This is a genomic window from Nocardia lijiangensis NBRC 108240, assembly GCF_001613045.1.
In the GTDB taxonomy this organism is placed as follows: Bacteria; Actinomycetota; Actinomycetes; order Mycobacteriales; family Mycobacteriaceae; genus Nocardia; species Nocardia lijiangensis.
In genome coordinates this window covers 1-56,434 of record NZ_BDBP01000071.1, presented here as the reverse complement: position 1 = coordinate 56,434, position 56,434 = coordinate 1, and the positions used below count along the sequence as shown (strand labels likewise).

Annotated in this window: 55 protein-coding genes and 2 pseudogenes (1 of these 57 cut by a window edge); 34 read left to right on the top strand and 23 right to left on the bottom strand. The window is 68.1% G+C overall.

The annotated features are described in order from the left end of the window. The coding region annotated (locus NL1_RS25030; protein ID WP_281180857.1) for an inositol monophosphatase family protein crosses the window boundary (this coding region is incomplete at its 5' end): on the top strand, positions 1–3 show 3 of its 310 nt. The annotated region extends 307 nt beyond the left edge of the window. 94 nt (positions 4–97) lie between these two features. After that, positions 98–1,894, top strand: a complete 1,797-nt coding sequence (locus tag NL1_RS25025) for an acyl-CoA dehydrogenase (RefSeq protein WP_067844113.1) — start codon at positions 98–100, stop codon at positions 1,892–1,894. A gap of 46 nt (positions 1,895–1,940) precedes the next feature. Here NL1_RS25025 and NL1_RS25020 read toward each other — a convergent pair whose 3' ends face one another. Further along, a complete protein-coding gene (locus tag NL1_RS25020; RefSeq protein WP_067844109.1) occupies positions 1,941–3,986 on the bottom strand; it encodes an AfsR/SARP family transcriptional regulator in 2,046 nt (681 codons plus the stop codon). 104 nt (positions 3,987–4,090) lie between these two features. Between NL1_RS25020 and NL1_RS25015 the strand changes: the two genes are divergently transcribed. The 7 genes from NL1_RS25015 (at position 4,091) to NL1_RS24985 (ending at position 11,900) form a co-directional block, all read left to right on the top strand. After that, the gene (locus NL1_RS25015) at positions 4,091–4,969 is read left to right on the top strand and encodes an alpha/beta fold hydrolase (RefSeq protein ID WP_067844095.1); all 879 of its coding nucleotides are present in this window, start codon (positions 4,091–4,093) and stop codon (positions 4,967–4,969) included. A 229-nt stretch (positions 4,970–5,198) separates the two neighbouring features. Further along, positions 5,199–5,954: a GntR family transcriptional regulator gene (locus NL1_RS25010; RefSeq protein ID WP_067844091.1), complete on the top strand. Its 756-nt coding sequence runs from the start codon at positions 5,199–5,201 to the stop codon at positions 5,952–5,954. Beyond that, positions 5,955–6,182, top strand: a complete 228-nt coding sequence (locus NL1_RS25005) for a 4Fe-4S dicluster domain-containing protein (protein ID WP_067844087.1) — start codon at positions 5,955–5,957, stop codon at positions 6,180–6,182. 12 nt (positions 6,183–6,194) lie between these two features. After that, entirely contained in the window at positions 6,195–7,622 is a 1,428-nt protein-coding gene (locus NL1_RS25000) for an ABC transporter substrate-binding protein (protein ID WP_067844084.1), read from the top strand. After that, positions 7,619–8,458: an ABC transporter permease gene (locus NL1_RS24995; protein WP_067844081.1), complete on the top strand. Its 840-nt coding sequence runs from the start codon at positions 7,619–7,621 to the stop codon at positions 8,456–8,458. The genes NL1_RS25000 and NL1_RS24995 overlap by 4 nt, the downstream gene beginning before the upstream one ends. Then, positions 8,455–9,219, top strand: coding sequence for an ABC transporter ATP-binding protein (locus tag NL1_RS24990; RefSeq protein ID WP_067844079.1), 765 nt, complete (start codon positions 8,455–8,457; stop codon positions 9,217–9,219). Before NL1_RS24995 ends, NL1_RS24990 begins: the two co-directional genes overlap by 4 nt. Then, positions 9,216–11,900 carry a fumarate reductase/succinate dehydrogenase flavoprotein subunit gene (locus NL1_RS24985; RefSeq protein ID WP_067844077.1) on the top strand — a complete coding sequence of 895 codons (2,685 nt, stop codon included), beginning with the start codon at positions 9,216–9,218 and terminating at the stop codon, positions 11,898–11,900. Before NL1_RS24990 ends, NL1_RS24985 begins: the two co-directional genes overlap by 4 nt. 70 nt (positions 11,901–11,970) lie before the next feature. Here NL1_RS24985 and NL1_RS24980 read toward each other — a convergent pair whose 3' ends face one another. Further along, positions 11,971–12,219, bottom strand: coding sequence for a hypothetical protein (locus tag NL1_RS24980; protein WP_067844074.1), 249 nt, complete (start codon positions 12,217–12,219; stop codon positions 11,971–11,973). Between the two features lie 124 nt (positions 12,220–12,343). Next, positions 12,344–12,799, bottom strand: a complete 456-nt coding sequence (locus NL1_RS24975; RefSeq protein WP_067844066.1) for a MarR family winged helix-turn-helix transcriptional regulator — start codon at positions 12,797–12,799, stop codon at positions 12,344–12,346. Positions 12,800–13,309: 510 nt separating this feature from the next. Between NL1_RS24975 and dpgA the strand changes: the two genes are divergently transcribed. Genes dpgA through NL1_RS24935 form a run of 8 tightly spaced genes read left to right on the top strand, consistent with a single transcriptional unit; the run spans position 13,310 to position 22,077 of the window. Beyond that, positions 13,310–14,464, top strand: a complete 1,155-nt coding sequence (gene dpgA / locus NL1_RS24970; RefSeq protein WP_067844063.1) for a 3,5-dihydroxyphenylacetyl-CoA synthase DpgA — start codon at positions 13,310–13,312, stop codon at positions 14,462–14,464. A gap of 50 nt (positions 14,465–14,514) precedes the next feature. Further along, on the top strand, positions 14,515–15,216 hold the full coding sequence (gene dpgB, locus NL1_RS24965; RefSeq protein WP_067844060.1) for an enoyl-CoA-hydratase DpgB: 702 nt from the start codon (positions 14,515–14,517) through the stop codon (positions 15,214–15,216). After that, positions 15,213–16,595, top strand: coding sequence for a (3,5-dihydroxyphenyl)acetyl-CoA 1,2-dioxygenase DpgC (gene dpgC, locus NL1_RS24960; RefSeq protein WP_084510930.1), 1,383 nt, complete (start codon positions 15,213–15,215; stop codon positions 16,593–16,595). The genes dpgB and dpgC overlap by 4 nt, the downstream gene beginning before the upstream one ends. After that, complete coding sequence (gene dpgD / locus NL1_RS24955) at positions 16,592–17,398, top strand: enoyl-CoA-hydratase DpgD (protein ID WP_067844056.1); 807 nt, start codon at positions 16,592–16,594, stop codon at positions 17,396–17,398. Before dpgC ends, dpgD begins: the two co-directional genes overlap by 4 nt. 44 nt (positions 17,399–17,442) lie before the next feature. Next, positions 17,443–19,245, top strand: coding sequence for a thiamine pyrophosphate-binding protein (locus NL1_RS24950; RefSeq protein WP_067844053.1), 1,803 nt, complete (start codon positions 17,443–17,445; stop codon positions 19,243–19,245). A gap of 46 nt (positions 19,246–19,291) precedes the next feature. Continuing rightward, on the top strand, positions 19,292–20,365 hold the full coding sequence (locus tag NL1_RS24945) for a catalase family peroxidase (RefSeq protein ID WP_067844050.1): 1,074 nt from the start codon (positions 19,292–19,294) through the stop codon (positions 20,363–20,365). 5 nt (positions 20,366–20,370) lie between these two features. Then, entirely contained in the window at positions 20,371–20,925 is a 555-nt protein-coding gene (locus NL1_RS24940) for a cytochrome b (RefSeq protein ID WP_067844047.1), read from the top strand. Then, positions 20,926–22,077, top strand: coding sequence for an MFS transporter (locus NL1_RS24935; RefSeq protein ID WP_067844044.1), 1,152 nt, complete (start codon positions 20,926–20,928; stop codon positions 22,075–22,077). 95 nt (positions 22,078–22,172) lie between these two features. Here the strand turns inward: NL1_RS24935 and NL1_RS24930 are convergent, their stop codons facing one another. After that, complete coding sequence (locus NL1_RS24930) at positions 22,173–22,883, bottom strand: GAP family protein (protein ID WP_067844040.1); 711 nt, start codon at positions 22,881–22,883, stop codon at positions 22,173–22,175. Positions 22,884–23,098: 215 nt separating this feature from the next. Here NL1_RS24930 and NL1_RS24925 point away from each other — a divergent pair, with 215 nt between their 5' ends. Next, complete coding sequence (locus NL1_RS24925; protein WP_067844106.1) at positions 23,099–23,620, top strand: MepB family protein; 522 nt, start codon at positions 23,099–23,101, stop codon at positions 23,618–23,620. Positions 23,621–23,671: 51 nt separating this feature from the next. On the opposite strand, the gene hutC is transcribed toward NL1_RS24925, so the two are convergent. Together hutC and NL1_RS40295 are read right to left on the bottom strand one after the other, a co-directional pair. Further along, positions 23,672–24,442: a histidine utilization transcriptional repressor HutC gene (gene hutC / locus NL1_RS24920; protein WP_067844037.1), complete on the bottom strand. Its 771-nt coding sequence runs from the start codon at positions 24,440–24,442 to the stop codon at positions 23,672–23,674. A 41-nt stretch (positions 24,443–24,483) separates the two neighbouring features. After that, positions 24,484–24,636, bottom strand: a pseudogene (locus NL1_RS40295) (hypothetical protein); the annotation flags it as partial. 163 nt (positions 24,637–24,799) lie between these two features. On the opposite strand from NL1_RS40295, the gene hutU reads away from it, so the two are divergent. From hutU to hutG, 4 genes are all read left to right on the top strand, one after another. Next, positions 24,800–26,476, top strand: coding sequence for a urocanate hydratase (gene hutU, locus NL1_RS24915; protein ID WP_067844034.1), 1,677 nt, complete (start codon positions 24,800–24,802; stop codon positions 26,474–26,476). Between the two features lie 129 nt (positions 26,477–26,605). After that, a complete protein-coding gene (locus NL1_RS24910) occupies positions 26,606–28,042 on the top strand; it encodes a purine-cytosine permease family protein (protein WP_067844031.1) in 1,437 nt (478 codons plus the stop codon). 9 nt (positions 28,043–28,051) lie between these two features. Next, positions 28,052–29,227: an imidazolonepropionase gene (gene hutI / locus NL1_RS24905; protein WP_067844028.1), complete on the top strand. Its 1,176-nt coding sequence runs from the start codon at positions 28,052–28,054 to the stop codon at positions 29,225–29,227. 13 nt (positions 29,228–29,240) lie between these two features. Next, positions 29,241–30,176 (top strand): formimidoylglutamase, encoded by a 936-nt coding sequence (hutG, locus tag NL1_RS24900; RefSeq protein ID WP_067844025.1) that lies wholly within the window; start codon positions 29,241–29,243, stop codon positions 30,174–30,176. A 9-nt stretch (positions 30,177–30,185) separates the two neighbouring features. Here the strand turns inward: hutG and NL1_RS37835 are convergent, their stop codons facing one another. From NL1_RS37835 to NL1_RS24875, 5 genes are all read right to left on the bottom strand, one after another. Then, positions 30,186–30,683: a hypothetical protein gene (locus NL1_RS37835; RefSeq protein ID WP_156095030.1), complete on the bottom strand. Its 498-nt coding sequence runs from the start codon at positions 30,681–30,683 to the stop codon at positions 30,186–30,188. 47 nt (positions 30,684–30,730) lie between these two features. Then, positions 30,731–32,179, bottom strand: coding sequence for an amino acid permease (locus NL1_RS24890; RefSeq protein WP_084510928.1), 1,449 nt, complete (start codon positions 32,177–32,179; stop codon positions 30,731–30,733). Positions 32,180–32,771: 592 nt separating this feature from the next. After that, positions 32,772–33,014 (bottom strand): hypothetical protein, encoded by a 243-nt coding sequence (locus tag NL1_RS24885; RefSeq protein WP_067844019.1) that lies wholly within the window; start codon positions 33,012–33,014, stop codon positions 32,772–32,774. Positions 33,015–33,104: 90 nt separating this feature from the next. Then, on the bottom strand, positions 33,105–33,635 hold the full coding sequence (locus NL1_RS24880) for a class I SAM-dependent methyltransferase (protein ID WP_245673517.1): 531 nt from the start codon (positions 33,633–33,635) through the stop codon (positions 33,105–33,107). 76 nt (positions 33,636–33,711) lie between these two features. Beyond that, entirely contained in the window at positions 33,712–34,776 is a 1,065-nt protein-coding gene (locus NL1_RS24875; RefSeq protein WP_084510927.1) for a helix-turn-helix transcriptional regulator, read from the bottom strand. On the opposite strand from NL1_RS24875, the gene NL1_RS24870 reads away from it, so the two are divergent. After that, positions 34,732–35,148 (top strand): VOC family protein, encoded by a 417-nt coding sequence (locus tag NL1_RS24870; RefSeq protein ID WP_067844016.1) that lies wholly within the window; start codon positions 34,732–34,734, stop codon positions 35,146–35,148. The genes NL1_RS24875 and NL1_RS24870 overlap by 45 nt on opposite strands. 50 nt (positions 35,149–35,198) lie before the next feature. Here the strand turns inward: NL1_RS24870 and NL1_RS24865 are convergent, their stop codons facing one another. Both NL1_RS24865 and NL1_RS24860 read right to left on the bottom strand, forming a co-directional pair. Further along, entirely contained in the window at positions 35,199–35,753 is a 555-nt protein-coding gene (locus tag NL1_RS24865; protein WP_067844013.1) for an AAA family ATPase, read from the bottom strand. 185 nt (positions 35,754–35,938) lie between these two features. Continuing rightward, on the bottom strand, positions 35,939–36,361 hold the full coding sequence (locus NL1_RS24860; protein WP_218024484.1) for a MarR family winged helix-turn-helix transcriptional regulator: 423 nt from the start codon (positions 36,359–36,361) through the stop codon (positions 35,939–35,941). 92 nt (positions 36,362–36,453) lie between these two features. Between NL1_RS24860 and NL1_RS24855 the strand changes: the two genes are divergently transcribed. Next, positions 36,454–38,061 carry an MFS transporter gene (locus NL1_RS24855; RefSeq protein WP_067844007.1) on the top strand — a complete coding sequence of 536 codons (1,608 nt, stop codon included), beginning with the start codon at positions 36,454–36,456 and terminating at the stop codon, positions 38,059–38,061. A 211-nt stretch (positions 38,062–38,272) separates the two neighbouring features. Here NL1_RS24855 and NL1_RS24850 read toward each other — a convergent pair whose 3' ends face one another. Then, the gene (locus NL1_RS24850) at positions 38,273–38,773 is read right to left on the bottom strand and encodes a MarR family winged helix-turn-helix transcriptional regulator (RefSeq protein WP_067844004.1); all 501 of its coding nucleotides are present in this window, start codon (positions 38,771–38,773) and stop codon (positions 38,273–38,275) included. A gap of 172 nt (positions 38,774–38,945) precedes the next feature. Between NL1_RS24850 and NL1_RS24845 the strand changes: the two genes are divergently transcribed. Next, positions 38,946–40,061 (top strand): serine hydrolase domain-containing protein, encoded by a 1,116-nt coding sequence (locus NL1_RS24845; RefSeq protein ID WP_067844001.1) that lies wholly within the window; start codon positions 38,946–38,948, stop codon positions 40,059–40,061. 10 nt (positions 40,062–40,071) lie between these two features. Here NL1_RS24845 and gnd read toward each other — a convergent pair whose 3' ends face one another. The 3 genes from gnd to NL1_RS24830 all read right to left on the bottom strand — a co-directional run bounded on the left by gnd (position 40,072) and on the right by NL1_RS24830 (position 42,521). Further along, positions 40,072–41,517 carry an NADP-dependent phosphogluconate dehydrogenase gene (gnd, locus tag NL1_RS24840; RefSeq protein WP_067843998.1) on the bottom strand — a complete coding sequence of 482 codons (1,446 nt, stop codon included), beginning with the start codon at positions 41,515–41,517 and terminating at the stop codon, positions 40,072–40,074. Positions 41,518–41,680: 163 nt separating this feature from the next. Then, on the bottom strand, positions 41,681–42,097 hold the full coding sequence (locus NL1_RS24835; RefSeq protein ID WP_067843995.1) for an organic hydroperoxide resistance protein: 417 nt from the start codon (positions 42,095–42,097) through the stop codon (positions 41,681–41,683). Between the two features lie 142 nt (positions 42,098–42,239). Next, complete coding sequence (locus NL1_RS24830) at positions 42,240–42,521, bottom strand: hypothetical protein (RefSeq protein WP_067843992.1); 282 nt, start codon at positions 42,519–42,521, stop codon at positions 42,240–42,242. A gap of 284 nt (positions 42,522–42,805) precedes the next feature. On the opposite strand from NL1_RS24830, the gene NL1_RS37830 reads away from it, so the two are divergent. Together NL1_RS37830 and NL1_RS24825 are read left to right on the top strand one after the other, a co-directional pair. Beyond that, a complete protein-coding gene (locus NL1_RS37830; RefSeq protein ID WP_156095028.1) occupies positions 42,806–42,952 on the top strand; it encodes a hypothetical protein in 147 nt (48 codons plus the stop codon). Between the two features lie 92 nt (positions 42,953–43,044). Beyond that, positions 43,045–43,398, top strand: a complete 354-nt coding sequence (locus NL1_RS24825) for a hypothetical protein (RefSeq protein ID WP_067843989.1) — start codon at positions 43,045–43,047, stop codon at positions 43,396–43,398. 23 nt (positions 43,399–43,421) lie between these two features. On the opposite strand, the gene NL1_RS24820 is transcribed toward NL1_RS24825, so the two are convergent. Together NL1_RS24820 and NL1_RS24815 are read right to left on the bottom strand one after the other, a co-directional pair. Further along, positions 43,422–44,369: an antibiotic biosynthesis monooxygenase gene (locus NL1_RS24820; RefSeq protein WP_067843987.1), complete on the bottom strand. Its 948-nt coding sequence runs from the start codon at positions 44,367–44,369 to the stop codon at positions 43,422–43,424. 10 nt (positions 44,370–44,379) lie between these two features. Then, a complete protein-coding gene (locus NL1_RS24815; RefSeq protein WP_067843986.1) occupies positions 44,380–45,780 on the bottom strand; it encodes an amidohydrolase family protein in 1,401 nt (466 codons plus the stop codon). Between the two features lie 171 nt (positions 45,781–45,951). Here NL1_RS24815 and NL1_RS24810 point away from each other — a divergent pair, with 171 nt between their 5' ends. From NL1_RS24810 to NL1_RS24795, 5 genes are all read left to right on the top strand, one after another. Next, complete coding sequence (locus NL1_RS24810; RefSeq protein ID WP_067843984.1) at positions 45,952–46,953, top strand: Acg family FMN-binding oxidoreductase; 1,002 nt, start codon at positions 45,952–45,954, stop codon at positions 46,951–46,953. A gap of 270 nt (positions 46,954–47,223) precedes the next feature. After that, complete coding sequence (locus NL1_RS24805) at positions 47,224–47,973, top strand: LGFP repeat-containing protein (RefSeq protein WP_067843982.1); 750 nt, start codon at positions 47,224–47,226, stop codon at positions 47,971–47,973. 226 nt (positions 47,974–48,199) lie between these two features. Then, entirely contained in the window at positions 48,200–48,367 is a 168-nt protein-coding gene (locus tag NL1_RS39090; protein WP_218024483.1) for a hypothetical protein, read from the top strand. 55 nt (positions 48,368–48,422) lie between these two features. After that, on the top strand, positions 48,423–48,902 hold the full coding sequence (locus tag NL1_RS24800; RefSeq protein ID WP_067843980.1) for a MarR family transcriptional regulator: 480 nt from the start codon (positions 48,423–48,425) through the stop codon (positions 48,900–48,902). A 104-nt stretch (positions 48,903–49,006) separates the two neighbouring features. Further along, a complete protein-coding gene (locus NL1_RS24795) occupies positions 49,007–49,834 on the top strand; it encodes an NAD(P)H-binding protein (protein ID WP_067843977.1) in 828 nt (275 codons plus the stop codon). 66 nt (positions 49,835–49,900) lie between these two features. Here the strand turns inward: NL1_RS24795 and aztD are convergent, their stop codons facing one another. The 3 genes and pseudogenes from aztD to aztB form a co-directional block, all read right to left on the bottom strand. Beyond that, positions 49,901–51,061: a zinc metallochaperone AztD gene (gene aztD, locus NL1_RS24790; protein ID WP_067843974.1), complete on the bottom strand. Its 1,161-nt coding sequence runs from the start codon at positions 51,059–51,061 to the stop codon at positions 49,901–49,903. A gap of 32 nt (positions 51,062–51,093) precedes the next feature. After that, a pseudogene (gene aztC / locus NL1_RS40290) lies at positions 51,094–52,004 on the bottom strand (zinc ABC transporter substrate-binding protein AztC). Continuing rightward, positions 52,001–53,983, bottom strand: a complete 1,983-nt coding sequence (aztB, locus tag NL1_RS24780; protein ID WP_067843971.1) for a zinc ABC transporter permease AztB — start codon at positions 53,981–53,983, stop codon at positions 52,001–52,003. Before aztB ends, aztC begins: the two are co-directional and overlap by 4 nt. Positions 53,984–54,022: 39 nt before the next feature. Between aztB and aztA the strand changes: the two genes are divergently transcribed. Together aztA and NL1_RS24770 are read left to right on the top strand one after the other, a co-directional pair. After that, positions 54,023–54,733, top strand: coding sequence for a zinc ABC transporter ATP-binding protein AztA (gene aztA / locus NL1_RS24775; protein WP_067843969.1), 711 nt, complete (start codon positions 54,023–54,025; stop codon positions 54,731–54,733). A 4-nt stretch (positions 54,734–54,737) separates the two neighbouring features. Further along, positions 54,738–55,553, top strand: a complete 816-nt coding sequence (locus NL1_RS24770; RefSeq protein WP_156095027.1) for an APH(3'') family aminoglycoside O-phosphotransferase — start codon at positions 54,738–54,740, stop codon at positions 55,551–55,553. 7 nt (positions 55,554–55,560) lie between these two features. On the opposite strand, the gene NL1_RS38240 is transcribed toward NL1_RS24770, so the two are convergent. Continuing rightward, positions 55,561–56,434 (bottom strand): DUF8176 domain-containing protein (locus tag NL1_RS38240; RefSeq protein ID WP_162272768.1); only part of this gene is annotated, 874 nt, incomplete at its 5' end.

Here is a 56,434-nt window from a genome sequence, read left to right as displayed (position 1 = left end):
TAGCCCGTCACCACCCTTTCGCGACACACAAGTAGTAACGTATCAAATATCTCGGGGCCGAGTCCGCGCCCCGATGTGACGTCGCGAGAGGATGGCCGTGCGCTCGAACCTGATCTCCCGCAGGGATCTCGACTTCCTGCTGTACGAATGGCTCCGGGTCGAAGACCTGACAGAATTTCCCCGCTTCGCGGAGCATTCCAGGGAGACCTTCGACGGCTTCCTCGATCTCTGCGAGGACCTCGCCACCCGGCATTTCGCGCCGCACAACAAGCGCAACGACAGCAACGAGCCCACCTTCGACGGGGAACGGGTGACGATCATCCCCGAGGTGAAGGCGGCCGTCGAGGCGTTCACCAAGGCGAACCTGATCGGGGCGGGCATGGACGAGCGGATCGGCGGCCTGCAGCTGCCCGCCGCCGTGGAGGCCGCCGGGTTCAGCTGGTTCCAGGCCGCCAACGTCGGCACCTCCGGCTACCTGTTCCTGACCATCGGCAACGCCAATCTCCTTGCCGCGCACGGAACTCCGGACCAGATCGACCGGTTCGTGCAGCCCATGGTGGAGGGCAGGTTCACCGGAACCATGTGCCTGTCGGAGCCGCAGGCGGGCTCGTCGCTGGCCGACATCGTCACCCGCGCCGAACCGCAGGCCGACGGCACCTACCGGCTGTTCGGGTCGAAGATGTGGATCTCCGGCGGAGATCACGAGCTCACCGAGAACATCGTGCACCTGGTGCTGGCCAAGATCCCGGGCGGACCGGCGGGCACCAAGGGCATCTCGCTGTTCGTCGTCCCGAAGTTCCTGGTGCGCGAGGACGGTACGCTCGGCGAGCGCAACGACGTCGTGCTGGCGGGGCTCAACCACAAGATGGGCTACCGCGGCACCACCAACACGGTGCTCAACTTCGGCGAGGGCGGGCACACCCCCGACGGCGCGCCCGGCGCGGTGGGCTACCTCGTCGGCGAACCGCACCGCGGCCTGTCCTACATGTTCCACATGATGAACGAGGCACGGCTCGGCGTCGGCCTCGGCGCCACCGCGCTCGGATACACGGGCTACCTCAAGTCCGTGGAGTACGCCAGGCAGCGGAACCAGGGCCGCGCGGTGACTACGAAGGATCCCGCCGCGCCGCAGGTCCCGATCGTCGAGCACGCCGATGTGAAGCGAATGCTGTTGGCGCAGAAGGCCTACGTCGAAGGCGCGCTGGGCCTGCTGCTCTACTGCAACCGGCTGGTCGACCTGCGCCGCGGCGCCGCCGACGACCAGGTCGCGCGCGAACACACACTGCTGCTGGAGATTTTGACCGGCGTCGCCAAGAGCTGGCCCTCGCAATGGTGTCTGGAGGCGAACAACCTCGCCATCCAGGTGCACGGCGGCTACGGCTACACCCGCGAATACGACGTGGAGCAACACTACCGCGACAACCGCCTCAACCCGATCCACGAGGGCACGCACGGCATCCAGGGCCTGGATCTGCTGGGCCGCAAGGTGATCCAGCACGACGGCGCCTCGCTGCGGCTGCTCGGCGAGCGGATCGCGGCGACCGTCGAAGCGGCCACCGGCAAGGGCGGCGACGCGGCAGAATTCGCGGCGCAGCTCGGCGCGTCCTGGCAGCGGCTGCTCGCCGTCACCATGGGCATGTTCGCGGCGGGCGATCCGGCCGCGGCGATGGCCAACTCGAGCATCTACCTCGAGGCGTTCGGGCACATCGTGGTCGCCTGGATCTGGCTGGAGCAGACCGTGGCCGCGGCAGGCCACGAGGGCGACTTCTACGAGGGCAAGCGCGCCGCGGCCCGCTACTTCTTCCGCTACGAGCTGCCCAAGACCGGCCCGCAGCTCGATCTGCTCGCGGCGCTGGACCGCACCACGCTCGAGATGCGCGACGACTGGTTCTGACCGAAGCGACTGGACCGTCGTATCTGTCGAAACGCGCTGCTGTTCATCACGTGTGATCGTCGGCCGGCCGCTGCCCTCGTCCCGGCCGACGTGAACGCGACCGCTGCGCTGGGTGCCGTGACAGTGCCGACTCGAGATCAGCGAGGTAGGCGCGCACCGGCCCCACACCGAGCAGACCGCTCTGTGCGGTGGTTTCGTCGATGGCGGGCGAGAGCTGGGTGTGGGCTCGTCGCATGACCGCGGCATCGTCGACGGCGACCGCCGCGTGGGCCACGACAGCCCACAGTGTTTCGAACAGCAAGTCGCGGGGCGGGGAGCCGAGGTGTCGCAATGCCATTCGCGCGCGGTCGATCTCGCCGCGGGCGACGAACAGTACCGGGCGAACCCACGGCGTGTAGGGACCCCAATCCGTGTGGGGGTCCATGGTGGCGATTCGTTCGGCTTCGTGGTGTCGCAGATACAGACTCAGCCGGGCCAGCGGCAGCAATCCGTGCTCGAGCCCCGGCATTCCCGCTCCGTCGAGGGTGGTGGCGGCCCTTTCGTAAGCCGCTTCGGCGGCGGCAAGATCCTTCGCCACCGCGGTGCGCAGCGCGCGGTACCAGGCGGTGAATACCGTGACCAGCGGCAGTTCGTGGCGCAGGGCGAGTGCGTCCGCGGCGGCGGCGTGCCGGTCGGCGCCGCGGTAGTCGGCCAGGGCGCAGCGTGCCTGTAGGCGGATGAGGTGCCCGAGTACTTCGTAGGTGGCCAAGTTGTTGCTCGCCGCCACCGTGAGCACCTCGGCGCCCAGTGCGTCGCGCCTCGGCGCCAGCCCTGCCCGCTGGAAGCTCTGCATGAACACGCCGTTGAGGGCGAACACCAGCAGCGACGGATCGCGCAGGCGCCGCGCGATCTGCTCGGCCTGGCGCGCGGCTCGCAGCGGCCGCAGCCCGCTCTCGCTCGGGTGCTCGGCGGGCAGCATGCCGCGCGATTCGACGGCGATTGTGGCCAGTAGCCGGGCTCGGTCGGCGTCGCCGTGGTCGGGTAGACGGCGCAGCGTCTTCTCAGCGATGTCCACCAGCCTGCGATCCTGCGCGGGATCGTCGGAGCGCGTCCAGATCGCGGGGACGTCGTAGATGCCGATCACTCGTGCGGTCAACGCGGGATCGCCGAGTTCATCGGCGGCGGCCACGGCCGCGATCCGGTGTCTGCGGGCGGCTGCGAGCCCGCCGCCACCGGTTACCGCGAGATCGCGCATCAGCCCGGCTGCCGACTCCAGCCGCCTTCCGGTACGTGCGGGGACCGCGCTGTCGTAGGCGGCTCGTGCCTGTTCCCAGACCTGCGCGGTGGGATCGGCCGCACCCGGGTCGAGATGCTCGGATTGCAGCAGAAGGTCTTGTTCGAGTCGCCGCAATCTCGGTCCAGGATCGATGCCCATGTGCTCGGCCAGCATCCGGCGAGCCCGGCCGACGACAGCCAGCGCGTCGGCTTGGCGACCCGACCCGTACAGGGCCGTGGCCAGTAGCCGCCATGCGTCCTCGCGCCAGGGGTGCTCGGCGACGTGAGCGTCGAGGTCGGGCACTGCCGCCCCGGCCGCGCCGATCGACAGTTGTGCTTCGGCGCGACGTTCGACGGCGAGCAGTCGCTGCTCGGTGAGTCGCGACCGTTCGGCCCGCGCCCACGCCTCGTCCGCGAAATCGGCGTACGCCGGTCCGTGCCACCAGCTCAGCGCCTCGGTGAGCACGCAGACAGCCTGCGCGGCAGGAAGATCCGCCGCGGCGCGGACCGTGTCGTCGAATCGCCAGGCATCGACCGCGTCGGGTTCGGCCCGCAGGGCGTAACCGGGTCCTTCGGTGACAAGAAGCCGGGCCGGCGTGCGCGGCGGACGGTCCGGCTCCAGCGCACGTCGCAGCCCCGCAACGAAAGTGCGGATCGCGCCGACCGCGTCCGCGGGCGGCTCGTCCCACAGATCGTCCGCCAGCCGAGTCACGGGAACCACGCGGCGGCGGGCCACGATCAGCCGCGCCAGCACCGCGCGATACCGCGGGCCGCGCAGCGAGACCGACGCTCCCGTCTCGTCCCGAACGATCACCGGTCCCAGCACCTGAAAGCGCATCCGGCCAATGTAGTGGGCGTTCATCGGTTGCTCATCGCGGCGCCACAGTCTGGAAATCGATCCGCCGAACCACACGGATCCCCTCCGAGAAAGAGACGCATCGAATGAACCCCGCCATTCCCGGATTCGACTACCGGCGTGTCCCGGTCGCCGAGGGCGTCGCCCTCAACGTCGCTGTCGCAGGGTCGGGAACTCCGATCGTGCTGCTGCACGGCTTCCCGCAGACCCACCTCATGTGGCGCCATGTCGCCGCCGACCTGGCCACCGCGTACACCGTGCTGTGCCCGGACCTGCGCGGCTACGGCGACAGCGACAAACCGGCCGCGGACTGTTCCGGCACCTATTCCAAGCGCACCATGGCCGCCGACATCGTCACCATGGCCAAGGCGCTCGGCCACGACCGCTTCGCCCTGGCCGGGCACGATCGCGGGGCCTTGGTCGCCTTCCGCGCGGGCCTCGATCACCCCGACGCGATCAGTCACCTCGCATGCCTGGATGTGCTTCCCACGCTGGACATGTGGGAAGTACTGCACGGCACCGGCGCCGCCGTCGGCTTCCACCTCTACCTGATGGCGCAGCCGCCCGGCTTGCCCGAGCAGATGATCTCCGCCAGCGCCGACGCGTTCTTCTCCTATTTCCTCGACCAGTGGACCAAGGATCCGGCCGCGATCCCCGCCGACATCCGCGCCGCCTACCTGCGCGCGTGCCGCCACGCGGTGCCCTCGATAGTCGCCGACTACCGCGCCTCGGCGACCGTCGATGTCGACGATGATCGCGCCGACCGTGCCGCGGGCGCCCGGCTGGGCATGCCTGTAACGGTCATGCAGCAGGACTGGGGAGCCGCACTCGGCTACGAGGCCGAGACGCTGTGGTCCAGCTGGGCGCCGAACCTGCATCACCGTACCGTCACCTCGGGCCACTTCATGGCCGAAGAGGCCCCCGCCGACGTCGCGGCGGCTCTCCGTGACCTCGTGCAGCGCTGACATCGTGTGCCGATCGCGACCGGTCATTCGGATCTGCGTGATCGAAACCCGGGACCGGCGAACAGGGTGGCGCAATAGGCGTTGGCCACCCTGTTTCGCCAGGTCAGCGCCGGTGGTCACTGGCGAAGAAACATCCCCTGATTCCACGGGCGCGCGAGCTGGATTTCGCGCGCCCATTCCGCGTCTATCGTCGCTGTTCGTGCAGGTCAGCGAGAGAGAGGCGGAACGGATGGGCGCGGAACCGTCCCCGGTGCGGCAGCTGCGCGCCGATCAAGCGCGCCGGGTCGCCGACGTGCTGCGCCACCAGATCCACGCGGGCGCGTTCGACGAGCTGCTGCCCACCGAGCAGCAGCTGGCCGCCGAGCACTCCGCCTCGCGCAACACGGTGCGCGAGGCCCTCACCCTGCTCAGGGACGAGGGCCTGATCGACCGCGCCCCGAAGGTCGGCACGCGGGTGGCGACTCGCAAGTACGACCACGGCTTGGACGCGCTGCTCGGTCTCCAGGAAACCCTCAAAGGCCACGGCACGGTGCGCAACGAAGTGCGCACCGCGCAACACATCACCGCGCCGCCCGCGGTGGCACGCAGGCTCGGCCTGGAACCCGGGCAGCGGGTCGTCTACCTGGAGCGGCTGCGCTATCTCGCGGACCTGCCGCTGAGTCTGGACCTGACCTATCTTGTCCCCGACATCGGCGCCGAGGTGCTCGCCGCCGACCTCGAGAACACCGACATCTTCGTGCTGCTGGAGAAGATCAGCGGCCGTTCCCTCGGCCGCGCCGATCTGGCGCTGGAGGCGATCGCCGCCGACCCGCACACCGCATCCACCCTCGACACTCCCGTCGGCGCCCCGTTGCTGATGCTGGAGCGACTGACTCGCCTCGAGGACGGCAGGCCGGTCGACCTCGAGTACATCCGCATGCGCGGCGACCGAATCACCATGCGCGGCAGCCTGTCCCGCGGCGCATCCGAATGGAAGGTCCTGTAGATGGCACTCGCGAATCAACGCGCCGACATCCCCGTCACGATCGACGAATCGCTGTGCATCCAGGGCTGCACCCTGTGCGTGGAGATCTGTCCGCTCGACTCCCTGGCCATCAATCCCGAGAACGGGAAGGCCTTCATGCACGTGGACGAGTGCTGGTACTGCGGCCCGTGCGCGGCCCGCTGCCCCACCGGCGCGGTCACCGTCAACATGCCCTATCTGCTCCGCTGATCTGGAAGTCTCATGAAAGCACGTCTCGTCCCCGTCCTGCTGGCCGCCGCACTCGCCGCCGCGGGCTGCTCACTGGAGAGCTCCAACGACGCCCCGGCGGGCACCGTCAAGGTGGTCGTCGGATACCAGTCCAAGACCATCAACACCGTCACCGCGGGCACGCTGCTGCGCGCCCAGGGCTATCTGGAGCAGCGGCTGCGCCAGATCACCGAGAACGGCGGCGCCGAATATCAGGTGGAGTGGCAGGACTACGACACCGGCGCGCCGATCACCGCGCAGATGGTGGCGGAGAAGATCGATATCGGGTCGATGGGCGATTATCCGTTGCTGATCAACGGATCCCGGACGCAGGCCAACGAGCGGGCCAAGACCGCGCTGGTGTCGGTCACCGGGTACAACCCCAAGGGCGCGCTGAACATGGTTGTGGTGCCCAATGATTCGACCGCGAGCGGGATCACGGACCTGGCAGGCCAGAAGATCTCGGCCAGCGTCGGCTCGGCGGGCCACGGCACGCTCGTGCAGGCGCTGTCGCGGGCGGGCATCGACCCGGCCAAGGGCGTCGAGGTGCTCAACCAGCAGCCGCAGGTCGGCGCGACCGCGCTGGAGTCGCACCAGGTGGGCGCGCTGTCCCAGTTCGTCGCCTGGCCCGGCCTGCTCGTCTTCCAGAACAAGGCCAAGCTGCTCTACGACGGCGCCGAACTGAACGTGCCCACCTTCCACGGCGTCGTCGCGCGCCGCTCCTACACCGCCGACCACCCCGAGGTGCTGCAAGCCTTCCTCGCCGCACAGCTCGACGCGACGAAGTTCCTCAACGAGCGCCCCTTCGAGGCCGCCAGGATCGTCGCGGAGGGCTCCGGTCTGCCGCAGGAAGTGGTGTACCTCTACAACGGCCCCGGCGGCACCCATTTCGACACCACGCTCAAGCCGAGCTTGATCTCCGCGCTGAAAGGCGATGTGCCGTACCTGAAGTCGATCGGCGACTTCGCGGAACTGCACGTGGACGGCTTCGTCGACGAGGCGCCGCTGCGCAAGACCTTCGCCGAGACCGGGCAGGGCGAGTACGACCGGGCGCTGGCCGCGACCGCCAACCCGAGCGCGCTCACCGGCACCGACCCGGTCTGCGGTGGCGCGGTCGCCGACCCGGCGCTGGCCGGTGAGCTGTGGGTGGACGGCGCCGACCGGCCGCAGCCCGCGGCCGACCCCACCTGCCTGCTGCGCGCCGTGCAGGCCGCCAAGGCCCAGGGCAAGGCGATCCGCGCGGTCTACGTGCCCGACGCCGAGCTCGGCACGCGCTGGTTCGCCGACAAGGCGGTGTGGCTGCGCGACGGCGCGAAGTACCTGCCCTTCACCACCCAGGCTGCCGCCCAGCGTTACCGGCAGAATCACCCCGCCGCCACGCCGGTCTCCTACGACCAGGCGGTCACGGAAGTCCGCGGATGAACGCCGTAGCCGTCGCCGACGAAGCGGTCGCCGAGGCGGAGACCGCGAGGGGCCGAACCACTTCCGAGTGGGGATCGCGGGCCATCCGGATCGTCTCAGTGCTCGCGGCCGTCGGCCTCTGGCAACTGCTCACCGTCAACGACGTGCGGGCCGGGCTCCGGTTCGACTCGCTGCCGACGGTGACCGAGATCGTGGCGGTGTTCGGCGAACATCTCGGCAAGGACCAGTATTACCTGGACATCGCCCAGTCGCTGATCCGCATCGTCACCGGCTTCGGGCTGGCCGCGGTGGCCGGCGTGCTCGCGGGCATCGGGCTCGGCCGCTCCCGGTTGCTGGCCGACGTCTTCGGCCCGCTCACCGAACTGGTCCGCCCGATTCCCGCCATCGCGCTGGTGCCGGTCGCGATCCTGCTGTTCCCCAGCGACGAGTCCGGCATCGTCTTCATCACCTTCACCGCGTCGCTGTTCCCGGTTCTGGTGAGCACCAGGCACGCGGTGCGGGCGCTGCCGACCATCTGGGAGGACGCCGTGCGCACGCTCGGCGCCTCGCGGCGAGATGTGCTGGTGCGCGTGGTGTTTCCCGGCATCCTGCCCGGTGTGTTCAGCGGGCTCTCGGTCGGCATGGGCGTGGCCTGGATCTGCCTCATCTCCGCGGAGATGATCTCCGGGCGGCTCGGCGTCGGCTACCGCACCTGGCAGGCCTACACCATCGTCGACTATCCGGCGGTCTTCGTCGGCATGATCACCATCGGCGTGCTCGGCTTCGCCACCTCCGGCCTGGTCGAGCTGGCCGGTCGCCGGATCACCCGCTGGCTGCCCAGGGAGGTTGCGGAATGACCACCACCACAACGGCTCCCGCTGCGCCCGTCACCGCGGGCATGCGGCTGACTCTGGACGGCGTGCGAATCGCCTACGGCGCGCGCACCGTCATCGACGGCCTCGACCTGGACATCGCCGCGGGCGAAATCCTCGTCGTGGTCGGCAAATCCGGCTGCGGCAAGTCGACCCTGCTGCGCGCCATCGCCGGTCTGCGCAGTCCCGACGCCGGAGTCGTGCGCGCCGACGGCGCCAAGGTCACCGGACCGTCGGCCGATCGCGCGCTGGTGTTCCAGGACGACGCGCTGCTGCCCTGGCGCACCGCCCGCCAGAACATCGAACTGGCGCTGCACCTGCGTGGCACCCCGCGCACCGAACGCAAGGCCCTCGCGCAACGCTGGGTCGCCGAGGTCGGCCTGACCGGCTACGCCGACTACCTCCCGCGCGACCTGTCCGGCGGCATGCGGCAGCGAGTTCAGCTGGCGCGCAGCCTCGCCGGAGCGCCGCGGGCCGTGCTGATGGACGAGCCGTTCGGCGCGCTGGACACTCAAACCAGGGCCACCATGCAGCGGTTGCTGATCGACACCTGGCGCGCCCATCCCACCACCATCGTCTTCGTCACCCACGACCTCGACGAGGCCCTGCTGCTCGGTGACCGCATCGCCGTGCTCGGCAGGCACGACGAACATTCCGCCCCGTTGCGAGCCGTCGTCGAAGTGCCCGAGCCGCGCAGGCCGGTGGACCGGCAGGCGGTGCGGGACGAAATCCTGGAGAAATTGTGAACATTCCCGAGCTATCCGATCGGATCCGGCTCGACTGCGACGTGCTGGTGATCGGCGGCGGCACGGCGGGCACCATGGCCGCGCTCACCGCCGCCGAACACGGCGCGAACGTGCTGCTGCTGGAGAAGGCGCACGTGCGCCACTCCGGCGCGCTGGCCATGGGCATGGACGGCGTGAACAACGCGGTCATCCCCGGCAAGGCGACGCCCGAGGACTACGTCGCCGAAATCACCAGGGCCAACGACGGAATCGTCGACCAGCGCACCGTCTACCAGACCGCGACGCGCGGCTTCGCGATGGTGCAGCGCCTGGAGCGCTACGGCGTGAAGTTCGAGAAGGACGAGTACGGCGAGTACGCGGTGCGCCGGGTGCACCGCTCGGGGTCGTACGTGCTGCCGATGCCGGAGGGCAAGGACGTCAAGAAGGCGCTGTATCGCGTGCTGCGCCAGCGCACCATGCGGGAGAAGATCCGGATCGAGAACCGGCTCATGCCCGTTCGGGTGCTGACCGAGAACGGCCGCGCGGTCGGCGCCGCCGCGTTGCACACGCGCACCGGCGAATTCGTCGCCGTCGGCGCGAAAGCGGTGATCCTGGCGACCGGGCCCTGCGGTCGTCTCGGGCTCCCTGCCAGCGGCTACCTCTACGGCACCTACGAGAACCCGACCAACGCGGGCGACGGCTACGCGATGGCCTACCACGCGGGCGCGGAGCTCTCCGGCATCGAATGCTTCCAGATCAACCCGCTCATCAAGGATTACAACGGCCCCGCCTGCGCATACGTCGCCAACCCGTTCGGCGGCTACCAGGTCAACGCCGAGGGCGAGCGGTTCGTTGACTCCGACTACTGGTCGGGCCAGATGATGGCTGAGGTCAAACGCGAGATCGAATCCGCACGCGGCCCTATCTATTTGAAGGTGTCGCACCTGCCCGACGAGACGCTGTCCACGCTCGAAGGCATCCTGCACACCACCGAACGCCCGACCCGCGGCACTTTCCATGCCAACCGCGGCCACGACTACCGCACCCACGATATCGAGATGCACATCTCCGAGATCGGTTTGTGCAGCGGACATTCCGCCTCCGGTGTGTGGGTCGACGAACACGCGCGCACCACCGTGCCCGGCCTCTATGCCGCGGGCGATCTGGCCTGCGTGCCGCACAACTACATGATCGGCGCGTTCGTCTACGGCGATCTCGCGGGCGCGCACGCTGCCACTACCCTCGCCGATCTCGCTGCGCCGCAGGAGCTTCCCGAGGACCAGCTGGCCGCCGCGCACGAACTCGTCTACCGTCCGCTGCGTCAGCCGGACGGCCCGCCGCAACCCCAGGTCGAATACAAGCTGCGCCGCTTCGTGAACGACTATGTGGCGCCGCCGAAGACGGCCACCAAGCTGTCCATCGCGGTGGAGACGTTCGAGCGCATGCGCGAGGAGGTCGAGGGCATCGGCGCGCGCACCCCGCACGAGCTGATGCGCGCGGTGGAGGTCTCCTTCATCCGGGATTGCGCGGAAATGGCGGCGCGCAGCTCGCTGACCCGCACCGAATCCCGGTGGGGCCTCTATCACGAACGCGCCGACCTGCCCGAGCGCGACGACAACGCCTGGCGCTATCACCTGAACCTGCGCAAGGACGCGGACGGGGTGATGGAGTTCCTCAAGCGCCCTGTCGCACCGTATCTCGTGCCCGTACCCGGACTGGACGACGTGCCGTCGACCGATCCCACCATCGTCGCGGTCGAACAGCCGCGGCTGCGGTCCGGTCGTCCGCCGCAGCGGGGCGACACGGTGGTCGTCACCGAGGCCGCGGCGGCCGCCACTCCCCCGTCCCCGCGACTGGTCACCCTGCTCGCCTTGGATTCGCCTACGGTGCAGGACCTTTCGAACTACCTCGCGGATGCCGACGCCGGTGTGCGTGCCGCAGCGATCTCGGTGCTCACCGAGCACACGCCGGACGGTTTCGCCTCGGCGCTCGCGACCGCGCTCGGCGACACGGCCGCGTCGGTGCGGCGCGCGGCCGCCGAAAGCCTGCGGGAACTGGTGGAAGTGCTGCCCGGCGCGGCGGGACTGCCCGAGCACCTGGACTCCGCCGACCCGCTGGTCCGCGCCACCGTCATCGATCTGCTGCGCGCCCTGCGCGCGGGCAGCGCGCCGCAGTTCGGTGCGGCGCTTGCCGATACGGACCACCGGGTGCGCATCGAGGCGGTGCGTGCGCTGGTCTCGCTCGACGACCGCGCCGGGGTCGCCACCTTGGCGGGCGATCCGAACCGGGAGGTGCGGATCGCGGTCGCCAACGGTCTGGCGGCCATCGGCGGGGGCGGCGCGGAGATCGTCCGCGTCCTGTCCATCGACCGCGACCCGTTGGTCCGCGCGGCGGCGCTCACCGCGTTCGCCGCGCTCGGCGCCGGTTCGGACGATGGCCCGAAGCTGTCTGTGGCGCTGCGTGATTCCGCCTGGCAGGTGCGCGTCGGCGCGGCGCGCGGCCTGGCGGGTGCCGCACCCGATCTGGCGATTCCGGCGCTCGCCGAGGCGTTGCTCGACCCGCACTTGGATGTCCGCAAGGCCGCGGTGCTTTCGCTGAGCAGATGGCGCGAGGACGAATCGGCGCGCGAGGCACTGAAACGCGCGATCGATGACACCGACGCCGACGTGCGCGCCTACGCCCGGCGGGCGATCGACGCGTGATCGGGCTCTGTACCCACCGTTCGGCGGGGGCCGATTGAAGTCGGCCGCCCGCCGGTCCGGCGACCTCGGTCTATCGACCGGCCTTCAATTGCGCACCGCGAGCGAGCAAGTCGTCGCGCAACTGCTTTCCCTGCGCCATCGCCGCGGCCCGCAGCTGCCTGATCTCCTGCTTATCGGGGCGGACGAACCCGCGCGCCTCCTCGATCCGGGCGGTGGCCTGCGACCGCGCCGCGTCGGCCGCGGTCATCCGCTGCTCGGCCCGAGAGCCTGCCCGATCCAGGTGAGCGTCGACGATTCCCGAGAGCGTGGTGTTCGACATGGTGTTTCTCCTCGTGTTGGCGCCGGAGTCGGTGTTTCCGGCTGACGAGAAAGACAATGACCGCTCCCGCTGACAGCGCACCGATAGCGCGCTGACACTGTCGGCGCTCGTGGCGGCCGGGCCTTCACGGCCGGGCGGAACCGAGTCCGGCCAGCGTGCGCAGGACGGTGAGGGCGGCGTCGTGGCCATCGGGGGCCAGGACGGAGAACAGAAGTTGTTGCACTTCATCGGCTTTCGGTAGGAGCTGGGCGTACTCGCGGCGGCCCGCGCGGGTGAGGGTGATGCGGCGTTCGCGTTTGTCGGCGGGATTGACGGCGCGCTTGATGAAGTTCTTTCGCTCGAGCGCACCGGCGGATTGCGCCATCGTCGAGGTGTCCGCGCTGATTCGTACGGAGACCTCCTGCTGGGTCATGGGGCCTTCCGCGTAGACGACATTGAGAATGGCGAACTGAGTGGGTGTGATCGAATCCCCGACGGTGGCGTTCCAGATGGCGTTGTGCCGTTGGTAGAGCAATCGGATCAGGTGTCCAGGTGTGTCTGCGAACACATGGGGCACCAGCCGCGAGGTCAGAGATTCCATCCGCCGATTAGACCACGATCTGGACACTCGACATGGGCGGTCCGGTCGTTTGCCCGCTATTTATCCGACCGATTTCCGCCAAATTCATACGTGTACGTACCATCTCCAGCCGCCACCGCTACCGATCAAATCTATTGCAGTCCAACATCTTTGACTGCTGAGACGGTCTTGCCCAGGCGTGGACCCCCTGGTTTTGGGGTTGTCGCCGTAGATCGCGCTGGTGTACTGTTCTGAATCGAGACGGGAGGCGGGGTCGAACCGGCGGGGGTCGCAACGAATTCGCTACCGTGAGATTTGCGTGTACGCATCGATTACCAAAATAATACGGGGGGTATTCGACGAGTCGTGATCAAAATTAATACTGCTGTGTAATTGCTTTATCAGGGTGCTCACCGATAATTCCGGTCGGCCCTGCCGCTCGACGGCAGGCCGTATTTCAACGCGCGCGGTCGCTCGCGTCCGAAAAGTCCGCCGGATTACCACATAGGGATCGACCTAAGGAATGAGCGCATGACCGCCTCGAGAACCATCGACATCGATAGACCCGACGAAGACCTACGGCCTGAACCCAGGTCCACGCGGCCCACGCAGCCCGCGCTGCCCCGGCTGCTCGGCGTAGCCACCGCCAACCCGCCCCACCGCTACAGTCAACGCGAACTGCTCGACCTGCTGAATATCACCGACGCCAAGATTCGTGGCGTCTTCCTCAACGGCGGCATCGAGACGCGGTACCTGACCTTGCCGCCCCGCGATCGCGAAGGCGAATTCCGAGTCGAGACCCAGGGTGAACTGCTGGCCAAGCACCGAACGCAAGGCGTGCGGACCGGGGCGGCCGCCGTGCGCCAGTGCCTGGCGGGCATCGGCCGCGACCTCCGCGACGTGCGTTATCTGGTGGCCGTCACCACCACCGGCTTCCTGACACCGGGATTCAGCGCGCTGTTGATCAACGAGCTGGGGCTGGACCCGGACACGGCCCGGCTCGACGTCGTCGGCATGGGCTGCAACGCGGGCCTCAATGGTCTTGCCGCCGTGACGAATTGGTCGGCAACGCATCCGGACGAGCTGGCCCTGCTGGTCTGCTCGGAGGCGTGTTCGGCGGCTTACGTGTTCGACGGCACGATGCGTACGGCGGTCGTCAACAGCCTCTTCGGCGACGGCGCCGCCGCGTTGGCGGTACAAGCGAGCGGCGACACCGGGGCGGCCGGAAGTGTCAGCTCGTCTCCGACGCCCGCACTGTTGACGACCAGCAGCTACATGATTCGGCACGCGGTCGGTGCGATGCGCTACGACTGGGACGAGGACGCCGGGAAGTTCAGCTTCTACCTGGACAAGGAAGTGCCCTACGAGGTCGGCGCGCACGCCGAGATCGTGATCGACAAGCTGCTGCGCGGTACCGGATTGCGGCGCAAGGACATCGCGCACTGGACCGTGCACTCCGGCGGCAAGAAGGTCATCGACGCGGTGAAGATCAACCTCGGTCTGACCTCCCACGACCTACGGCACACCTCCAGTGTCATGCGCGATTTCGGCAACCTCTCCAGCGGCTCGTTCCTGTTCTCCTATCAACGGCTGCTCGAGGAGGGCCGGGTCCGGCCCGGTGACCACGGCGTGCTCATGACGATGGGCCCCGGCTCGCAGATCGAGTCCGCGCTTCTCCAGTTCTGACGCTTCTCCAGTTCTGACACAGACCAATGAATTCGACTCCGGGGGTAACAATGAGCTTCGAAACCGCTACGCATGTCTTGCCCGCGGTGATCTCCGCCGATCAACCGCTGACCGAGGACCTGCTCGCCGCGGTGTCCGCGATCGCGGTCCGCGCCGAGGACGCCCCGGCGGACAAGCCGCATGCCGTGGTTCTCTACGTCACGGGAACCCGTTCGGGACAAGAGTTTTCGTGGCCGGGGCCGGTGGACATCGGTCTCGTCGGCAAGTGGGAAGCCGCGCTGCGCCGGCTCGAACAGGCGCCGGCACCGATCATTGCTGTGGTCGGCGGAAACGCCTACGGGCCCGCAGCGGAACTCCTGCTCGTCGCGGATTACCGCATCCTGCGCTCCGGCAGCACTTTCGGGCTCGCCACCACCGATGGGGGAATCTGGCCGTCCATGGCGTTGTATCGGCTGGTCGCCCAGCACGGGGCCGGTCCGGCGCGGGCACTCGTCGTGCAGGGTCGGACACTGTCGGCCGCCGAGGCGCAGGCGCACGGTCTCGTCGACGCGGTGATCGCGGAGGACGATGCTCGAGCGGAGACCGCGATGGTGCAAGCGGGCCTCAGGTTGTTCGAGTCGGCCGCCGGGACGGAGATCGCCATCCGCCGCCGACTGCTGCTGGACGCGACCGCCATGCGTTTCGAAGACGCGCTCGGCGCGCACCTGGCGGCCTCCGACCGATCCCTGCGGCGGCTCCGGGCGGCATCATGACCATCCCACCCTCGCCGTTCACCGGAGACCTCGCCCACGACAGCGCCGCGCTGCGAGACTTCGCCGCCGAATGCGACCGCACGCTGCGCCGGCTCGGTCCGGTCGCGGAGCGAGACGCCGACCGGGCCGCGCAGGCCGCACGCGCCCATCACGCGGTGCGCGCGCTGCGCAGGGCATTTCTGCGCAGACATGCGTCCGCGGTGTACCGGCGCGCGACCGGCGACCTGCGTGACTCGCTGCGGCTGGCCGACCTGGCGGCCGCCGCGACCGCCCGATTCCCCGGCCTACTGCCGCAACCGGCGCAGCTCGCCGCCGACGCCGCGGTCGTCCAGGCGCACAAGGAAGGCTGGGAGATCGATCAAGGGATCTTCTTCCACGCGGTCTTCGCCGACCCCGTCGCAGGCGAGCACCTGCTCGACGCCATGCGCCGACCGACGCCAGCCGCTCGAGCGCTGCTGGCCGGCTACGAGGCGACCGGCCGGGTCGCGCTGCCCGCGGTGACCTTGACCCGATCCGGGCACACCGCGACGCTCACGATCATCAACGTCCACTGCCTCAACGCCGAGGACAACCAGCACGTCGCCGACATGGAAACCGCGGTGGACCTGGTGCTGCTCGACCCGCGCTCCAAGGTCGGCGTCGTGCGCGGCGGCGAGATGACCCATCCCCGCTACCGGGGCAAGCGAGTGTTCAGCGCGGGCATCAATCTCGCCGAACTGCATGCGGGCCGGATCTCCTACCTCGAGTTTCTGCTCGGGCGCGAAACCGGATACCTCGCAAAGATTTTGCGTGGTCTCTCCGACGACAGCGACAGCTGGCCACCCACTCCGCGCACGAAACCCTGGATCGCCGCGGTGGACACCTTCGCGATCGGCGGCGGTGCGCAACTGCTGCTCGTCTTCGACCGCGTCATCGCCGCAGCCGACAGCTATTTCAGCCTCCCCGCCGCGCAGGAAGGGATCGTGCCGGGCGCGGGCAACCTGCGGCTCGGGCGCACGGCGACCTCACGGGTGTCGCGCGAGGTGATCCTGTGGGGCAGGAAGATTCGCGCCACCGAACCCGACGCGCGCTACGTCTTCGACAGCGTCGTCGAACCCGGGGCCCTCGCCGCCGAAATCACCAGGGCCGCCGAGCAACTCGCCGCCGACGCGGTGATCGCGAACAAGCACATGATCGTGACCGCCGAGGAACCTCAGGACGCGTTCCGCCGCTACATGTCCGAGTTCGCGCTGCACCAAGCGCTGCGGCTCTACGGCGAAGACGTGCTGGCGAAGGTGTCCCGGTTCAGTGCTCGCGCACACGACAGTGCCCCATCGCAGGCCGACGCCGCAGCCCAGACCGGTGCGTCGGTACCGCGCGAGGCCGGAGCGCGGCGGTGACCCTCGAGGACCTGACCACCGTGGTCTATCGCAAGCAGGGGCGCGTCGCCACCGTCGAACTCGACCGGCCCGAAGTCCTCAACGCAATGAACCTGCGAATGCACGCGGAGCTGGCGCGGGTGTGGGATGACATCGAACGCGACGACGACATCTGGGTGGCGGTCCTCAGCGGCCGCGGCGGGCGCGCATTCTCCGTCGGTCAGGACCTGAAGGAACTGTCCACGCGCAATGATCGCGGCGAAGGACATTCGTCGTTCGGCAGCGCGGGCAAACCGGGGTACCCGCGGATCACGGAGCGGTTCCGGTTCGCCAAACCGCTCGTGGCGAAGGTCGAGGGGTACGCACTCGGCGGCGGCTTCGAACTGGCCCTCGCCTGCGACATCGTGATCGCTGCCGACAACGCTGAATTCGGGCTCACCGAGGCCAGACTCGGCCTCATCCCGGGTGCGGGCGGGGTATTCCGGCTGCCGCGCCAAGCGCCCTACCGGATCGCGCTCGGACATCTGCTGACGGGGCGGCGCATGAGCGCCGCCCGCGCCGCCGAGCTCGGGCTGGTCAACGACGTGGTCCCGATCGACGACCTGGACGCTCGCACCGAAACCTGGGTGGCCGACATCCTCGCCTGCGCGCCGCTCTCGGTGCGCGCCATCAAAGAGGCCGCCGCGGCGGCGGCAACGATGCCGCTGCCCGACGCCTTCACCGCCGCCTACCACTGGGAGACGTTGCGAGCGAATTCCGCCGACGCGAAGGAGGGCCCGCGCGCCTTCGTCGAGAAACGACCGCCCAGCTGGACCGGTCACTGAACTACCAACCCGCCCGATACGGATCTATCAGAAACAAAGGACCGATGATTTCACCGACATCGCCCCGGCTCGGCCGCGACATCATCTTCGATTACCTGCACGAAGTGGGCATCGAGTACGCCTTCGGCGTGCCGGGCACCCACGAAATCCCGCTGCTCGACGGAACGACCATCCCCGAGAACGGTGTCGAGTACGTGCCGTGCCTGCACGAGAACATCGCCCTCGGGGCCGCCATGGGCTACGCGCGCATGTCGGGACGCCCTGGCGCCGCTATCGTGCACATCACTCCCGGCACGGCCAACATCATCGGCAACCTGTTCAACGCCTACCGATCGAACATCCCGCTCATCGTGTTCTGCGGACAGCAGCACAGCGAACTGCTCGTCCAGGAACCGATCCTGGCTTCCGACCTGGTCCACACGGCCGAGCAATACGCCAAGTGGGCGTACGAGATCCGCAGCGTCGACGAGATGCCGCTGGTCTTGCAACGCGCGTTCAAAGAATTGCTGGTCCCGCCGTTCCGCCCGGTGTTCCTCTCGCTGCCGTGGAACTTCCTGATCGAAGCGCCTGCCATACAGGAGCGGGGCCGGGTGACGCGCATCGCGCACGCGGTGGCGGGAGATCCGAACGGCATCGCGGCCGCCGCCGAGCAGCTCGCGCGGGCGAAGAATCCGGTGGTGCTCGTCGGCGACGGCGTCGGCGAGGCCGACGCCTGGCCGGAGATCGAGCGGCTGTCGCGGGTATTGGGCGCCGCGGTCTACTCCGAGAACCAGGCCAGCCGGATGAACTACCCGAACGACTTGCCGCACTGGCAGGGCGAACTGGTGCCCACCCAGGACGGTGTGCACATGCAGCTGGCCGACTTCGACACCATCTTCCAGATCGGGGTGAACTCGCAGGCGCAGATCCTGGTGTTCCGCTGGGAGAAGGGCCCGATCATCCCGGCCGGTCTGAAACAGGTGACCTTGCACAACGATCCGTGGGAGATCGGCAAGAACGCCTATGCCGAGGTCGGCGTGCTCGGCGACGTCAAGCGCACCCTGCCGCTGATCATCGACGCCATCACCGGCCACACCGAGTACGACGAAGCAGCCGTCGCACAACGCAATCGGCGCGTAGTCGAACTCGACGCCCGCCGCGACGCGGAGTTCGCGGCCGCCGCGGCCACCGCACGAGGGAAGGAGCCCATTCCAGACCACGTCGTGCCGATGGTGCTCGCCGAAGTGCAGAAATCCCTCGACAAACCGCTCACGGTCATCAACGAGGACTTCGCGATCTCGGCCGCGATCCAGAAAGCGATCGCCTACGACAGCCCCGACGCGTACTTCTGCACCTCCGGCGGTTCGCTCGGGTTCTCGCTGCCCGCGTCGATCGGCATCTCGCTGGCCCTCGGCGACGAGCGCTACGTCGTGACGATCGTCGGCGACGGTTCCGCGCTGTTCCACACGAATTCGTGGTGGACCACCCGCAAGTTCGAGCTTCCGGTGCTGTACCTGGTGATGAACAACCACGAATACAAGACCCTGATGACCGGACTGTCCGCGATCGGACAGATCTACGGTTGGCAGCCGACCAACGACGCCTGGTATCTGCGGTTGGGTCGCCCGGCCCAGGACTTCGCCGAGATCGCTGCCTCGTTCGACATTCCGGGTGAAGTGGTGGCCAAGATGGGCCAGCTCCGCGATGCCATGGAACGGGGGTTCAAGTCCCTCGACAACGGCGAACCGTACGTCATCGACATCCGCATCGCGTCTTCGCCCGCGCCGCCCATCGACATGCTGCTGGCCGACAAGCCCGACGTCGACCCGGTGCTGATCGACCGGCTCCAGGCGATGGGACCGCCGTGATCCGCACCGCGCACCCGCCGCACCGGCGCATGGAGAAAGGGAAACAATGACCGACGCACAGCCGAGTTCCTTCCCACTGAACCGCCGCACCATGCTCGGCGGCGCCGCCATCGCCGCGCTCGGAGCAGCGGGCCTCGGCGGGTTCCTGGTCACCGAGAACCGCATCGGGCCATGGCGATTGACCGCGCGCGGCCTGGTGGACCGACTACAGGACACCGCGGGCGGCTCCTTCCCGGGATGCCGCCGCAACCATGCCAAGGGGGTCGCCGTCGCCGGATACTTCGAGAGCAACGGCAACGGTGTCGAGCTGTCGAAGGCCTCGGTGTTCCGGGCCGGTCGCTACCGCTTGGACGGCCGCTTCTCCCTAGCGGGCGGCAACCCGCATATGCCCGACGTGCCGACCGCTCCGCGCGGGCTCGGGTTACGGCTGTTCCTGCCCGGGCGAGAGGAGTGGCGGATGGCGATGATCAACGTTCCCGTCTTTCTGGACGCCACCGCACAGGATTTCTACGACAGGACCCTGGCGTTCGCGCCGGACCCGGCCACCGGTAAGCCGGACCCCGCCGTGATGAAACGGTACATCGAGACACACCCGAAAACTGCTGCCGCGCTAGGCATCATCGAGCAAGGCGCACCGCCGCCCACCTTCGCGACCTCGGCCTTCTTCGGGCTCAACGCTTTCCGGTTCACCGACGGCGACGGCGTCACCGTTCCCGTGCGCTGGCGGCTGGAACCGGACAGCCCGCCTCCTGCGACCGGCCCCGGAAGCGGTGATAGCGCCCTTTTCGACGGCCTTGTCGCCGACCTCGAGAGGGGCCCGCTGCGATGGCGGCTCGTCGTTGTCGTCGGGGAGCCGGGGGATCCGACCGACGACGCGACCCAGATGTGGCCGAGCAACCGCCGCGCCGTGCACGTCGGCACAGTCGTGCTGGACCGCGTCGCCACCGAATCGGCCGGCAACGTTCAAGACGTCAACTTCGATCCGCTGGTGCTGCCCAACGGAATCGAGCCCTCCGACGATCCGCTGCTGCACGCACGATCGGCGGCCTACAGCGAGTCCTACCGTCGCCGCGCCGGGGAATCGAAACCCCTCGGCGCGGTGGTGGTGAAGGAGGTCTGACGACAATGGTGCTCGACGAAGTTGCGACCGGCACAACGCGTTTCGGCCTCACCGCGCGGATCCTGCACTGGACCATGGCCGTCCTGATCCTGGCGATGATCGGTATCGGCGCGGCGATGGTGGGCTATCTCGGCAACTACAGCCGGTTGCTGACCTGGCACAAAACCATCGGCTTGGCGATCCTGGTGCTCGCCGTGATCCGCATCGCCTACCGCATCCGTCGCAGGCCGCCACCGCAGATCGACACCATGGCCCGGCCGGAGCGGCTCGTCGCGACCGGCTCCGAGATCCTGATGTACGCGCTGTTTCTGCTCCAGCCGATCGTCGGGTGGGCTCTGGTGTCGGCATCCGGCATCCCGATCCGTGTGCTCGGAGGCCTGCGCGTTCCCGCGATCGCACCCGCCGATCCGGAACTGTATGCGCTGTTGCGCACCGCACACAGTGCGCTGGCCTACCTTCTGGTGTTCGCGCTGACCGCACATATCTGCGCGGTCCTGTTCCACGCGTTGGTCTTACGCGACGGGCTGCTTCGTCGCATGACCTTCTCGTACCGCCGCTAGATGAACGGAACGGCCGGCCCCGTCACCGGGATCGTCCTGGCGGGTGCGACCCTGCGGGCGCCGTTGACCTGCGTCGGACCGCTGGTACCGGTCATCACCCACGACACCGGGCTGTCCGCCGCGGCAGCGGGACTACTCACGGCCCTGCCGCTGCTGGTTTTCGCGGCGGTGCCCGCGGTGGTGCTCCACACCGTGCATCGCGGGGCCGAACAGCTCGTGCGGCTGGCCATGGCCGCGCTGCTGCTGGGGATCGTGCTGCGCTCGATGCCCGGCTCCTCGGGTCTGTTCGCCGGGACCGTGGTCATCGCGGCGGCGATCGGGTACGCGAACGTGCTGCTGCCCGCGATCGTGCGCGGCGGCGTCCCTGCGGCGCGGATCATGACGGTCACCGCGGGCTATGTGGCGGCAATGACCGCGGCGGCGGCCGTATCGTCCGGGATCGCGGTGCCACTGGCCGAAAACCTGCCTGGCGGATGGCGTTCCGCGCTCGCCGCCGGAACGCTGCTGGTCGTTCCCGCACTACTGGTGTGGCCGATCGCGGAGTCCGGGCCGAAGCCGCCGCGGGCCGAGCCGCGCGCGTCGATGCCGTGGGGCTCGGCGCTGGCCTGGCAGGTCAGCGTCTTCATGGGGTTGCAGGCGCTGGGGTTCTACACCACGCTCGCGTGGCTGCCCAGCGTGTTGCACGACAACGGAACATCGCCGAGGGCAGCGGGATTCGCGCTGTTCACCATCCAAATCCTCGGCCTGGCGGCCATCAACGCGATGCCGTGGCTGGCCCGCACGATATCCGCAAGGCGCCGCCTCGCGGTGGTGGCCAGCGCGGTCGAAGCCACGGGATTCCTGCTGCTGGCCCTCGCACCCGACCTCGCCCCGCTGGCGATCGGAATGCTGGGCATCGGCTCCGGCGCCTGCCTCGCCTCGGCGATGGCGTTCCAGAGCGAACGCGCCACCGACGTCGGCCGAGCCACCGCCCTCGCGGCCATGGCCCAAACCGTCGGCTTCGTCCTCGCCGCCCTCGGCCCCGCCCTCCTCGGCCTCCTCCGCGACCACACCCACAACTGGGTCCCCGCCCTTCTCACGCTCACCGCCGCCACCGTCCTCCAAGCACTCATGGCGGTCGGCGCAGGCCGCCCAGAAACCGTGCGCCACTAGGCATCCCGCCCGGCGGCGACAGCAGGCCCCACACACCTTCTGCACGCGCCACAGACGCCGTGCCTATGTGACGCGTGCGGAACGTCTGTGGCGGTTCAGGTCGGGTTGACGGCGAGGACGGTGGCGGCGTTGAGAGTTATGCCGATGCCGATCCCGCCGACGGTCCACCCGAGGGCTTTTGCGCTGTTTCGGGTGAACCAGTCGTTGATTCGTTGCAGGAACGGATCGACCCGCTGGTGTGCGGCGAGGCGGGCCAGCGCCAAGGCGATGGCGGGCAGGGTCATGACGACGCAGTAGGCGGCCAGCACGAAGCCCGTCAGCTGCCAGGCGAGATCGGCGTTGGCGATCAGGCCGACGGCGGCGAGGTAGGGCAGCATGGTGGCGACTTCCAGGGCGGCGGCCACGAGTGCGAGCTTCATCAGGCTCCGTGCGTTGCCGCTGCCCGACATCGTTCTGGACCGCCAGCGCTGGATCTTGCCGGGGCTCCCGGACCGCCGTTCGGCCCTGGCCTCCAGCCGATAGCTCAGCGCGATGATGAGGATGCCGAGGATCAGTTGCCCGATCCGCAGCGGAACCGGTGGGATGTCGATCGCGCCGACCGCTGTCAGCGCAGCATCCGCGCCGAGGACCAGCAGGATTCCGATGCCGAAGTAGAACACCGCGACGGTCCCGAGGTAGGCCGCGATCCGGCCTGCCCGCAACCGCCCCGGAGTCAGCAACAACCAGATGGGGATCAGCAGCGTGCCGAAACTGGTGCTGTCGATGAGCGCGAGTCCGATCAACGCCGCGACAAGTGTGAAAGTCATCCATTCCCTTTCGGACCGGCAGGACTCTCATCGTCGAGCAGCCGAACTCCTACCCGCATCCGACAAAAGAAGGACACCGGGTCGTACATCGATGCGAGTGTGGTGCGTCGTAGGCTGCCTGCCGGGTCTCCGGCCTGTTCCATGGAATGGGTCGAGTGCTGAGGGCAGGCAGTGGCGGATCGTGTTCGGTGAGGAGTTGGTTGGTGTCTGTCGATGTGCATCCCGATGTCGCCGAGGCGAGGCTTCTTTTCAGCCATCTGGGTTTGGAGATTTCGGCTGCGGTTCCCGAGACGGAGAACGCCGAGTACGGAGCGTTCGTCTCCAGCGTGGGTCGCGGGTCGGTCAGGTTCCGGGTGGGCAAGCTGACGCCGACCAAAGTGGGTCTGTTCGTGACGGTGTGGAAACGTGCGGCGGACGGGTCGACGGAGCCGTTGGCCGCCGAGGACTCGATCGACCTGCTGGTGATCACTGCCCGGGAGGGGCGGCATTTCGGTCAGTTCGTGTTCCCGAAGGCCGCGTTGGTCGAGCACGGCATCGTTTCCGTGGCCGGTCGCGGCGGCAAACGGGGGTTTCGTGTGTATCCGCCGTGGTCGGCGACCCAGAATCGTCAAGCGATGCGGTCTCAGAAGTGGCAGTGCGACTACTTTCTCGAGCTCGACGACGGCGAAAAGGTAGATCTGCAGCGGGCGCAGCGGCTCTACGACATGGTGTATCCGACGTCCGGGCCGCAGCGGTGATAGCAGACCTTGTGCGCGACCTGGCGTTTCAGGTCCGAGGCCACACTCGCATCAGCTCGGAGAGGTACCGAAACTGCCCTCGAGCCGGTTCCGCGACCCCGGGTGTATCAGTCGGGCCGCACTGACCAGGCCGGTCGACGACCAGGTACGCCGCCGGATCAACAGGCACGGTTCCGAACGCGGAATGCCGAGCAGCCGGCATTCCTCAGCGCCGGCCAGGACCGCCTCGACGACATGCTCACCACGCTCCAGCGGGGCCACCTTACTGAGATAGGTGTTCGGGGTCAGCGTGGTGAAATCCTGCTGGAGGTACTCCGGCGCCTCGGCCGGGTTGACGTAGCGGTCCTCCACCTGAATCGGCACATCGTCCTCGAAATGCACGATCAGCGAATGGAACACCTTGCCGCCCAGTGCGTTACCCAGCACCGGGTGACCGATCTCGACCTCCTCCGCCCGGACGAACACCACCTCGGTGCGGTGCCGATGCCCGCGCTGCTGGATCTCGTCGGCGATGTTCTTCACCTCGAACAGCGGTGAGGCCGTTTTGGTCGGCGCCACGAAGGTGCCGACGCCCATCACCCGGTTCAGCATGCCCTCGGCGGTGAGGTCGCGCAGAGCCCGGTTGATCGTCATCCGGGACAGGCCCAATGCGTTGACGAGTTGGTTCTCGGAGGGGATCTGATCGCCCTGCTGCCACCGGCCGCCCTTGATCTGCGAAGTGATCAACTGCTTGACGCGCTCGTACGCGGCGCACTCGGTACCGAGTCCGTCGTACAGCGCGGCCAGGTCCGCGTCGACTATTGCGATCGCCACCACCGACATCCGTTCCCTTGCCTCACGGGGCTTCCCACCGACGCGCATCATCATCGCGCCAGCGCCCGTAGCTGCCGAGTCGCGACCGACAGCGCCACCAGGTCTCGGTCGCCCGCTTCCGAGATTGCCTCGAGAATACGTTGTGCACGGTCCAGCTGGGCCACGCTGCGGTCCGCCCAACGATCGATGACGTCCTCGGCGCGCTCATCCGGGTCGCCGTCGAAGTTGGTTTCATCTCACTACCTTCCGGCGAAGATCGCCACTGACGACGAGCTTGCTTGACAGTTAGTTGTATATACAGGAATATACACCTAATTCCGGCTTCTAGTGACCCGGCGCACATCCGTCATTTCGAGGAGAGAACTCATGACCGACGCTTCCACCACGCCCGAACCCGGCCCGCGTCCCGTGTCCGCCGGCCGTGGCACCGAACTGAGCACTCTCGGATGGCAGCAAGAGGGTGCGCTGCGGATGCTGATGAACAACCTCGACCCCGAAGTCGCCGAACGCCCCGACGATCTCCTCGTCTACGGCGGCACCGGCCGGGCCGCACGCAGCTGGGCCGCGTTCGATGCGATCGTGCGCACCCTGAAGACCCTGAAATCCGATGAGACGCTGCTGGTTCAGTCGGGCAAGCCGGTCGGCGTCTTCCGCACCCACGAGTGGGCGCCCCGCGTTCTGCTGGCCAACTCCAACCTCGTCGGCGATTGGGCCAACTGGGAAGAGTTCCGCAAGCTGGAGCAACTGGGCCTGATCATGTACGGCCAGATGACCGCCGGTTCGTGGATCTACATCGGCAGCCAGGGCATCCTGCAGGGAACCTACGAAACCTTCGGCGCGGTGGCGCGTAAGCGCTTCGGCGGATCGCTGGCCGGCACCATCACGCTCACCGCGGGTCTCGGCGGCATGGGCGGCGCCCAGCCGCTGGCGGTGACGATGAACGGGGGCGTGGCCCTCTGCGTGGAATGCGATCCGGCACGCATCGACCGCCGCATCGACCACGGTTATCTCGATACCAAGGCCGAGACGGTGCAGGAGGCGCTGGACCTGGCGATCCGCGCCCGCGACGAGCGCAGGCCGCTGTCCATCGGCCTGCTCGGCAATGCCGCCGAGGTCTTCCCGCAGCTGCTGTCCATGGCGGCGCCGATCGACATCGTCACCGATCAGACCTCGGCACACGACCCGCTGTCCTACCTGCCGATCGGCGTCGCGCTCGAGGACTGGCACACCCTCGCCGACAAGGATCCGGGCTGGTTCACCACCGAGTCGCAGGCATCGATGGCCAAGCACGTCGAAGCCATGGTCGGCTTCATGGACAAGGGCGCGGAGGTCTTCGACTACGGCAACTCCATCCGCGACGAGGCCCGCAAGGGCGGCTACGACCGGGCTTTCGAGTTCCCCGGCTTCGTCCCGGCCTACATCCGGCCGCTGTTCGAGGAGGGCCTCGGCCCGTTCCGCTGGGCCGCACTGTCCGGCGATCCGAAAGACATCGCCGCCACCGACCGGGCGATCCTGGAACTGTTCCCGGAGAACGAGCACCTTCATCGGTGGATCACCCTGGCGGGCGAGAAGGTGAAGTTCGAGGGTCTGCCCGCGCGGATCTGCTGGCTCGGGTACGGCGAACGGCACCGTGCCGGGTTGAAGTTCAACGAGATGGTCGCCTCCGGCGAGCTCTCCGCGCCCATCGCCATCGGCCGCGACCACCTCGATTCCGGCTCGGTGGCCTCGCCCTATCGAGAAACCGAGGCGATGGCCGACGGCTCCGACGCCATTGCCGACTGGCCGCTGCTCAACGCCCTGGTCAACACCGCCTCCGGCGCCTCATGGGTGTCGATCCACCACGGTGGCGGCGTCGGCATGGGCCGCTCCATCCACGCCGGGCAGGTATGCATCGCCGACGGCACCGAACTGGCCGCCCAGAAGCTTGAGCGCGTGCTCACCAACGATCCGGGTATGGGCGTCATCCGGCACGTCGACGCCGGCTACGAACGGGCCGCCGAGGTGGCCCACGAGCGCGGCGTGCGCATTCCGATGCACTCTTGACAGCTTGTATATACAGGACTAGACATATCCCGGTGCGGCGTGATCCAGCGCACAGCTCCGGATCGTTGTGAAAGACGCCACGAGCCGAGACGCCGCACGACGGATTCGCTGCAGAAAGCCAGGCCCGCCATGAAAAACGACGGCAACCAAGAGGATCTCCTCACCCCCGAACGCCGCACCATCGACGTCGTGCCCGACAACGAACGCCACGGCACCCCGCGCAGTCAGTTCACCCTGTGGTTCGGGGCGAACATGCAGATCACCGCGATCGTCGACGGTGCGCTCGCGGTGGTGTTCGGCGCCGACGCGCTGTGGGCGATCGTGGGTCTGCTGATCGGCAACGTCGTCGGTGGCGCGGTGATGGCGCTGCATTCGGCCCAGGGCCCGCGCATGGGGCTGCCGCAGATGATCTCCAGCCGCGCCCAGTTCGGCGTCAAGGGCGCGGTGGTGCCACTGATCATGGTGATCCTGATGTACCTCGGATTCGCCGCGACCGGGACCGTGCTGGCCGGCCAGGCCGTGAACAAGATGCTCGACATCGACAACCCGACGATCGGCATTCTGATCTTCGGCGGCCTCACCGCCTTCGTCGCGATCACCGGCTATCGACTGATCCACGTCGTCGGGCGCATCGCCACCGTCATCGGCATCATCGGCTTCACCTACCTGGCGATCCGGCTGTTCGCCGAATACAACGTGGGTGATTTCGTCGGCGTCGTCGGCTTCGACACGGCCACCTTCCTGCTCGCGATCTCCCTCGGCGCCGGTTGGCAGCTGACCTTCGGCCCTTACGTCGCCGACTACTCCCGTTATCTGCCGCGCAGCACGAGTGAGCGCACCACCTTCTGGTCCACCTTCCTCGGCAGCGTGATCGGCTCGCAGTGGTCGATGACCTTCGGTGCGCTGGTCGCCGCCGTCGCGGGTGATGCCTTCCTCGGCAATCAGGTCGGCTTCCTGGGTGAGCTCGCCGGTCCGGCCGTCCTCGCGTTCCTGATCTACCTGGTGATCGTGGTCGGCAAGCTGACGGTCAACGTGCTCAACGCCTACGGCGGATTCATGTCGATCCTGACCACCGTCACCGCGTTCAACGGCCGGTCCCAGATCTCCACCGCCGCACGCGCTCTCTACATCCTCGGATTCGTCGCGGTATCGATGCTGATCGCCATCGCAGCCAGCGCGGACTTCCTGAACAACTTCAAGAACTTCGTGCTCGTGCTGCTGATGGTGTTCACCCCGTGGAGCGCGATCAACCTGATCGACTACTACCTGATCTCCAAGGAACGCATCGACCTGCCCGCGCTCTACGACCCGAAGGGCCGCTACGGATCCTGGAACGTGCCCGCACTGAGCTGCTACGCCCTGGGTGTCGTCGCACAGATCCCGTTCCTGGCGCAGAAGATGTACACCGGACCGATCACCGGCATGCTCGGCGGCGCCGATATCTCCTGGATCGTCGGCATCGTGTTCACCGGTGCGATCTATTACCCGCTCGCCAAGCGCACCAACAACCCGCCCGCGCAGATGATCTATCCCTCCCAGACCGAGATGGTCGATACCCGGATCTAGGAGTCATCCATGCCAACCACCGCACTCACCGATATCGGGCTGCTCGTCACCAACGATCCCGCCCTGGGCGACGGCGTCCTCGGCCTGCGACGGAACGCGGCGGTCGTGTTCGAAGACGGCATCGTCGTGTGGGTCGGTGATTCCACCGACGCACCCGCGGCGGATATCGGCCACGAGCTCGGCGGTCGCGCCGTGCTACCCGGATTCGTGGAATCGCATTCGCATCTGGTGTTCGCCGGCGATCGGGCCGAGGAGTTCGCGGCCCGGATGTCCGGGCAGAAATACGCCGCGGGCGGTATTCGGACCACCATCGAGGCCACCCGGGCCGCCACCGATCAACAGCTCGACGCGAATGTGCGGCGGCTGATGGACGAATCACTGCGGGCGGGCAGCACAACCGTCGAATGCAAGTCCGGGTACGGGCAGTCGGTCGAGCACGAATTGCGCAGCGTTCAGGTGGCGGGACGCCACACCGACGAGGTGACGCTGTTGGCTGCGCACGTCCCACCGCCGGAGTACGCCGGGCGCGTCGACGACTACGTCGCGATGGCGTGCGCGGAGATGATCCCCCAGTGCGCGCCGCACGCGAAATGGATCGACGTGTTCTGTGAGCAGGGCGCCTTCGACCGGGATCAGGCACATGCCGTGCTCAGCGCCGGTATGGCGCACGGGCTGATTCCGCGGGTGCACGGAAACCAGCTGCGGCAGGGGCCCGGTGTGCAACTCGCGGTGGAGCTGGGCGCGGCCTCGGTCGACCATGTCACGCATGTGAACTCCGCCGATATCGACGCGCTCGCCCACAGCGACACCGTCGCCACCCTGCTGCCCGGCGCCGACTTCTGCACCCGCAGCAGCTATCCCGACGCCCGCGCACTGCTGGACGCCGGGATCACGGTGGCACTCGGCGCGGACTGCAATCCCGGCACCAGCTACACGACCAGCCTGCCGTTCTGCATCGCGATCGCGGTGCGGGATATGCACATGACTCCCGACGAAGCCGTCTGGGCCGCCACCGCCGGTGGCGCCCGGGCACTGCGCCGCACCGACATCGGCGCCCTCACCCCCGGCGCCCGCGCCGACGCCCTGGCACTCGACGCGCCTACCCACCTGCACCTGGCCTACCGGCCCGGTGTGCCCCTGATCAGCCGAGTGTGGCGCGAAGGCACGCTCGCCTACTCGAAGTGAGGAGGCCACCACGATGCACCCCGCACCCCGCTGGACCGGCCGCACCGACGGCACCGCGCCCGAGCACCTGCGCTGGCACCAGGTCGTCGAACCGTACGAACCGGGCACCGAACCGGGCGCCTGCGTGTTCGTCGGCTTCGCCAGCGATGAGGGGGTGCGGCGCAACAAGGGCCGCGTCGGTGCGGCAGCCGGACCCGATGCCCTGCGGCAGGCACTCGCACCGATGGCGCTGACCGGACCGCACCGCGCGTTCGACGCGGGCACCGTCACGGTAGCCGACGAGAAATTGGAGGAAGGCCAGCGCGATCTCGGCGCCACCGTCAGCGCCCTGCTGGACGCCGGCCACTTCCCGATCGTCCTCGGCGGCGGGCACGAAATCGCCTACGGCACCTACCTCGGCGTCGCCGGATCCACGCGGCGTACCTCGGCCACCCGCATCGGAATCCTCAACCTCGACGCCCATTTCGACCTCCGCGCCGATCCGGTACCCAGCTCCGGCACCCCGTTCCGGCAGATCCTCGAAGCCGAGGGCGACGCGGTGCGCTACGCCGTGCTCGGCATCAGCCAGCCGAGCAACACCGCCGCGCTGTTCGGCACCGCAGCGAAGTTCGACGTGCGCTATCTCCTCGACGACGAGTGTGACCCCGCCACATCGCTCGCCTTCGTCGAGGACTTCCTCGCCGAAGTCGACCTGGTGCACCTCACCATCGACCTCGACGTCCTGCCCGCCTCCGTCGCGCCGGGCGTCAGCGCGCCCGCGGCGTTCGGGATCCCCCTCCCGACGATCCAGGCCGTCTGCGACCGGGTGACCGCGAGCGGCAAACTGGCCGTCGTGGACGTGGCCGAGCTGAACCCGAGACTGGATATCGACAACCGGACCGCGCGCACCGCGGCACGACTGCTCCACCGCATCACTACCCGGCACATCCCGTACCGGACCGTCGGCTGACCGTTCGGTTCATTCGGTGCACACGCGAATTCCGGTCCATCCCAACGGCAATTGAAGGCGTCGTGCTTGTATCTCCTTCACCAATTCGGCGTACCCCTCTCGGGCCTCGCTCAGGTGAAACCATGCCCGGTGGCGCGCTTCTTCATCTGCCGAATGCAGTACGGTCCACCACGTCTCGGCGTAGATCTTGGCGATGTGGCTCAGCACCTCACCCAGCGAATGCGTGTGCTTGGGCGCACCTTTCGTACGCGATATGTTCCGCGCTGCCCACGAATCGATCTCGTGCACGACTCGATCGATCCCTGCGCGAACCTGCTCACAAAAACCCGCTCTGTGCTGCGGTGTCCGGGTGGCCCGTACCGGTATCAGTTCGGCATGCATATCGCCGAGTTCTCGTACCCATCCAACGAGGGGCAGGTTGCTGGTATAGCGGCCTGAGATCGCCTGAAGTACATGCGTGGGCTCCAATAACGGAACCTTCTCGGCCGACGGTTTTCGGCCGCTCATTCGGTCCATTGTGGGTGTAAATCCGTTCAGATACATCACTCACTGCCTCACTCGCTGCCTCGAGCCGGAATCGGGTCGGACTCTTGTGGCGCCAGTCGGGTCAGCGCGAGGTATCCCGCACCGACGGCTACCGCCCATACGGCGCCGACGACTATGGCGGTGCGCCCGCTGCCGGTGAACAACAGCAGGATCACAACGAGAACGAGGAGTCCGAGCGCGAACGCGGTGGTCACCGGTGCGGCGGGCAGCCGGTAGTCGCTGGCAGGCAGGGCACCGGCCTTGACGCGGGCGCGGTAGATCATGTGGCAGACGAGAATGATTCCCCAGACGAAGATGATGCCAACGGTGGAGACCGAGGTGATGTAGGCGAATGCCTTGTCCGGGGAAATGGCGTTGACGATTACGCCGAGGACCATGACACCCGCGGAGAGACAGATTCCGGCGAAGGGCACCGAGCGGGAGTTGAGTGTGCCGACCACGGCGGGCGCTTCCTTGCGCAGCGACAGGCTGCGAAGCATCCGCCCCGTGGAGTAGATGCCCGAGTTACACGACGACAGTGCGGCGGTGAGCAGCACGAAGTTGATGATGCCTGCCGCGGCGGGGATTCCGATCTGCTCGAAAACTTCGACGAACGGGCTCTTTCCCGCGTGAAACGTCCGCCAGCTGGCAACAGACATGATCACCACAAGCGAACCGATGTAGAACAGGCCGATGCGGATCGGAAGAGTGTTGATCGCTTTCCGCAGCGTCTTCTTCGGGTCGCGGGCCTCGCCCGCGGTCACGCCGACGAGTTCGACGCCGACGTAGGCGAACAACACGATCTGCAATGTCATCAGAGACTGTCCGAAGCCCTGGGGGAACACCCCGCCGTCGTCCCACAGGTTGGTAACGGACGGCTGCGCGGCGTGACCGAATCCTATTGTCAGGACACCGATCCCGATCATGATCATGCCGACGATCGCGGTGATCTTGACAGCGGAGAACCAGAACTCGGCCTCCCCGAACAGCCGTACCGAGACCATGTTCGCACCGAACAGCGCGGTCAACACGACCAGCGCGGTGATCCACGGCTCGATGTCGAACCAGTACTCGACGTACTTGCCCGCGACGGTGATCTCGGCCATGCAGGTGCTCACCCACACCGCCCAATAGGTCCAACCGGTGGCGAACCCGGCGAAGCGGCCGAGGAACTCGTTGGCATACTCTGCGAAACTGCCGGACACCGGCCGGTAGGTCAGCAACTCCCCCAGTGCGCGCATGATGACGAAGACGGCTAGGCCCGCAACGAGATACACCAGAATCAGCGCGGGCCCCGCCTGCTCGATCGCTCCGGCCGAGCCGTAGAACAGACCGGTGCCGATCGCCCCGCCGATCGCGATCATCTGGATCGTCCTCGGAGTCAATCCGCGGGCGTAGCCCTCCGACTCGCTGGTCGTCAGTGCTGGCTGCGCACTTTCCTTCCCCTTCGTATGGCTCTGCTGATCGGAGGTTGTCATACATCTCCTTCGGTGACTGCGGCCGCTATGCGGCGCGGGTCATCGTCTGGATTGATTCCGGTTCGATTCGCCGAACAGAGGCTGCCGCCTCCGAATGTTGCGGTACTTCGGCCCTTCGGCCGCGAATTTGCCCGGTAGGGACAGGAGCGCCCAGCTCATCAGAGCTGGCTAGACGGCCATTGCGCGAGCGGCGAACTTGTGGTTCTCGATATCGCGGAAGATTCGGATCTTCGCTGGCAAGCTCCAGAGCATGTGTGTCGAGGATTGCCCGACAACGTTGTAGCCGATGGTGAATGTGGGGCGCATCACCAGAAGGCGAGTACAAGTATCGAATATTCATCACAGACCTGTACATTGTGATGAAGATAATTCTTATAATATGGCTACAAGCTGCTACATGTTCAATCGAGGCGCCGGATCTCGGTCTGGAACCGTGAGATCTTCGGTATCGAGCGCTGAGTACAACCGTGCCGCTCGATGTCCGGCGGGCGCCCACGCGCCGAGTTCGACGGGGGCACACCGAGTAGCGGCAGCGTGACGATCAGCCCTGAGGGGCTCGAAGCCAGGGAGCCTCCGGGGAGTTGCGCCAGGCCTACCAGCCGGGCGGGAGGTCGGCGAGAGATTCCATCGAGGGATCGCGGTCGACCATCTCCTCGAGGCCGATCATGGCGTCGTCGTCGGCGGTGGGCGGTGCGGGATCGGAGTCGTGGAATTGCCATCCACCGTTGTCTGCGTCGTGGAAGACGTAGGCGACCCAGTCATTACCAAAGGCAATGTCCCGAGTCGTGAAGGCCGCCGTGTTGCGAGGGTCGGCGAACTTCCATTGAGACCCCATGGGGCGCACGCTACTTCGCAGGGGTATCGGTCCACGCGGAGATGACACGGTGAAGGTTGGCCAGGACATAGGTATCGGTTTCGGATCGGATCATGTGTTGCAGGGCCGGGAGTGATTGACGGACATGATCAGCCGGCCACCGGGCTTCAGCACGCGCCGCAACTCGGCCAGCGGCGCGGTCCAGTCCTTCAGGTAGTGGAGCACCAGGGACGCGACGACATCGTCGAACGCACCGTCGGGAAACGGCAGCGGACTGCCGATATCGGCGACCCGCAGGGCCGCGTCGGTGCCGAGTCGCCGCCGGGCCAGCTCCACCATCTTGGCGCTGGAGTCGAAGCCGGTCACGATGGCACCCCGTTCGCGCAGCGCCGCGAATATGGGGCCGGAGCCACAGCCGGCGTCGAGGACCTGCCTGCCAGCCACATCCCCGGCCAGGTCCACGATCGCGGGCCGCGCGTAATAGCCGTTGATGAGGTTGGTTTCGGTCTCGGCTGTATACCCCTCGGCGAAGCTGTCGTAGTCGTTTTCCACGGCCTCGTCGGCGGCTCCGACAGAACTCTCGGGAACGGCAGGCATGTGACCCATCCTGCCGACTGATCCACCACGGTGCCAGGAGATCATCTCGCCCACTCGGGCAGCAGGCCTCCCACAACGTCGGAATCGCCTGTGGCCCAATCCATCTCCATGCGCAGCCGGGTTACAGGTTGTCGACCCGCAGAGCGGCCACCCTGTCCAGGAGGGCTCGGCGGACGGTGTCGGGGCTCAGTACGCGCAGTGTGGTGCCCAGGCCCATCAGATAGGTGACGAGACAGTCGATGTCGTTGGCGCCGATATCGATGAGGGTGGCGTCGGGGCCGTCGGGGCGGTGGGTTCCGATGGTGGCAGGCACGATCTGTAAGGCTTGCGGGAGGGGCACGGAGAGCCTGATCGTGGCGTAGAGCGGGTAGGTGACCGCGGCGATCGCTTCGGTGACCAGCGTGGCGGGGTCGGGCGGGTTGTCGTGTTCGATGCGGTGTCCGGTGAGTTCGGTGTGTAGTACCCGGTCCACCCGGAAGGTACGCCATTGTTGTTTGTCGACGTCTTCGGCGAGGAAGTACCAGCGGCGGTTGGCGCGCACCAGACGATAGGGGTCGACGTAGCGGCGGGTGATGTGCTGGTGATGATCGCGGTAGGTCAGCGCGAGGCGTTCGCTCTGCCGGCAGGCCGTGGCCAGAGCCCACAGTACGGACGCGTCGGCTTGCGGGGATACATCCGCCCCGTCGTCGGAGTGGGCGAGGGTGCGGTTCACCGCGTCGAGGTGGCGCGCCAACCGTTCGGGTAGCAGGGTTTGCAGTTTGAACAGCGCCGACAATGCCGAGACGCTGCTGCCGAGCACGCCGCCTGCCGCCGCTTCCCGCAACGCCACGGCCACTGCGAAACCCTCTTCGTCATCGAGGGCGAGCGCTGGAACCCGTGGGCGACGAGCCAGGCGATAGCCTCCCCACGGGCCGGGATCGGAATCGATGCCGTACCCCAGCTCCCGCAGGCGTGCGATATCGCGGCGCACCGTACGGTCGGTCACTCCCAGCCGCCGGCTCAATTCCTGACAGGTCCATGCCGGGCGTGAATCCAGCAGAGCCACTATATGCAGCAACCGCGCAGTAGATCCGATCACAGTCGGTATTCTCGTCCGAATCCAGGACCGGACCTGTCCTGGTCGGACCCCATGGTCTGAACCATGACTGCTGACCAGACAACACAGAACCCTGAAGTCGCGGAACATCGGCCGAGGATCCGTTGGCTCTCAATAGATTTCGACTGTCCAGATCCTGTCGAGTTGGCACAGTTCTACAGCCGTGGACTCGGCCTGCCGGTGCTCTACACCAGCGATGACTTCGTCCTGCTCGGGACCGAGACCGCCGGGCCGGGGCTGGGTTTCATCCGCATCCCGGACTATCGACGCCCGAGTTGGCCGGAATCGGTGGTGGCCAAGCAGGCCCACCTGGAGTTCGGGGTCGACGATCTGGATTCCGCGCAAGCGTGGATGGGCGAGCTGGGCGCGGTCCTGACCACCTTCCAACCCGACATGAGCCAGCGCCGGGTGATGCTCGATCCCGCGGGGCACCCGTTCTGCCTGACCGCCGACGGTGTCTGAACCGTAGTATCGAATTCCGTGAGCCGGGTCACCGGAGCTGAGTCATGTCGTCAGTTCGCTGGCTGTCCATCCCTCGTTGCTGTTCGAGTGTGTTCGGCGTGAGCTGCGATGAGTTCGGCGACTTCGCGTGGTCGCAGACCGGTGGTCTCGACGACGTGCGCTTCGTGGCTATGCCAGGTGCGGGCGGCCTCGTAGGCGTCCAGGTGGTCCAGGCGCCATTGCCGTGCACCGGTTTCGACGGTGTCGGTGTCGATACGCCGGACGAGTTCGTCACGCTCGGCGTGCAGCACGACGTGGCAGACCAGGACGCCGGCGGCCTGCATCCCGGTACGGATCTCCTGCCAGTATTGGTGGATGAGCACTGTTTGGGGGATAACGAGCAGGCCGCCGACGTAGTCGAGGATCTGCGTCGCGGCGGCCACGACCAGCCCTCGCCAGGGCTGCCAGTCCTGGAAGTCGTCGACCTTCTCCGAGGCCAGTACGTGGCGGAGCATCAAGCCGACGTATTCTGTGTCGAAGATCCGCGACCCTGGCAGCAGGGTGGTCAATTCTGTTGCGGTCGTGCTCTTTCCGGCACCGAAGGTTCCGTTCAGCCAGATGATCATGGGATCGAGCGTATCGGGCGCGGGGCGGCGGCTTGGTCCGCTGAGTCAGCCGCAGGCAGCAGCCCCGCCATCCCACAGTCGGCGCGTTTCGGGACGGGCCGACCGAGACCGCGATCGCCGACACGTACGCGAAGTGCGGCTTCACTCAGCCGGGCAGACGATTCTCACGATGGCGCCCGATCTCGTCAGTGACAGGCGTCGGCGATTCCTGACATCCACTCGCGAATCGCCTTGCGCTGCGCCGGAGTGAGGCCGGCTTCCAGCTCCGCCTCGCGCCGCGCGACGGCCACCCGAGCCGCCGCGTATCGTTGCATTCCCGCCTCGGTCACCTTGATCTGATGCGTACGACGATCGGTCGGATGCGGGCGGCGTTCGATCAGACCCTCCTTCTCCAGTCCACCGATCATCTCGTTCGCTGCCTGCCGTGTACTCGCCACCTCTCGTGCGATATCGGCCACCGACATCCCCGGCTGTGCGGCGGTCATCATCAGCGTGGCGTACTGCGAAGTCGACAGTCCGAACTCCTTGAGCTCCTCGCCGATCGCCGCCCGCATATTCAGCCAGACCTTGCGAACGATGAAGGTCAGCGACCCGCCTTCGGCATCCACGCACAGCCCTTTCCCAGAACAGATTGACAGGTTCCTGACGATAATGCACTCTCTAAAACGTCAGGTTCCTACCAATCGTATCGAAGGTTTCCATGACCACGCCCGCGACACTGCCGAACATCCGGCAGCGGTTGATCCTCGCCGTACTCCTGCTGTCCTCCTTGCTCATCTGGATGGACAACACGATCCTCAGCACCGCTCTCGAAACTCTCTCCGATCCAGTCCGCGGACTGAATGCCAGCCCCGCGCAACTGCAATGGACAACCGGCTCTTACACATTGGTCTTCGCCGCCCTGATGTTCACCGCCGGCGCCCTCGGCGACCGCTTCGGGCACCGGGCCGTGCTCGCCACCGGGATGACCGTCTTCGCCGCCTCGTCCATTTGGGCCGCCTACTCCGCCGACGCCGGGCAGCTCATTGCCGCCCGCGCCGCCATGGGGGTCGGCAGCGCGCTCATCATGCCCGCGACGATGGCCATCCTCACCTGGACCTTCACCGGGCCCGCGCGAGCGACCGCCATCGGTATCGCCTCGGCGTCGGCCGGTGTGGGTATCGCGGCGGGACCCTTGATCGCGGGTGTGCTGCTCGACCGTTTCTGGTGGGGCTCGGTGTTTCTCGTCAACGTCCCGGCTGTTGCGCTCGGGTTGGTGGGGATCGCGACGCTCATCCCGGACTTCCGCAGTCCCACCCGGCGTCCGCTGGATCTTCCTGGATTGGCGCTGTCCATCACTGGACTTGCGCTCCTGGCCTACGGCCTGATTCGCGCGGGCCAGGTCACCACCTGGGGGCGCGTGGATGTCTGGCTGCCGGTCACCGCAGGTATTCTGCTACTGGCCACCTTCGTGATCGTCGAATTGCGCAGTGCCCAGCCCAGTTTCAACCCACGACTGCTTGCGCAGCGCACCTTCGGCGGCGGTAACGCCGCCATCGGCTTGCTGCTGTTCGCCATGACCGCCGTCGGTTTCTACGGCGCTTTCTATCTCCAAGGCGCACGCGGCTTCTCGGCATTGCAAGCGGGACTGGCCAGCTCCCCGGGCGCACTCGGCGCGATCGTCGGCGGCCCGCTCGGCATCCGCTTGGTCCGCCGCTGGGGGCTGCGTCCCGTCACCGTGACCGCACTGACCATCGCGGGACTGGCCATGGGCACCTTCGGCTATTTCGGACTGGACACTTCGATGGTCTGGTACGAGATCCTCGTCCTCATCCAGGGCCTTGCCATCGGCCTGGTCATCGGCTCGGTGACAGCGGCCCTAATGGCCACCCTGCCGATGGAACAGGCCGGCGCCGGATCGGCCGTCACCAACACCGTGCGTCAGACCGGCAGCGTGCTGGGTATCGCGGTGGGCGGGACGATCATGTCCCTCGTATACAGCCGTGGCATCGAATCGGCGTTGCCCGGTCTGCCCCCTGACGTGCAGGACCGAGCGCGCATCTCCGCGGAACAGGCCCGGCATGTCGCCGACGCCGTCGGGCTGCCTGATCTGGCGCGCGCCGCCGACGACGCGTTCGTGCACGCCATGCACGTCGGCGCGGTCTGGACCATGCTCATCGCACTCTCCGGAGCGGTCGTACTGGCCATCGCCCTGCGACCCACGCGTAAAACGAATACCGCTGAAGTGCCCGCCGATCTAGCAGCTGGACAGCCCGCCAGTCGGCAACTGGTAGGCAATTCCCGGGGGACGGCGTCGGATGTCGGGTGAACATCCGGGCCGATGGCGTAGCCATTGCTTGGAGCTGGTTCCGTACGGGCGCGCCGAGGCCGTCCGTCTCGGCCCAGGTCTCGACAGGGCCTTGTTCCGCTAGGAACGATGCAGGATCCCGGATGACAAGCACTCTCATCCGGCATCCTCATCACCCGGCACGAGTTCCAAGACGCGGACGCGTAGCCGAGCCCAGCGATCCGAGCGACGGTCAGCGCGCGGATCGTTCGGCGACGATGGTGTCGAGCCGGGCGCCGAGGGCGTTGACCTGGTCGCGCAGCTCTGTCACCGTCTCGATCGAATAGCCGACCTCCGCAAGCACCGCGGCGATCATCTGCCTGGCCTGCTGCTCCAGCGCGAGCCCCGCCGCGGTGGCCTGCAGCTGCACCGCCCGCCGGTCGTGCGAACAGCGGATGCTCTCGACCAGGCCGCGGGTCTGGAGCCGCTGCACGAGTGGAGACACGGTGCCGTAGTCGAGCCGTAGTCGATCGGCGAGCTGCTTCATCGTCATCTCCGGGTTCTCCCAGAGCGCGACCAACGTGAGGTACTGCGGGTAGGTGACCTGCATGGCGTCGAGATACGGCCGGTAGGCGGCGGTCATCGAGCGCGAGGTCGAATACAGGGCAAAGCACAGCTGGGCCGCGAGCGAGAGCACGTCATCGGTGCCCGCGGCGGCGACCTCGACCGTGCCTGTATGCGCTTCTTCGGGCATATCTGCACTGTACGAGAGTGCGAGTCCTTCGTGAACCGTCGTATGTTCCGTGACCGCGGCCGCCCGACCGGATCCCGGATCTCTGTTCCGTGACCGAAGCATTCAGGCCGTCTCGACCGGCGCGCGCGAAAATCGGTGGCTCGGGCGGACGTCCCGGATTAGCTTGCCCCGTATGGCTGAGATCCACGGGCGGTGCGCGAGCGAATTCGGCACGGTGGCAGACACTTTGGCGGCATCGTTGGACCGCGACGACGTGGGCGCCTCGGTGGCGGTGTCGGTGGGCGACGAGCTCGTGGTCGACATCTGGGGCGGATATACCGACGAGTCGCGCACCGCGCGGTGGCAGCGCGACACCATCACCAACGTCTGGTCGACGACCAAAACCATGACAGCGCTGTGCGCGCTGGTCCTCGCGGACCGCGGCGACCTCGATCCGGCGGCGCCGGTGGCCGAGTACTGGCCCGAATTCGGCGCCGCGGGCAAGGAATGCGTGCTGGTGCGGCACGTGCTCTCGCATACCGCGGGCCTGCCGACCTGGGACGAGCCGATGACGGTGGAAGATCTCTACGATTGGTCGACCGCGACGGCACGGCTTGCGGCGCAACCTCTCCGCTGGTCGCCAGGGTCTGCGGCCGGCTACCACGGGCTCACCCAGGGTTATCTGGTCGGCGAGATCGTCCGGCGGATCACCGGTCGCAGTCTGGGCGTCTTCTTCGCCGAGCAGATCGCCGGGCCGCTGGGGGCCGACTTCCACATCGGGTTGCCCTCGGAGCACGACCACCGCGTGGCACCGATCATCGCGCCGCCCGCAAGCCCGGGGCGCGACGATTCCGCGCCGCGCGGCCCCGGCAATCCGTCGGTGCCCGCCGCCGCGGCCAACACCGCTGCCTGGCGGCGCGCCGAGATTCCGGCCGTCGGCGGATTCGGCAACGCCCGCTCGGTGACCGCCGTGCAGTCGGTGCTGGCGAACGGCGGCACCTGGCGCGGCGTGCGGTTGCTGTCGCGACAAGGCTGCGAACGCGCCGTCCACGAGCAGTTCCGCGGCATGGACACCGTGCTGGGCACACAGATGCGTTACGGCCTCGGGTACGGTCTCGGCGGCGGCGAATCCCCCAGCGCCCGTACGTGTTTCTGGGGCGGCTGGGGTGGCTCGCTCGTCTGGGTCGACATGGACGCGCGGATGACGGTGTCCTACGTCATGAACCGGATGCTCGACGACGACCGATCGCTCACCGACGACCGGTCGCTCGACATCGTCGCGGCCGCTTACGATGGGGTCACGGCGTGACCCGCGCCGCTCAGCCCGCGGCGACCTCGCTGCGGTCACCGCTCCACAGCGTGTGGAACTTGCCCTCGGCGTCGATGCGCTCGTAGGTGTGCGCGCCGAAGAAGTCACGCTGTCCCTGGGTGAGCGCGGCGGGCAGCCGCTCGGCGCGCAGCGCGTCGTAGTACGACAGCGAGGACGCGAAGGCCGGGACCGGGATGCCGAGCAGGGTCGCGGTGGACACCACGCGCCGCCAGCTGTCGATGGCCGTCTCGATCGCTTCGCGGAAGTAGGGCGCGAGGATCAAGCTCGGCAGGGCGGGGTCCTGGTCGTAGGCCTCCTTGATCCGGTTCAGGAATCGGGCACGGATGATGCAGCCGCCGCGCCAGATCGTCGCCAGGTCGCCGGGGTGCAGATCCCAGCCGTATTCGACACTGCCCGCTGCGATCTGATCGAAGCCCTGCGCGTAGGCGACGACCTTCGACGCGTACAGCGCCTGCCGGATGTCCTCGGTGAATTGCTCGACGTCCGTGGGCTTTTCGGCAAGCGTGCCCGAAGCCAGACCCACCGCGGCCTTGCGCTGCGCACGGGAACCGGACAGCGCCCTGGCGAACACCGCCTCGGCGATGCCCGTCACCGGCACGCCGAGATCGAGCGCGGACTTGACCGTCCAGCGGCCGGTGCCCTTCTGCTCGGCGGCGTCCACGATGACATCGACCAGCGGACGACCGGTCTTCGCGTCGACCTGCGCGAGCACCTCGGCGGTGATCTCGACCAGGTAGCTCTCCAGATCGCCGGAGTTCCACTGGGTGAACACGTCCGCGATCTGCTTGGCGTCGAAACCGAGCGCGTCGCGGAACAGGTGGTAGGCCTCGCCGATCAGCTGCATGTCGGCGTATTCGATGCCGTTGTGCACCATCTTGACGAAGTGCCCGGAACCGTCGGGGCCGATGTGGGTGCAGCACGGGGTGCCGTCGACCTGCGCGGCGATCGATTCCAGCAGCGGACCGAGCGATTCGTAGGACTCCTTCGGCCCGCCCGGCATGATCGCCGGACCGTTGAGCGCGCCCTCCTCGCCGCCCGAGATGCCCGCACCGACGAAGTTCAGCCCGCGCTCGCGCAGCGCGGCTTCGCGGCGGATCGTGTCGGTGTAGAGGGCGTTGCCGCCGTCGATGATGATGTCGCCCTGCTCCATCACGGCGGCGAGCTCCTCGATGACGGCGTCGGTCGCCGCGCCCGCCTTGACCATGATCAGCACCCGGCGCGGCTTCTCCAGCGCCGCGACGAACTCCTCGACGGTTTCGGTGCGGACGAAATCGCCGTCGCCACCGTGCTCGGCCAGCAGCGCGTCGGTCTTGGCGACGGAACGGTTGTGCAGCGCGACGGTGTAGCCGTGCCTGGCGAAGTTGCGGGCGATGTTGCTGCCCATGACAGCCAGGCCGGTAACACCGATCTGGGCACGCGCGGTAGAGGTCGGCATCGATCAGCTCTCTTCGTTCGTCAGGTCCGGTGGGTGTGCGAAAACTGGTTCCGCGGCGGCATCGTCGGCTCGTGCGAGCGACGCGGCCACCCTGCGTGCCAAGCTACTGGATGGCTGCTCGGCGGGGCTGACACGGGTAGAGGGCTGACGCGGTGCTCGCGACTCAGGCCAGGACGAGATCGACGTCGATATTGCCGCGGGTGGCGTTCGAGTACGGGCAGACCTGGTGCGCCGCGTCCACCAGGGCGCGCGCCGCGGCGGCCTCGATGCCGGGCAGATCGACGGTGAGGGTGACAGCCAGACCGAAGCCGTCTCCGTTCGGGCCGATGCCGACCGCGCCGGTCACCGAGGAGTCCGCGATCTTCACCTTCTCGCGGCGGGCGACCAGCTGAAGCGCGCTGTGGAAGCACGCGGCGTAACCCGCGGCGAACAACTGCTCGGGGTTGGTGCCGGCACCGCCCGCGCCGCCGAGCTCCTTCGGGATGCTCAGTTCCAAGTCGAGCTTCTGATCGGAGGAGCGGACGTGCCCGCCGCGTCCGGCGCCGGTCGCGGTGGCCTGTGCGGTGTAGAGGGTGCTCATGGGGGTGCCTTTCTCGATGAACGTGCCGTGCCCCATGAACAGTAGCGAGCAACTAAGTTGCACACAACTAATATGGATGTGAAAAGGGTCGCACACCGCGGGCGGAGTCGGTTCCGCCCGCGGTGTGCGACCCGACCGGCGGCTAGATCACCGCGCTCATGATCGTCCCCGCGCTTGTGGCGACAGCACCTCCTGCCATCGCGCTGGCGATCATCTTCGGCGACTGCAAGCCGCCGCCGTTCCATTTCTCCCAAGCGAAACGGCCACCGCCGTAAGTGATGGCGGTGATCCCCGACAGCTGAACGAGCCAAGTGAAGTACCGACCCATTTGCATGAGCTTGTCCGCCAGCGGCGGCGCTTCCGGGGTCGGATTGTCGTACTGCGCGAGGATGGTGTCGTGTAGCGCGCAGAGGATCGTGCTCACTGGCGTGCTCCTTCACGGATACGGGAGTGATGCTGGGGATTCGTTTTCACGAGAGCGCGATACTTCGAAAGCTCATAGACCTCCTTCCATTGAACCTCATCAAGATCATGTGATGTGTCAGACACACGGAATTCGACATGACTCGACTCACACTGGTGCCCCCGTGCCACCGACAGCCCGCGGTTCTAGGATTCGAAGGGTGCAAGCGGATTGACAGGGAACGAGCGCGACGCGGCGCCATCCCGCTTCCGACGCCGAACTCACACTGATTTCGGGGAGGGCACATGGCTTTTCTGCTCCCACTGCTCTTGATCGCACTCGCTGTCACCGCATCCGTCGTCGTTGCGGCGTACGGCACGGTGACAGCCACGTACTGGTTCGAAATGCGCCACCACCACGCCGACCCGCCGGACCTCACCACCACGCGCTGACCAGCCGATCGCGAGTTTGAGACCGGTCGGTCCGGCAACCCCGATGCTGGGCGCAACGACGCCCGTGACCGCGATCGGAGGTGAGCAGGCGGATGGTGAACGATGTCGAGAAGCGCTGGTCCGATCCCGAGGGATTCCGCCAAGCGGTCCGCTACGACCTCGCGATCCTCGGCACGGCGGCGTTCGTCGCGCTGGTGGCCACGGTCTGGGCCGCAGGTCGAGACGAGTGCCTGTCCGGTCCGCTGCTGTGCGACGCCGCCTCGGGCATCGCGGTGCTGCTCGTGCCCGCCGTCGTCCTGCTGGCGGGCGGAATCGGCGCCTTCGTCATCACCTATCTGCGCTGGCGCAGCGGCCGGGTCTGGCCGATCTGGCAGGGCGCGGGATGGTTCCTGTTCGTAATGATGCTCGTCTACGTCTCGATCGGCGGGACCGCGATGGCCCGCTGATCGGCAGGGAGGCGCGGCCGCGCTCATCGGTTGTAATCCCAGTAGTGCAGCCACTTCACCGAAGCGAACAGCAGCAGCGTCAGACCGTAGAGGACCACGACGATCGCGGCTCCCAGCGCGCTCACCCGCCAGCCGGCACCGTCGACCGGATCGAGCCACCGCCGGAAGCAGGCCGCGACGGCGGGCGAGAGGATCCAGCTCATCAACGCCACGCTCACGATCTGGCTGAGCCACATCGCGAGCCAGGGCGGCGCGCCGTTCTCGTCCAGCACCGGACCGAGAAACCGGGACAGCGTCATCACCGTCGGGTACAGCACGAGCAGCACCAGCATCGCGATCTTCCAGGTGGGCGTCACCCGGGTCCTGCCGTCGACCGTGCGGAGCGTGGATCCGAACGGCGTGGTGTGCGCGACGACGGAGAAGTCCTCGGTCAGCTCGGCGCGCAGCGCGGGCAGGGTCGCGACGCGCTCCGGCGAGCGCATCCAGTTCGACAGGTGATGCGCCGTGCGGAATCGCAGCACCGAGAACCAGCGGCCGGCGTCGCCGCGCGCGAACAACGCGACGCCCTCGAATCCGGGGAAGGTGGCGCTGAGGGTGACGAGTTCCGCTTCCACCGCAAGGAAATCGGCCTCCTTGCCCCGGGTGACGCTGTGCTGGACCACGCCGACGCCGGGCGGCGGCAACTCTCCCTCGACGATGACGAGGTCCGAGCTCTTCCGGTGAAATCCGAGCGCCTCCCCCTCGGCGAGCACGCGGGAACAAGCGGCCGAGTCCAGGAAATCGTGCACCTGCCGCTCGGAGCCGAATACGGCGCCGAACCCGGGTTCGAAGGCGGGGTGATCGTTCACCGCGCGGCAACACTCCACGAATCCTTCCATGACAGAGGCGATTTCGTTCATCCGATCGAGCCAGGCCCCGAAGGCCGCAAGGTCCGTGGGGCGGTGGAAGACGGTGACGGTCGTCGCGTTCATCGGCGGGCCGCTAGTGGTCGTCGATGCGTCGACCTCGGACGTAGACCTGCGCGATGGTCGATTCGCTCATCCCCATCAGCAGCGCGAACAGCATCTGATCCCGCGCGAGGACCGGATCCTCGGATCGAATCCCTTGCGCCAGTGTGTCTTCCAGTGCAGGCGTGCCCGTGGGATCGACGACGAGGAAGTCTGCCTCCTTGCCGAGATCGAAGTTCCCGAACCGGCTCTCCATATCGAGGGCGCGCGCACCGGCCAGCGTTCCGGTGAACAGCATCTCCGCCGGATGCATCGAGACCCCGCCCTCCCCCGGTTCGGAGATGTGCACCTTGAACGCCGCCGCGAGCACCCGTGGGATCGACCATTCGTCGCCGCCGCCGTAGTCGGTGCCCGCCGCCACCGTGACACCCGCGGCGACGGTCCGTTTCCACGGCATGGTCCCGGACCCGAGGAACTGCTGGGACACCGGGCAATGCGCGATCGAGCTGCCGGTCTGCGCCAGGCGCCGCAGTTCCGCGTCCTGGCAGTGCACACCGTGCGCGAAGATGCTGCGCTTGCCGAGCAGGCTCTTGCCGCCCACCTGCGAGCCGGGCAGGAACTTCCCGTCGTAGGTGTCGAGGTACGAATCCACCTGGTACGCCTGCTTGGTGCTGTCGACCTCGCCGGTGCCCGGGCGGTTGTTCTCGTTGAGGTGGCTGTGGAAATAGACGCCACGATCGCGCACGGAGTCGTAGAGCTCACCGAGGTTTCGCAGCGTTTCGCAGGTCACCGCCAGCGAGAAGCGCGGAACTATCGCCACGTGCAGCAGGGCGGTGTCGACGTCGCCGGTGTCGACGGCATGCCAGGTGTCGATCTCCGACTTGGCGAGCCGGATCGCCTCGTCCTCGGAGGTGATCAACGGAGCGACGGCGTCCTCGCCCGTGGTCTGGATACCGCGGCCGCTGACCATGCGCAGGCCGCGGCGGCGCGTCTCGCCGAACAGCGCGTCCTGCGCGTGCGGGAAGGCCGACCCGAAGACCATCGCGGCGGTGGTGCCCACGGCGATGCGCCGGGTGCAGAAGGCGACCGCCGCGCGCTGCGCGTACACCGGATCGGCCAATTGAGCTTCGGACGGGTAGATGCAGCGCGTCAGCCATTCGAGCAGCTGGCCGCCGCCGTAGGCGTCTCCCGCGAAGGTCTGCGGGAAATGGATGTGGGCGTCGACGAAGCCGGGGAGCAGGAAGCCCGGGCGATGGTCCGTCGGCTCGGTGCCGCGGAATTCGGCGGGGAGCTCGTCGCGGCCGCCGCAGTAGGCGATCCGGCCGTCCTTGACGACCAGAGCGCCGTCCGGCACCGAGACCAGCGCATCGGCCGCCTCCTGGACGTGTGGTCGTCCAGCGATGTGGAAGATGTGCCCCAAGTGGACTTGGCTCACGACTCGAGCACAACACAGTGGGCCAGCGAATATTGGGCAATTCCCGGAAAATGCGTTTCTACCTTGGGCGCGTCGCGGCGGCGTTCGTCACCGCGATCAGCGGTTCGGCCGGTTCGGTCGCGGTGAGGCGATGGCCGCCGGTGGCGGTGAGCCGTGCCATACTCGATAGGCATGACCGCAGAAAACGCTCGTGCCGGATCTGCAGTTCCCGACGTCGCGGCCGTCACCGCCGCGCTGCAGATCGCTCGCCGCGCTCCGTCCCTGCACAACTCCCAGCCCTGGCGCCTGATCTTCGACGGCAAGCGGCTGCATCTGCACAGCGACCCCGACCGATCGCTTCCGATGGCCGATCCGGACGGTCGACAGCAGGTGATCAGCTGCGGCGCGATGCTGCACCACACCAGGACCGCCTTCGCCGCAAACGGCTGGCACACCGACGTCGTTCGCCTGCCCGATCCGGCGCGGCCGCGCTATCTGGCCGCGCTGGCCTTTCGTCCGTGGCCCGACCCGCCCGAACGCATCCGGAATCAGGCCCGCATCATCGGGCGCAGGTACTCCGACCGGCTCCCCATGGACGCACCCGACGGCTGGGACGCGCTCCTGCCCGGCGTGACCGAAGTGGCGCGCGCGTGCGAGATCACCCTCGACGACCTGCCCGACTCGGTGCGCGAGCGGCTCGCCGCGGCCTCCGACCAGGCCGAGGCGATGCGCCGCTTCGACCAACCGTATCAGAGCGAATTGCGCTGGTGGACCGGACATTTCGATCCCGCCGAGGGCATTCCGCCGACCGCGCTTGCCACCGCGGCCGAGGCAGGGCGGGTGCCCGTCCGCCGCGAGTTCCCCACCGCGCCGGGAAGCACCCGCCGGACGATGGCCGAGGATCACGCCCGGCTGCTGGCGTTGAGCTCCTCCGACGACGGGCCCGCTCACTGGTTGCGCACCGGCGAGGCACTCTCGGCGGTACTGCTGGAATGCACCGGCGCCGGACTCTCGACCTGCCCGCTCACGCACATCACCGAGTTGCCCGCCGCCCGCCGTGTGATCGCGGCACTGTTGCCCGGCCACCTGCGGCCCCAGGTCGTCGTCCGGGTGGGCATGGCGCCGGAGCCGGACCCCGTGCCGCCGACACCCCGTTTGCCGATCGAGGACATCCTGACGATCACCACCGACTAGGCGGCTCGTCCGCTCACATCGTTCGGGGATGGAACCGGACCAAGCGGACAACGTCGCGAGGTTTGCTAACGGCCCCGCGCCGATCGCCGATGGACCTCGTGTCGACGACGCCACCGGCTCGGCCGCGCTGGGCAGGCCTCAGCCTTCGCTTCGGCCGCGCGCCGGCCGGGTAGCGCCTCGTCCGGCCGCGCCCATCGGGCCGTCCTCGCACGTCGACACCGGGCTCATCGCGATTCCGGTCCGCCAATCCAGTACCCACAAGGAGTTCAGTTGGCTCGGCAACATCGCACCAGCCGCCCGTCCGCCCGCCGCGGCGCCATCGCCACCGCCGCACTCGCGGTCGCGCTCACCGCGGGCATCGGCGCCGCCACCGCGCGCCCCGTCGGCCCCTTCGACGTCGGCGGCGCCATCGAAGTCGAATACGACCGAGCGGGCGGACCCGCCGTCCTCGGCGACCCCGTCACCCCCGAACTCGACGCCGGCCGCGGCGGACGATTCCAAGCCTTCGAACGCAACGCGGCCGTCTACTGGCACCCCGAGGTCGACGCCCATCAGGTCGGCGGCTCGATCCGCGCCAAATGGGACACGCTCGGCTCGGAGAACGGCGTCCTCGGCTACCCCGTCACCGGGGAACTCGCCACACCCGGCAGGCCCGGCCGCTTCAACCACTTCCAGGGCGGATCCATCTACTGGTCCCTCGGCACCGACTCCCACCGGATCGGCGGGGCAATCCGCGACAAGTGGGGCGCCTACGGCTGGGAAGGCGGCGCCCTCGGCTTCCCCCTCACCGACGAAGCCACCGCCGCGAAGGACAACGGTCGCTACAACCTCTTCGAGGGCGGCGCCGTCTACTGGTCCGCCCGCACCGGCGCGCACGCCGTCTGGGGCGCCATCCGCGACGACTGGGTCCGCGCAGGCGGCGAGAACGGCCGCTACGGCTACCCCACCAGCGACGAATACGACTACCAAGGCGGCAAGGCCCAGGACTTCCAAGGCGGCCGCATCACTTGGATGCCTTGACAATCGGCTCGCTTACCGCGAGATCTACTGATCACCAAAGCATTTCGTCCTGACTGTGCCTGCACACATGCACCGCCGCGGCGCTGATTCGCGGCGGCGCATCCATCGTTCGACCGAGGCGCTGATTGCCCGAGGAGGTTCCATTCAGCCGGAAGCTGGATAGCATCGATGCCATCGTGAGCGATGGCGACCGGGACTCGACATCGGAACGCGGCTGCCGCACAGGTTGTGTCGGCTTGCGGTTGTCGTCGGACTGCTGCCGCCGATCGAGTTGCCGACCCCGCTGCTGAGCGCCAGCCTGCCACTGACCCTGGCCGCCATCGGATTCGCGCTGTTCGTGGCGCGCCGGTCGTCCAGTGAAGTCCCCTTGGCGTCGCTGATGGCGCGCGAATAGAACTCGGAGAATCCTTCGTATGATATGGAAACCATACGAAGGAGAGGGCGATGCGATGAGCAGGGACGCCGCGAAACGCCGGCACCGCCGCGAGACGCAGACGGTCAAACGCGGGCTGCGCGAACTGAATACGCAGCTAGCCCTGCTGAACCGGCGCTTCGGCGGCAAGGTGGAACTCAAGGATGCCGACTGGACCTGCCTGGATCTGATCGACCTGCACGGGCCCTTGACGCCCACGGCGCTGGCCCGCATGGCGAATCTGCACCCGGCGACGCTGACGGGCATTCTGGACCGGCTCGAGCGGGGCGGATGGGTCGCCAGGGAGCGCGACCCCGAGGCCGCCGACCGGCGCGCGGTGACCGTCCGCGCGCTCGGCGATCGCAATCAGGAGTTGTACGACCTGTTCGCGGGTATGTCCGGCCGAATGGACGCGCTCTGTGAGAGCTACACGGCCGCCGAACTGGAGCTGATCGCCGGATTCCTGCGCCACGCCGCGGAGGCGGGCCGCGACGCCGCCGACGAACTCGCAGGCTGAGCGCACCTCAGGGCCAGTCCAAAACTGTTACGAAAACCATATGAACTACCCTACGGCCTCCAGATAATATGAGATACATATCTTATGTTGTAGAGAGGAACCTCATGTATCTCGTAACAGGCGCCACGGGTGTGATCGGCCAGCCGTTGGTGGCTGCCCTGATGTCGGCAGGACTTCCGGTCCGGGCGGTTTCCCGGCGGCCCGACGCCGCACTGCCCCACGGCGTCGACCTGGTCTCGCCCGACGAACTGGACCTCGCCGATGTCGAATCCCTTTTCGTCCACCCGCGAGCGACCGAGAACTACATCGACGACCTGCTCCGCCGGGCGGTCGAGCACGGCGTCCGACGCGTCGTCGTCCTGTCGGCGATCAATGCCGACGACGATCCGTCGCATCAGCCGTCCCGGTACAACGGCGATCGCAACACCGAAGTGGAGAATGCGGTCGTCGCCTGCGGACTGCCGTGGGTGAGCGTGCGGCCCAGCTCGTTCGCGACGAACACCCTGGCGATGTGGCGAGGTCCGATCACACTGGGCGACACGGTGTTCGGTCCGTACGCGGCGTTCGCGGAAGCCGTCATCCACGAACAAGACGTCGCCGATGTCATCGCGCGCGCCATGGTGGACGACGCACTCGACGGTCGGCGGCTCTCGATCACCGGTCCCGAGGCGCTCAGCATGGAGCAACTCGTCGCGATCATCGGCACAGTACTCGGCAAACCCCTGCGGTATCAGGAGGTTCCGGCCGAAGCAGCCGCATCGGCCATGGTCGCGCACGGCCTGGACGCGGGATTCGTGCGCGCCTTGATGAGCCGCTACGCTCGCGAACTCGAACGCCAACCGATCGTCACCGAGGAGCTGGCGACGGTCCTGGGGCGACCCGCCCGCTCGTTCGCGGAGTGGGTCGACGATCACCGGGCGGAGTGGTCGTGACGCTATAACAGAGATCGAGGCTGCCGCCGACCCACGCGGTCAGCGGCAGCGGCACGGGATCCGCAATCAGTGGGTCACAACGCCGCTCAGCTCGTTCGGGCTGTCCGGCAGGGTGACGGACGCGGCGACCGTCCCGGTCGCCAGGTCGACGCGGTGCACCTTCTTGGTGGCCGGGTCCGAGACGTAGGCGATGGCGCCGCGGACGAACAGGGCCGGGCGTGCCTGCTGCCACTTCAACGGCTCCTGCCAGGCGTCGATGACCGGGATGGTCCGGGTGACCGTGCCTGCCGCCGGGTCGATGACGTGGATGCGGCCGTCGGTGCCGAGCACCAGCGCCTCGCCCTGCGGACCGCGGCCCAGCGAACGGAATGTGTAGCTGGTGCCGATGTCGACGAGGCGCAGCGTGCCGGTGACCGTGTCGATCAGCGAGACCTGCTGCGGCCGTTCCAGTTCCGCGTCTTTGTCCTTCTTGTAGTCGCCGAGCACGATGGTCGATTCGGAGCTGCCCGCCTGGTTGCCGATGCGGCCGTACGGGGTCGGGGCGGCGACCTTGGTGATGACGCCGTCGCGGTAGACCAGCGCGCCGGTCTGGCAGCCCACGATCACGGTGTCACCCTTGGCGGTGGCTTCGCCGTGTACGCCGGGGCAGTCCTCGTTGCGGGCGATCTCCTTGCGCTGCTCGTCCAGCACGGCGATGCCGGTGCGCTTCTCCTCGGTGCCGAGCGTGACGACCAGCGAACCGTTCGCCAGCTCGATCGCGACGCCGTGGTGCGGCGCGGCCGCCCGATACACCTCGGTGGCGGGCTTTCCGTCGGACAGCAGCATCGGATCGAACGAGGTGACCTCGCCGGTGCCATCGGCGAACAGCACGGTGCGCCCGGCGTGCTGGACGACGTGTCCCGGTTCGACGCCCGGGAATTCGATGTCGGTGAACTCGGCTGCGGTGGCGTCGTAGACGCGGAAAGCGTCCTTGTGGGAGACGAGAAGATGCCGCTCGTCGCCCGCCGGGTTCAGCCGGTTGAATCCGTCGACTGCGGTGCTACCCCGCAGCTCTAGCGTTGCGCCGTCGAGCACGTGGATGCCGCCGTCGTAGGTGACCGCGATCGGCTCGGCGATCTGTTCGCCCGCGGACTCGGCGTCGTCCGAGCCGCATCCGGCCAGCGCGACGGCCGCGGTGAGCAGACCCGACAGCGCGAGCGCAGTGCGGGCCTGGGACCGAAAGTGCATGTGGTGCTCCCTTTTTCGTTGTAACTCTGCGTTCACGGGGCCAGTCCGCGCGCAATGGCCTCGGTGTTGGCGCGCATCATCGCCAGGTAGGTCTCGGCGCCGCCGCCCGGTCCGGTGAGCGATTCCGAGTGCAGCGGAACGACCCGGACGTGGACCCCGGCCTGTTCGGCGAGTACGCGCGCGAGGCGGTCCGGCTGGGCGGAGTCGGCGAAGATCGCGCCGACGCCCGCTGCCCGAACGGCTTCGGCGAGCCCGGCCAGATCCGCGGGGGAGGGGAGGCGAGCGTGGTGCCGCCGGGGATCACCGCGCCGATCACCTGGAAGCCGTAACGTTGTGCGAGATAACCGAAGACGTGATGGTTCGTGACGAGCTTGCGCCGTTCGGCGGGGATGGCGGCGAATCGCTCGGTCATCCACCGGTCGAGCCGATCGAGATCGCCGAGGTAGCGTTCGGCGCGCTCGCGGATGGCCGCGGCATCGATTCCGGCGACGTGCGCGACGACCTCGTCGCGGATCACCTCGACCGCGCGGCGCACCCGCCGCGGGTCGGTCCAGAAGTGCGGGTCGGGGCGGTCGGCGCCGACCTCGGGGCGATAGACCAGCGGGTCGACCCGGTCGCCGACCGCCACCGTCGCGACGCCGGCGTGCGCGGCCGCGTCGACGTGGCGCTGCACGCCCTCTTCCAGTCCGAGCCCGTTGTGCACGATGAGGCCCGCGCGCTCCAGTTGCGCGGCCTGCCTTGCCGATATGGCGAAGAAGTGCGGATCGGTGTCGGGCTGCATGAGCACCGTCACCTCGGCCGCGTCGCCGACGATCACCCTGGTCAGATCGCCGAGAATGTTCGTGGTCACGATGATCTCGCGCCGCTGCGCACCGGAGGACAAGCATCCGGCGAGCATCAGCACGGCGACGAGGAGGACAGCGACGCGCGCCACCACCCTCATTCGCCCACCTCCACCATCAGCGCGGGAGCGATATCCAGCGCGAAGGTGCGGGCGATCCGCAGGTCGGAATAGTCGATCTCCAGTACTCGTCGGCCGCCGGGATCGTTGACGTAAGCGCGGCTCGAATCGACCACGATGCCCGCGGCGGAGCCGGGCTCGACGAGCTGTGTGCGCGTGAGTTCGGTACCCGTCGCGGCGTCGTAGGCGTGCAGCACGCCGTCGGCGCTCAGCACGAGCAGCGGCGCGCCCGCACCCGCGGTGGTGGTCGCGAGCACCGGGCCGGTGTCCACGAAAGTCCATGTCTCGCGGCGGATGTCGAGCAGCCACACCCCGCGCTCCCCCGCCTTGGCGGCCAGCGTGGTGCTGCCGGGCCGGTGGTGGAATTCGACGGCGCGCTCGTCGTCCGGAACGGGCCGCGGGTAGGCGATCTTGGTCGCGACGGCCGAGCCCTCCTGCACGCCGACCACCAAAGCGCCGTCGGCGCAGCCGAAGACGACGCCGATCCGGGTCTCGGCCGTGCCGCGCGGGTCCGGGCACGTCTCCGCCACCGAGGCGACCACAGCACCGTCACGGCCGCGCACCTCTACCCGGCCGTCCGACCGGCGCGCCACCACCGTGTGTTCGCCTGACGGCACGGCGGGCCCATCCGCCAGCACGACGCCCTCCGGCACCGAGCCCGCGTCCAGTGCGGCGCGGTCCAGCAGGACGCTCTCGCCGCTGTCGAGCACGAGCGCGGCCACCGACGGGTCCGCGGCCGCCGCCAGCGCCGGTCCGCCCAGGTACGTGCCGATGTCACGAAGGGGCGCCTTGTAGTAGTGCACGTGGTCGCCGTGGTCCACCAGCCAGGTCCCCATGTCGATGATCCGGATCCCGTCCCGGGTCGAGAGATACGCGTAGCGGCCGTCGCTCGCCAACCGGGTGATTCCCGCGGCGGTCGCGAGGTCGGTGACCTCCTCGGAGATCAGGTCCACGACGCGCACCGCGCCGGAATCCTTGTCCACCACGACGAGTCGCGGCTGTGGTTCGGCGGTCTCCTCCGCGCCCGCGACGTAGCCGTGCGGCGCCGGTTCGGATTCGCCGGAGGCCTGCTCGGTGCCACAGCCCGCGAGCGGAAAGACGGTCACAAGCGCCGCCAGTGGCCCGATCACGGTGCCGGAGAACCGGATTCGGCCGCGCAACGCGGAGGCTGCCGCGGACAGGAAGAACAGCGCCACCGCGAACGCCGCGATGGTGGCACCCGCCGCGGTGCCGAGATGCCAGGAGATCAGCAGCCCGGCCACCGTCGCCGCGGACCCGAGCAGCGCCGCCACCGCCATGATGACCGGAATCCGGTGCGCCCAGTACATCGCGGCGGCGGGCGGCGCGATGAGCAGGCCGAACACAAGCAGCGTGCCGACGATGTGGAACGAGGCGACGATAGCCAGCGTGATCAGCGCGACCAGTGCCACCTGCGCGAGCTTCGGACGCAGCCCGAGCGTGTGCGCGGTGCGCGGATCGAAGGCCAGCGCGACGAAAGCACGGTGACCGAGCAGCGCGACGGCCGCCGCGGCCAGCAGCGCAAAAGCCAGACAGACCAGATCGCGGCCCTGGATCGCCAGCACGTCGCCGAACAGGAAACCGGTGAGGTCGACGGCGAACGACTGTGCGCGCGAAACGATCACGACACCGATCGACAGCATGCCGACGAACAGCAGCCCGATCCCGATATCGGCCGACAGCCGCGCATTCCTGGTCAGCGCGGACACCCCGAGCGCCATCGCGCCCGCACTGAACGCGGCCCCCACCAACAGGTTTCCGCCGAGCAGCGCGGCGATCGCGATGCCAGGCAGCATGCCGTGCGCCATCGCGTCGGCGAGAAAGGCCATGCCGCGCACCACCACCCACGTTCCGGCGATGGCGCACAGACAGGACACGAGCAGACCGCCCCAGAGAGCCCGCTGCACGAACGACACCTCGAACGGGGCGATCAACCATTCCATGAGGCGACACCATAGAATGAAAATGGTTATCATTACAATATGCGTGACGGGAGACACGGTGTGAACCCAGCGAACCTGCGCCTGGTGGGACTGTCGGCGGGCTACCGCGGGCGGACCGCGCTGGCGGACGTCACCGCGACCATCCCGGCGGGCCGGATCACGGTGGTGCTCGGCCACAACGGCTCCGGCAAGTCGACTCTGCTCGCGGCGCTGGCCGGCGTGCTGAAGCCGCTGACGGGGACGATCGAACGGCCCGGCATCCGGCGGACCGCGTTCGTCGTGCAGCACAGCGCGGTGCCCGCGACGCTGCCGATCACGGTCCGGGAGACCGTCGCCATGGGACGGTGGGCGCACCGCGGACCATGGCGGCGACTGCGGCGGGCGGACCACCGCGTCATCGAGGAGTGCTTGGCGCGCATGGACATAGCCGACCTGGCCGACCGCAGGCTCGACACGCTCTCGGGCGGGCAGCGTCAGCGGACCCTGCTCGCCCAAGCCCTCGCCCAGGAAGCCGACCTCCTGCTCCTCGACGAGCCCACCACGGGACTGGATGCCGAAGCGCGGCAACGGATCACGGACCTGCTCCCGGATGTCGTCGCCCGCGGTGTCACCGTCGTGCACGCCACCCACCAGCACGACGAGGCGCTGCGCGGCGGGCACTGTCTGCTGCTGGAGAACGGCAGGCTGCGCGCCGAGGGCGATCCGGAATCGACCGCGGAGCTCGGTTCGATGTCGCGAACGCGCTGCTAGCGTCGTGGTCGTGTCCGATGCGCCGACCCGATTCCGACCGGTCCTCCCTGCCGATTGCGAGTGGGAACCGGTCGATGGCGGGGAGTCAGGGGCCGCCGTGTTTCGCGCCACCGACGGCTCGCGGTACGCGAAATGCGTCGCGGCGACCTCGGCGGCGGAGCTGGCTCAGGAGCGCGACCGTGCCGAATGGCTGGGCGCCCACGGGATTTCCGGGCCACGGCCGCTCGAATGGCGTGAGAGCGCCGATGCCGCCTGCCTGGTGACGAGCGCCGTGCCCGGCGTTCCCGCCGACCGCGTGCCCGCCGAGACGCTGGCTGCCGCGTGGGAATCGATGACCGACGCCGTCCGCGATCTGCACGAACTGCCCACGGACACTTGCCCGTTCGAGCGCGGCCTCGGCACGATGTTCGCGAAGGCGCAGGACGTGGTCGCCCGCGGCGCCGTCGATCCGGAGTTCCTTCCGGAGGATCAGCGCGACACGCCGCCGCCGGTGCTGCTGGCTCGGCTGGCCGCTCAGGTGGACCGGTGGATCGCGCGGGAATCCGCGGAATCCGTGGTGTGCCACGGGGATCTGTGCCTGCCGAACATCGTTCTCGACCTGGACACCCGGTCGTTCGCCGGGTTCCTGGATCTGGGCAGGCTCGGGGTGGCCGACCGCTACGTCGATATCGCTCTGCTGCTGGCCAATTCGCGGGAGACCTGGCCGGACGAGCGGAGCGCGCTGGACGCCGACCGGCGCTTCGCCGAGCGCTACGGCATCGACCTCGACGCCGAACGGCAGCGCTTCTATCTGCACCTCGATCCGCTCACCTGGGGCTGACGCGGAGTCAGGCCATCGAGATGCCGGTGATCAGGGTGCGGCCGGTGACGGTCTTGGTGGTGATGATCTGGGTGAAGGTCTTGGGCTGCTGACCCGGATATTGCTGGGTGAGCCGGACTTCCCAGTGCGACTGCCCATCCCCCGCCCCAGCGGCGGTGCGGGTGATCTGGACGCAGTAGCGGGTGCCGACCGGCACCTGGTCGATGCCGCGCTGGATCTGCTCGGCGGGCGGGACCGCCGAGTCCTGGGTGACCAGGGCGCGGGCCGCCGGACCCGAGCGTTGCACGTAGTAGGCGCGTTCGAAGGCCAGGATCGCCGACGGCCCGTCGGTGGTGCCGCCGACGTCGGTGCCGGAGACGACATCACCGGTGCGGCGCTGGACGCATCCGGGAGTCGCGACGGCCGCAGGGGATTCGGGTCCCGTCGGCGTCGGTGTCGGCGTCACCGTGGCCGGGGCGTCGTCCGCAGCCGCCACCGCGCTGGTCGGCGTCGGCGCGGGGCGAGTTCCCGAGCTGGGCAACACCGCCCAGAGAATCGAGCCCACCGCGACGAGCACGCCGAGCGCGATCAGCACCGCGAGGACCTTGTTGCCACCCTCGGCCCGCTGCTCCTGCTGGCGCGGGCGCGGACGGCGCAGCGCGGGACCGGGATTGCCGCCGGTGCGGTCGACGATCGCGGGGACGAACGGCCCGCTGTCGTCGCGCTCCGGTTCGGGCTCTTCGTCGACCGGGACCTGAATCTCGACGGTCGCCGACTCCAGGGGTTCCTCGGCGCGGGCAGGCGGATCGAGCCATTCGGCCCACTCGCCCATCCGTCGCGGCGGCCGCCGCATGGGTGGCGGTGCGGCCCGCGGCGGCTCGGGCTCATACGGCGGCTCGGCC

What these genes read in the sequence shown, in the direction of transcription:
- NL1_RS25020 (WP_067844109.1), bottom strand. Translation starts at nt 3,986, where the DNA reads ATGCGCTTTCAGGTGCTGGGACCGGTGATCGTTCGGGACGAGACGGGA.
- NL1_RS25015 (WP_067844095.1), top strand. Translation starts at nt 4,091, where the DNA reads ATGAACCCCGCCATTCCCGGATTCGACTACCGGCGTGTCCCGGTCGCC.
- NL1_RS25010 (WP_067844091.1), top strand. Translation starts at nt 5,199, where the DNA reads ATGGGCGCGGAACCGTCCCCGGTGCGGCAGCTGCGCGCCGATCAAGCG.
- NL1_RS25005 (WP_067844087.1), top strand. Translation starts at nt 5,955, where the DNA reads ATGGCACTCGCGAATCAACGCGCCGACATCCCCGTCACGATCGACGAA.
- NL1_RS25000 (WP_067844084.1), top strand. Translation starts at nt 6,195, where the DNA reads ATGAAAGCACGTCTCGTCCCCGTCCTGCTGGCCGCCGCACTCGCCGCC.
- NL1_RS24995 (WP_067844081.1), top strand. Translation starts at nt 7,619, where the DNA reads ATGAACGCCGTAGCCGTCGCCGACGAAGCGGTCGCCGAGGCGGAGACC.
- NL1_RS24990 (WP_067844079.1), top strand. Translation starts at nt 8,455, where the DNA reads ATGACCACCACCACAACGGCTCCCGCTGCGCCCGTCACCGCGGGCATG.
- NL1_RS24980 (WP_067844074.1), bottom strand. Translation starts at nt 12,219, where the DNA reads ATGTCGAACACCACGCTCTCGGGAATCGTCGACGCTCACCTGGATCGG.
- NL1_RS24975 (WP_067844066.1), bottom strand. Translation starts at nt 12,799, where the DNA reads ATGGAATCTCTGACCTCGCGGCTGGTGCCCCATGTGTTCGCAGACACA.
- dpgA (WP_067844063.1), top strand. Translation starts at nt 13,310, where the DNA reads ATGACCGCCTCGAGAACCATCGACATCGATAGACCCGACGAAGACCTA.
- dpgB (WP_067844060.1), top strand. Translation starts at nt 14,515, where the DNA reads ATGAGCTTCGAAACCGCTACGCATGTCTTGCCCGCGGTGATCTCCGCC.
- dpgC (WP_084510930.1), top strand. Translation starts at nt 15,213, where the DNA reads ATGACCATCCCACCCTCGCCGTTCACCGGAGACCTCGCCCACGACAGC.
- NL1_RS24950 (WP_067844053.1), top strand. Translation starts at nt 17,443, where the DNA reads ATGATTTCACCGACATCGCCCCGGCTCGGCCGCGACATCATCTTCGAT.
- NL1_RS24945 (WP_067844050.1), top strand. Translation starts at nt 19,292, where the DNA reads ATGACCGACGCACAGCCGAGTTCCTTCCCACTGAACCGCCGCACCATG.
- NL1_RS24940 (WP_067844047.1), top strand. Translation starts at nt 20,371, where the DNA reads ATGGTGCTCGACGAAGTTGCGACCGGCACAACGCGTTTCGGCCTCACC.
- NL1_RS24935 (WP_067844044.1), top strand. Translation starts at nt 20,926, where the DNA reads ATGAACGGAACGGCCGGCCCCGTCACCGGGATCGTCCTGGCGGGTGCG.
- NL1_RS24930 (WP_067844040.1), bottom strand. Translation starts at nt 22,883, where the DNA reads ATGACTTTCACACTTGTCGCGGCGTTGATCGGACTCGCGCTCATCGAC.
- hutC (WP_067844037.1), bottom strand. Translation starts at nt 24,442, where the DNA reads ATGTCGGTGGTGGCGATCGCAATAGTCGACGCGGACCTGGCCGCGCTG.
- hutU (WP_067844034.1), top strand. Translation starts at nt 24,800, where the DNA reads ATGACCGACGCTTCCACCACGCCCGAACCCGGCCCGCGTCCCGTGTCC.
- NL1_RS24910 (WP_067844031.1), top strand. Translation starts at nt 26,606, where the DNA reads ATGAAAAACGACGGCAACCAAGAGGATCTCCTCACCCCCGAACGCCGC.
- hutI (WP_067844028.1), top strand. Translation starts at nt 28,052, where the DNA reads ATGCCAACCACCGCACTCACCGATATCGGGCTGCTCGTCACCAACGAT.
- hutG (WP_067844025.1), top strand. Translation starts at nt 29,241, where the DNA reads ATGCACCCCGCACCCCGCTGGACCGGCCGCACCGACGGCACCGCGCCC.
- NL1_RS37835 (WP_156095030.1), bottom strand. Translation starts at nt 30,683, where the DNA reads ATGAGCGGCCGAAAACCGTCGGCCGAGAAGGTTCCGTTATTGGAGCCC.
- NL1_RS24890 (WP_084510928.1), bottom strand. Translation starts at nt 32,179, where the DNA reads ATGACAACCTCCGATCAGCAGAGCCATACGAAGGGGAAGGAAAGTGCG.
- NL1_RS24885 (WP_067844019.1), bottom strand. Translation starts at nt 33,014, where the DNA reads ATGGGGTCTCAATGGAAGTTCGCCGACCCTCGCAACACGGCGGCCTTC.
- NL1_RS24880 (WP_245673517.1), bottom strand. Translation starts at nt 33,635, where the DNA reads ATGATCTCCTGGCACCGTGGTGGATCAGTCGGCAGGATGGGTCACATG.
- NL1_RS24870 (WP_067844016.1), top strand. Translation starts at nt 34,732, where the DNA reads ATGACTGCTGACCAGACAACACAGAACCCTGAAGTCGCGGAACATCGG.
- NL1_RS24875 (WP_084510927.1), bottom strand. Translation starts at nt 34,776, where the DNA reads ATGTTCCGCGACTTCAGGGTTCTGTGTTGTCTGGTCAGCAGTCATGGT.
- NL1_RS24865 (WP_067844013.1), bottom strand. Translation starts at nt 35,753, where the DNA reads ATGATCATCTGGCTGAACGGAACCTTCGGTGCCGGAAAGAGCACGACC.
- NL1_RS24855 (WP_067844007.1), top strand. Translation starts at nt 36,454, where the DNA reads ATGACCACGCCCGCGACACTGCCGAACATCCGGCAGCGGTTGATCCTC.
- NL1_RS24850 (WP_067844004.1), bottom strand. Translation starts at nt 38,773, where the DNA reads ATGCCCGAAGAAGCGCATACAGGCACGGTCGAGGTCGCCGCCGCGGGC.
- NL1_RS24845 (WP_067844001.1), top strand. Translation starts at nt 38,946, where the DNA reads ATGGCTGAGATCCACGGGCGGTGCGCGAGCGAATTCGGCACGGTGGCA.
- gnd (WP_067843998.1), bottom strand. Translation starts at nt 41,517, where the DNA reads ATGCCGACCTCTACCGCGCGTGCCCAGATCGGTGTTACCGGCCTGGCT.
- NL1_RS24835 (WP_067843995.1), bottom strand. Translation starts at nt 42,097, where the DNA reads ATGAGCACCCTCTACACCGCACAGGCCACCGCGACCGGCGCCGGACGC.
- NL1_RS37830 (WP_156095028.1), top strand. Translation starts at nt 42,806, where the DNA reads ATGGCTTTTCTGCTCCCACTGCTCTTGATCGCACTCGCTGTCACCGCA.
- NL1_RS24825 (WP_067843989.1), top strand. Translation starts at nt 43,045, where the DNA reads ATGGTGAACGATGTCGAGAAGCGCTGGTCCGATCCCGAGGGATTCCGC.
- NL1_RS24820 (WP_067843987.1), bottom strand. Translation starts at nt 44,369, where the DNA reads ATGAACGCGACGACCGTCACCGTCTTCCACCGCCCCACGGACCTTGCG.
- NL1_RS24810 (WP_067843984.1), top strand. Translation starts at nt 45,952, where the DNA reads ATGACCGCAGAAAACGCTCGTGCCGGATCTGCAGTTCCCGACGTCGCG.
- NL1_RS24800 (WP_067843980.1), top strand. Translation starts at nt 48,423, where the DNA reads ATGAGCAGGGACGCCGCGAAACGCCGGCACCGCCGCGAGACGCAGACG.
- NL1_RS24795 (WP_067843977.1), top strand. Translation starts at nt 49,007, where the DNA reads ATGTATCTCGTAACAGGCGCCACGGGTGTGATCGGCCAGCCGTTGGTG.
- aztD (WP_067843974.1), bottom strand. Translation starts at nt 51,061, where the DNA reads ATGCACTTTCGGTCCCAGGCCCGCACTGCGCTCGCGCTGTCGGGTCTG.
- aztB (WP_067843971.1), bottom strand. Translation starts at nt 53,983, where the DNA reads ATGGAATGGTTGATCGCCCCGTTCGAGGTGTCGTTCGTGCAGCGGGCT.
- aztA (WP_067843969.1), top strand. Translation starts at nt 54,023, where the DNA reads ATGCGTGACGGGAGACACGGTGTGAACCCAGCGAACCTGCGCCTGGTG.